A 56,753-nucleotide genomic window follows, 5' to 3' on the forward strand; every position below is an offset into this window, starting at 1 on the left:
CGTGCACAGTGAACGTCAGGATGCCCGTGACCACCCCCTCCTGACGCACCTCGAAGCCGAGGCCGTCGGCCGTCTGCTGCGGCGCGACGACCGACTCCGGGTACTTCACCGCCAGCCCGAGCAGGAAGCGCGCCACGTTCTCCGCGCCGAGGACCGGCCGGCGGGCGGCGCTCACGCGGCCGCCTCCGTCGGTCGTCAGCACGGCCTCCGGATCGAGCACGGCGATCAAGGCGACCAGGTCGCCCCCGGCCGCCGCCGCCCCGAACGCCTGGACCACGCGGTCGTGCTCCGCGCGCGGCACCTCCCGCTCGCGCCGGGTCGCGACACGGCGGCGGGCGGACGCCGCCAGCTGGCGGCAGGCTGCGGGTGAGCGCCCGACGATCGCGGCGATCTCATCGAACGGCAGGGCGAAGACGTCGTGCAGGACGAACGCCACCCGTTCCGCCGGGGTCATCGCCTCGAGCACCACGAGCAGCGCCGAGCTCACCGAGTCGTCCAGCGTCACCCGGTCCAGCGGGTCGCCGGGCGCTCCCGCTCCCGGCACGCCGAACGCGGCCGACGGCACGGGCTCCGGCAGCCACGGGCCGACGTAGCTCTCGCGCCGCACCCGCGCCGACCCGAGCACGTCGAGGCACACCCGGCTCGCGACCCGGGTCAGCCAGGCGCGCGGGGACGCGATCGCCGCGCGCTCGTCGGGAGCCAGACGGTACCAGCGCGCATACGTCTCCTGCACCGCGTCCTCCGCCTCGGCCACGGTGCCGAGCATCCGGTAGCCGAGGGCGAGCAGGTGCCGCCGCTCCGCGATCACCTCCGCGTCCATGTCCACGCCCATCCGGTCCTCCCTCACACCATTAAGACGGATCAGCGGCTCCGGATGTGAGGAGCGCCTCACATCCGGAGTGCCCGTGTCGTCGTGATGGGTATGGACATCACATCTGCGGCCGACGGCCTGCTCCCGCCCACCCACACCCGCGGCGACCAGCGGAGCGAACGATGAGGGTCGCGGTCGCTGGCGGCACCGGCGTCGTCGGGCGGCACACGGTGGCGGCTCTCCGTACGGCCGGACACGAGGCCGTCGTGCTCAGCCGCTCGACCGGGGCCGACGTGCTCACCGGCTCCGGGCTCGTGGCGGCGCTCGCCGGATGCGCGGCCGTCGTCGACGTCACCAGCGTGCAGACCACCTCGGGTCGCGTCTCGCGGGAGTTCTTCGGCACGGCGACGCGCACCCTCCTCTCCGCCGAGCGCGAGGCCGACGTCCCGCACCACGTCGTGCTCTCCATCGTGGGCGCGACCGAGGCGCCGAGCGCGTACTACGCGGGCAAGGCGCTGCAGGAGCGGCTCGTGCGGGAGTCGGGCACGGGGTGGAGCATCCTCCGGGCCACCCAGTTCCACGAGTTCGCCGCGCAGCTCGTCGGCGATCGCGAGAAGCGACTCCACCTGGTCCCTGTGATGCGTTCCCAGCCCGTCGCCGCGGCGGAGGTGGGGGAGGCGCTCGCCGCGGTGGCGACGGGCGCGCCCCGTGGGCTCGACCGCGATCTCGGCGGGCCCAAGGTGGAGGAGATGCCCGACCTCGTGCGCCGCTACCTCGCGGCGACCGGCCGGCGCGGGCGCGTGCTCGCCGTCCCGCTGCCCGGACGCTGGGGCCGCGCACTTCGCGACGGGACGATCCTCGCGGGTCCCGACGCGCAGCTCGGCGAGCAGACCTTCGCGGAGTGGCTCACCGCCCAGGTCGTCCGGGGAGCGCCCACCGGCCCCTGACCGGTCTGCGTCTGACCGGCCTGCGTCAGACCTGCATCGGCAGGCTGTACTGCACTCCGCCGCCGTCGCCGCGCACCTGCCGGTGGATGTCCTCCATGGTCACGTCCAGCTGGGCCGCCGTGTCGGCGGCGGCGGTGAGGTCGCGCATCAGGTGGCCCGGGATCTCGCCGTCGTACTTGTAGTAGATCTTGTGCTCGAGGCTCGCCCAGAAGTCCATGGCGACCGTGCGCAGCTGCACCTCGACCGGGACGTGGACGGGGCCGGCGCTGAGGAACACCGGCACCTCCAGGATCACGTGCAGGCTCTTGTAGCCGTTGGGCTTGGGGTGCGCGATGTAGTCCTTGACGCGCAGCACGCGCACGTCCTCCTGCGCGATCAGCAGCTCGAACACGCGGTAGACGTCGGAGACGAACGAGCAGATGATGCGCACTCCGGCGATGTCGGTGATGGCGTCGCGGATCGCCTCGAACGACGGCTCGCAGTTCTTGCGGACGACCTTCTGCTCGATGCTCTCCGCCGACTTCAGCCGGCTCGAGATGTGCTCGATCGGGTTGTAGTCGTGCAGCTCGGCGAACTCTTCGCGCAGGATGGAGACCTTCGTCGAGATCTCGTCGATGCCGAACTTGTAGGGCATGATGAACCGCGCGAAATCGTCCCGGAACGCCTGCACTTCGTCGAGGGTGGCGGGGTCGATGCTCTGCAGTGCCTCGATGGCGCGCGAGGAGAGCAGGGGTCCTCCGTGATCACCGGCGAGAGCGGGGACGGCGGCGTCGGCAGGGTCGGGATCCATGTCCATCACGCTATCGACGGTGGTTGTGCGGGCGGTGTGAATCCGGTGGCCCGGATCAGCGGACGCCGACGTAGAAGCGCGACTCGTCGCTGCGATGCAGCGCGTGATAGTACTCGAACGGCACCTCGTGCTCGTCCCAGGCCACCGACTCGATGTCGAGCACGGGGGTGCCGGGCGGGATGTCGAGCAGTGCCGTCTCCTCGGCGGTGGGGATGACCGCCTGGAGCCAGCGGTCGGCCCCGGCGGGAGAGACGCCGTAGGTGCGGCGCAGGTGGTCGTAGAGCGACCGGTTCTCGAGGTTGGCCTTGAGCACGCCGGCGAAACGCTCGTGCGGCAGGGTCGTCCGGACGAGGAGCCAGGGGGTTCCGTCGACGGTGCGCAGGCGGCGCATCCGCACGACGGGCGCGCCTTCCGCGAGGCGCAGGGCGGTCGCCTCGCGTTCGTCGGCGGCGCCTTCGTCGAGCGACAGGATGCGCGTCACGACGGTGCGGCCGGTCCCGGCGAGGTCCTCGGACGATCCGGCGTTCGACCCGATGAACGACAGGTCGCGCCGCGGGGGTGCGACGAAGGATCCCTTGGCGCGGATCTTGTAGATCAGGCCGCGCCGGACGAGCTCCGCGAGCGCCTCCCGGACGACAGTGCGCGAGACGCCGTAGCGGTCGATGAGCTCGGCTTCGGAGGGCAGTGCCTGGTCGGCCGTGAGGGCGCCGGTCTCGATGGAGTCGCGCAGTACGGCCACCAGCTGCTGCCACAGCGGCTCATCGGAATCGCGGTCCAGGCGCCCCTCCGCCACCGGGTGTGCCCCCATGCTGTCCCCCTTCGTCGGATCGACCTCGCTTGACACTCCGCCAGGCTACTGTCTAAGGTCTTGTCACTACAAGCTTGTCATGATGAGTTGGACGTGACAAGGTGACGAACCCTTCGCAGAGAAGCGAACCCCTGGAGGCAGAACAATGTCGTTTGGATCCTGGCGCCGCATCGGCGTCGTCGCCGCCGTCACGGCGGCCCTCGCACTGACCGGCTGCTCGGCCGGCGCCGTCGGAGACGGCGGATCGGGCAAGACGAGCGGCATCTCCGTCGCTCTGAGCAACGGCTTCGTGAACGGCTGGCGGCTCACCCTGATCGACAAGTTCGAGAAGGCCGCCGAGAAGCTCAAGAAGGACGGCGTCGTCTCGAAGTACACGACCGTCAACGCTCCCGGCGAGAACAGCGCGACCGAGCAGGCGTCGCAGATCCGCAGCCTGGTGCTCCAGAAGCCGGACATGCTGGTCGTCATCCCGGCGTCGTCGACGGCGCTCGTGCCGGCCGTGGAGGAGGCCTGCGATGCGGGCATCACGGTGCTCGTCCTCGATGCGGACATGAAGGCGCCGTGCGCGCACGTCGTCCGCAACGACTACGCCAAGTGGGGCGAGGTCTCCCTCGTGCCGGCGCTGAAGGCGATCGGCGGGAAGGGCGACATCATCATCAACCGCGGTGTCATCGGGTCGCAGCCGGAGGAGGAGTTCAACAAGCGGCAGCACGAGATCCTCAAGGACTACCCGGATGTCACGGTCGCGGCGGAGGTCAACGGCTACTGCGACGGTTCGACCGCCCAGAAGGAGATCGTCTCGGTGCTCGGGTCGCTGCCTCAGATCGCAGCGGTGCCCGGCTGCATCGGCGGCATGGGCGTCGTGCAGGCCTTCGAGTCCGCCGGCCGGCCGGACCCCGTCGTCGTCTTCGACACCGACGGCAAGTCGCTCAGCTTCTGGAAGGAGCGCGGTATCGACAACGGCTCCTTCGCCGCGCTGACCGACCCGGGCCAGGGCGTCGCCGCGCTGTACGTCGGCCTCGATCTGCTGGCGGGCAAGAAGGTGCCCTCCACCGTCGTGCTCCCGCTGCTCGAGATCGGCCAGGACGACCTCGACTACTGGGTGGGCACGCTCTCGGCCGACGAGTACGCCGCCTACCCGTGGGACCAGAAGAGCGTCGACGCCGCCATCGCGGCCGTCGCGGACGGCAAGGACGCCGAGGCTCCCGCGCTGCGCTAGCGCGGAATGACCGGCGAGTTCGAGGAGGACCCATGCCAACGACGATCGAACCGGCCACCGGGGGCGCGGCGCCTGCCGCGGCTCCGGAGGCTGCGGCCGGCGCGACGGCGACCATCGTCGCGCGCGGCGTCACGAAGCGCTACGGGAGCACCCGCGCGCTCACCGGTGTCGACCTGCACGTCGAACGCGGCGAGATCCTCGGGCTCGTCGGTCACAACGGCGCGGGCAAGAGCACGCTCATGCGCATCCTCGCCGGACGCGAGCGACCCGACTCGGGCGCCGTGACGGCGCGGGACACCGCCGTCGGGCGGCCGTGGGACACCCGCACGGCCGCTGCGGCGGGGGTGCGGATGGTGTACCAGGAGCTCGCGCTCTGCGCCGACCTGACCGTCGCCGAGAACGCGTACCTCTCCGATCCGCGGCGCGCAGCCCCCTTCGGGTGGCGGGCACGCGCGGAGCGGCGGATCGGCGAGGTGCTCGACACCGTGTTCCCCGGGCACGGGATCGCGGTCGTCAGGCGCGTCGGCGAACTCACGCTGGCTCAGCGCCAGATGGTCGAGATCGCCCGCGCGCTCTGCACCGAGCGACTCGGCCTGCTCATCCTCGACGAGCCGACCGAGTCGCTCGGAGTGGACGCCGCCGACCAGCTCTACGCGCACCTGCACCGGCTGACCGCCGACGGGACCAGCGTTCTCCTCATCTCCCACCGCATGGCGGAGGTCACCGCTCACAGCGACCGCGTCGCGGTCATGCGCGACGGCGCCGTGGCCGGTGTCTTCGCGGGGGCGGACGAGTCGGTGCTCCTGCACGCGATGGGAGGGGAGGTGCACGCGGCCGCGGAGGCGGAGGCGGCGGCCGACGCGCGGCAGGCGGGGGAGGTCGTGGCCGAGATCCGCGGCGACGGCATCCCGTTCGCCGTGCGCTCGGGCGAGATCATCGGGCTGGCGGGCCTCGCCGGCCAGGGGCAGGAGGCGGTGCTGGCCCGGCTCTGGTCGGCCGGGACGCTCACCCGGGGAGTGCGGGCACCGCAGCGGCGCGCCTACGTGCCGGGCGACCGGCAGACCTCCGGAATCCTCCCGCTCTGGAACGTCGCACAGAACCTCACGATCGCCGCCCTCCGCGGCATCAGCACCGCGGGCGTCGTCGACGCGCGGGCCAAGCGCGACCTCGCGGCGCGCTGGATCGAGGCGCTGCGCATCCGCGGCGCCGCCGGTACCCCGATCACCGCGCTCAGCGGCGGCAATCAGCAGAAGGTGCTGGTCGCCCGCGCGTTCGCGACCGACGCCGCGCTCGTGCTGCTCGACGACCCGTTCCGCGGGGTCGACGTGGCGACGAAGAACGAGCTCTACACCCTCATGAAGACGGAGGCCGCCGCCGGGCGCGCCATCGTCTGGTACTCCACCGAGAACGCCGAGATGGCTCACTGCGACCGCGTCTACGTGCTGCGCGGCGGCCGGATCGTCTCCGAGCTGGCCGGCGACACGAACACCGAGGAGCACATCATCGCCCACTCGTTCGACGAAGGGACGGCCCGATGACCGCCTCCACCGCGTCCGCCCGGGCGGCTGCGCCGGCATCGCGCGGCACGGGTCGACCGGCGACCGCCGTGCGCCTGCGCGCGGCCGTCGCCCAGGGCTCCCCGGCGCTGCTCTCGCTCGTCGCCCTCGTCGTGATCGTGGCGATCGCGGCGGCGATCCAGCCCGGCATCCTCTCCGTCACCGGTCTGAGCCTCATGCTCATGTCGGCCGTCCCGCTGGTCTTCGCCGCGCAGGCGCAGATGATCGTGATGTCCGTCGGCGACATCGACCTCGGCATCGGCAACCTGGTCGGGCTCGTCACCGTGATCGCGGCGACCGTGCTCGCGACCAGTCCGTTGCTCGGCGTCGTCCTGCTCGCCGGGGTGCCGGCCGTCTACGCCGTGCTGGCGGTGATCGTGCAGAAGCGCGGGGTCCCCTCCATCATCGTGACCCTCGGCATGTCGTTCGTCTGGCTGGGCCTCGGCCTGCAACTCCTCCCGACGCCGGGAGGCGCCACACCGGCGTGGCTCACCGCCATCGGCTCCTGGCGCAGCACGGTGGTGCCGCCGCCGCTTGCCTTCATCGCGATAGCCGCCGTGCTCGGCTGGTGGATCGTCCGGCGCAGCCGCGCGGGCGCCCGGATGCGTGCGCTGGGCTCCAGCGCCGCCACCCTCGACAAGGCCGGTTGGTCGCCGACGAGGACCCGTGTGACGGCCTACGTGTTCGCAGCCCTCCTCATCGTCGTCTCCGGGCTCCTGCTCGCCGCGCAGACACGCTCCGGCGACATCAACTCCGCGAGCAACTTCACCCTCACCACCATCGCCGCGGTGATCCTCGGCGGCGGCACCTTCTCCGGTGGCCGCGCCCTCCCCATCGGCACCGCTCTCGGCGCCGTCACCCTCGGCCTCATCTCGGTGCTCCTCAGCCTCGTCGCGCTCCCCTCGAGCATGCAGGCGGGCGCGCAGGGTGTGATCGTGCTCGCGGTGCTGGCCGGCCGCATCGTCACCGAGAGGTTCAGCAGATGACCACCTCCACCTCGACTCCTCCGCCCGCGCCCACCCTGCCGACGCAGGTCGGCGCGCGGTCCCGGCTCCGCTGGCCGGCCTGGGGCTGGTCCCTGATCGGCGTGCTGGCCGTCTGGCTGTGCATCGTCGCCGTGCGGCCCGGCCAGCCCTTCGAACCGCTGGCGCAGGCGCTCTCGCTGGCGCCCTTCCTCGTCCTCGTGGCGCTCGGGCAGATGCTCGTCATCACGCTCGGCCCGGGCAACATCGATGTGTCGGTCGGCACTGTGGTGTCGATGGCGTCGTACGTCGCCGTGGGCGTCGGTGCGGCCGCCGGACCAGTCATCGGTGTCGCGGCAGCGGTGGGCGCAGGGGTCGCCGCGGGACTCGTGAGCGTGGTCGCCATCCTGGTGCTGCGGGTCCCTCCGATCATCGCGACCCTCGCGACGAGCCTGATCGTGCAGTCCTGCACGCTGCTCCTGGCCGACAGCAACCGTGCGACTGCGGGGGCCGGTCTCCGCACCTTCGTCAACGCGAAGCTCCTGGGCGTCCCGGTGATGGCGCTGCTCGTGGTCGTCGTCACCGCTCTCGTCGCGGTCGTGCTCGCCCGCACGCGTTTCGGGCTCGGCGTGCTCGCCGTCGGTCAGAGCCCGCGGGCCGCCGAACGGGCGGGCGTCCGTGTCTGGCGGGTCACCGCAATCACCTACGTGGTCAGCGGCGCGTTGGCCGGCCTCGCCGGAGGGCTGCTCGCCGCCTTCATCTCGCCGAGCACCGTGCTCGGCACCTCCTACATGCTCGACTCGGTCGCCGTCGTCGTGATCGGCGGCACCCTGATCTCGGGCGGCCGTGCCGTCCCCGTCGGCGCCTGGACCGGCGCGCTGTTCTTCGTGCTGCTGTCGGGCCTGCTCAACCTCGTCGGCTGGAGCGTCGGCGCCCAGAACATCCTCAAGGGCGTCCTCGTGGTCGCGGTCGTCGTCGTCTCGGCGGCGGCCACCGGCACCGGCCGCTCCGCCCTCGCGCGTCTGCGCGACTCCCTGACCATGACCGCAAAGAAGAAGGAGAACACCCATGGCTGACCTCGACGACCTCCGCGACGGGACCGATTTCACCGGCGCCGCCCCCCAGGCGGGCGACTTCCCGCTCAAGGGCCTCGCTGGGCAGGACTGGGGGATGCGCGCCCGCCTCTCCCGGGTGTTCGACCCGACGGACGGCAAGACCGTCATGCTGGCCTTCGACCACGGCTACTTCCAGGGGCCGACCTCGGGCCTCGAGCGGCTCGACCGCTCGATCGTGCCGCTGATCCCGCAGGCGGATGCCCTGATGTGCACGCGCGGCGCACTGCGGACCACCATCCCGGCGACGACAGGCAAAGGGGTCGTGCTGCGCGCGAGCGGCGGACCCAGCGTGCTCGGCGACCTGAGCGCGGAGGATCTGGCCGTCGGCATCGACGACGCCGTGCGCCTCGACGCCGCCGCACTGGCCGTGCAGGTCTTCGTCGGCTCGGAGAACGAGAGCCGTTCGGTCCGCAACCTCACGACACTGGTCGACCAGGGCCAGGCCGCGGGCATCCCGGTGCTCGCCGTGACCGCGGTGGGGCGTGACATGGTGCGCGATGCGCGGTACTTCCGTCTCGCCACGCGGATCGCGGCCGAGCTCGGGGCCGCGTTCGTCAAGACCTACTACGTCGAGGACGGGTTCGAGACCGTCACCAGCGCGTGCCCGGTCCCGATCGTGATCGCCGGCGGCAAGAAGGTGGAGGAGCGCGAGGCTCTGCGCGTCGCGTACCGCGCGATCCAGGAGGGTGCCGCCGGCGTCGACATGGGCCGCAACGTGTTCCAGTCGGAGCATCCGGCGGCGATGCTCTCGGCGGTCCGCGGCGTCGTCCACGACGGCCTCACCGCCGACGACGCGTTCGCTCTCTTCGAGCAGCTCTCGCACTGACATGCCGGCCCTCACCACCTACACCCCGGAGATCCCGTCGGTCGACGTCGCCGTGATCGGCGCGGGCATCAACGGTCTTGCCGTGGCCCGCGAGGCCGCCGCGCGCGGCCTGAGCGTCGCCGTGTTCGACCAGGACGACCTGGCCGCCCGGACCTCGGCGATCTCGACGCGCCTCATCCACGGCGGGCTCAAGTACCTCGAGCGGTTCGAGCTGAACCTCGTCCATGAGTCGATCCGTGAGCGCAACATCCTGCTCGCGAAGGCTCCGCACCTGGTGCACCATTACCCGATGCTCATCCCGTTCTCGAAGCAGCAGAGCCGGCCCGGCTGGCTGCTCGCGTGCGGTCTGATGCTGCACGATGTGCTGTCGCTCGGCAAGCCGCTGCCCTTCAACCGCATCGTCTTCCGCCGGCGGCTGGAGCGCGAGTGGCCCGCGCTGGCCGCGGCCGGGCTGCGCTGGGGCGGCCTGTTCCACGACGCGAACGTGCCCGTCACCGAGCGGCTCGCGGTCGAACTGGCCGTGGACGCGCAGCGCAGTGGCGCCATCGTCTCCACCCACGCCCCGGTCGAGTCCCTCGTGCGGGTCGGTGGACGTATCGCCGGCCTCCGCTACCGCGATCGGGAGACCGGGGAGACGAAGACGGTGCCCGCCCGTCTGGTCGTCAACGCCGCCGGCCCCTGGGTCGACAGCGTGCTCGACCTCGCCGGCGCGCACGATCGTCGGATGGGGCCGACCAAGGGCAGCCATCTCGTCGTGGCCGCCTTCCCCGGCGCGCCGGACACCTGCATCTTCTTCGAGTCGCCGGACGACGCCCGGCCGATGTTCGTGCTGCCCTGGGAGGGCAAGTACATGATCGGCACCACCGACCTGCCGTACGACGGCTCCATCGACGATGTCGTGATCGACGACGACGAGACCGCGTACCTGCTCGGCGCCGTCAACGCGCTCATCCCGGAGGCGCGGCTCGGGGCCGACGACGTGCTGTGGTCCTACTCGGGCGTGCGTCCCCTGCCCTACGTCGGCGACGTGGACGATCCGTCCACGGTCAGCCGTGACCACGAGATCGTCGTGCACTCGGGCGCCGACGCCGGCCTGGTGACCATCATCGGCGGCAAGCTGACCACGCATCGCGCGCTCGGCGAACTGGTGGCGCGCCGCCTGGAGCGGGAGCTCGGTCGCCGCCCCGGCCCGTCGCCGACCCGCGCGGCGCGACTGCCCGGTGCGCCCGAGGGCGACTGGCCGGCCTATCGCAGCCGGTTCGTGGCGAAATCCACCCTGCCCCCGAGTACCGCGGCGCGTCTGGTCGACACCTACGGCGTCGTCGCCGAGCGCATCGAGCGGCTCGTCGTCGACACGCCCACGCTCGGCGAGGTGGTCGACCCCGAGACCGGGGCGATCGCCGCAGAGGCGGTGCACGCGGTCCGGGAGGAGGGCGCCCTCAGCCTCGAGGACGTCGTCCTCCGCCGCATGGCGGTCGCGCTCAACAGCGATGTCGGCCTCGCCGCGGCCCCGGCGGTCGCCGCCGTCCTGGTCGCCAATCGCGACTGGACCGCCGAGCGCGCCGAGCGCGAACTTGACCGCTACCGCGCCGCGATGCGACGCTTCAAGCCCCGCGCTCTCGACGCCGAGCGCGAGGCCGGGACCATGCGAGGAAGCACGGAATGAAGCACTGCCTGATCGGGATCGACGTCGGCCTCACGGCCGCCAAGGCCGCGGCGTTCGACGAGGCCGGCGCCGAACTGCGCGCGGTGTCCGCGGCCAACCCGCGCGTGGCCGTCGCCGCGGACCGCCAGGAGATCGACATGGCGGCCTTGTGGGACGTCGTCGCCGGCGTGCTCGCCGAGCTCACCGGCTGGCTCACGGCCGAAGGCTGGACCATCTCGGGCATCGGCGCCACCGGTCACGGCAACGGCCTCTACCTCGTCGACGAGCAGCTGCGCCCCGTGCGGGCGGCCTTCGCCTCCACCGACAGCCGCGCCGAGCGGATCGTCGCCGCCCTCGATCCCGTCGAGGTGGAGGCGGTGCGTCGGGTCACCGGTTCCGTCCCGTGGGCGGGCCAGCCCGGTGTACTGCTCCGCTGGCTTCTCGATGAGGAGCCGCAGGCCCTCGGGCGCGCGAGGTGGGCCCTGAGCTGCAAGGACTGGATCACCTCCCGCCTCACCGGCCGACCGAGCGCCGACTACTCGGACGCCTCCGCCTGTGGCCTGGTCGACCTCGCGGCGCGCACCTACGAGCCCGCCGTGTTCGATCTGCTCGGCCTCCCACGCGACCTGATGCGGTTGTTGCCGCCGCTGTCGCGCTCCGATGAGGTCGTGGGCACCGTGACCGCAGAAGCCGCCGCCGCCACGGGCCTCCCGGCCGGCGCCCCCGTCGTCGCCGGATGCATGGACTGCGTCGCGAGCCCGATCGGGGCCGGCGCCGTCCGGCCGGGCGATGTGACGATCATCGTCGGCACCTGGGCGATCAACTCCGTCGTCGTCCCCGCCGATGCCGAGCCGCCACGGGTGACGCTCAACGCGCTGCTCCCCGACCCCCGTCACATGCTGGCCCAGGAGGTCGCACCCACCTCCGCCGCGGGAGTCGAGTGGTTCTCGACGCTGATGTCGAGCGTGGCCGCCGACGCGGTCACCCCGCGCGACCTGCTGCACGCCGCCTCGACGGTGGAGGCGGGCGCCGACGGCCTCCTCTTCCTCCCGTTCGTGCACGGCGCGCCGGAGCACCTCGGCGCTTCCGGGACCCTCCTCGGCGCCAAAGACAAGCACGGCTACCGTGAGATCGCGCGCGCTGTCGCCGAGGGGGTGACCCAGTACCACCGTGTTCAGCTCGAGAAGGTGTGCGCGAGCGGCGCGACCATCTCGGACGGCCCGTGGACCCTCGCCGGCGGAGGCGCCAAGAATCCGCTCTGGGCGCAGATGTTCGCCGACGTGGTCGGTCATCCGGTGCGCCGCCAGCTCGGGACGGAGCTCGGCGCGCGTGGCGTCGCATCCCTGGCCGCCGCCGGGGTGGGCGTCGAAACGGCCGGCTGGTGGGGCGGCCCCGACCCCGCCCTCGTCGTCGCACCGGGCGCCGATCGCGAGGCCTACCGGCGCCAGGCCGACCGGTTCGACCGCGCGCTCGCCGCGATGGGCTCCGTGTGGACGGAGCTGGCCCGATGAGCGGCTCGCCATACGGTCCCGAGGTGGATGCCGCACTGGCGGAGATCACCCGGGTCTCCCGGACGCTCGGAGCCGATCCCTCCCTCGTGCTGCACGGCGGCGGCAACACCTCCATCAAGGCGACCGGCCACGACGCCACCGGCGACGAGGTGGAACTCGTGCTGGTCAAGGGCAGCGGGTGGGATCTCGGCTCGATCGAGCCCGCCGGATTCGCTCCGCTGCGCCGCGAGCGCCTGCTGCGCCTGCTGGCGCTGACCGAGCTGACCGACAGCGGGATGGTGAACGAGCTCCGGCAGGCGTCGCTCGACGCCTCCGCGCCGACGGCGTCCATCGAGGCGCTGTTGCACGCGCACCTGCCGTCCCGGGTCGTCCTCCATTCGCACGCGGACGCCGTCGTCGCCCTCACCGATCAGCCGGACGGCGTCGAGCGGGCGGCGCGTGTGCTCGGCGACCGCGTCGCGGTCCTGCCGTATGTGATGCCGGGATTCCCGCTCGCGCGGGCCGTCGCCGACGCGGACCTGCGCGGGGTCGACGCCCTGGTGCTGGCCAACCACGGTCTGTTCACGTTCGCCGACGACGCCGACGAGGCCCTGCGCCGCCACCTCGAGCTGGTGGATCTGGCGTCGGTCTCCGCCGGCTCGCCGCGCTGGGGTGATGAGGGGGCGCCGGTCGAGCGGGCCGGATCGGTCGAGGCCATCGCCGAACTCCGGCGCGATCTCTCCCTGGCCGCAGGCACGCCGCTGATCGTGCGGCAGTCGGCATCGTCGCGTGCTCTGCGGTACGCGCAGCGACCGGATCTCCGGGAGGCGACCTCCCGCGGCACGGCGACTCCCGAGCACGTCATCCGCACCAAGCGCACTCCGCTCGTCGGCCGCGACGTGGCCGCCTATGCCGCCGACTACGCCCGCTATGTCGACGCGCACCGCGACCGGATACCCGGCCCGATCGAGCCCATCGATCCTGCCCCGCGGGTGATCCTCGATCCCGAGCTGGGCCTGCTCACGGCAGGCATGTCCCGCTCGGCCGCCGATGCCGTGCACGACATCGCGCTGCACACCATGGACATCGTGGAGGCGGCCGACCGGCAGGCCGGCTACCGCTCGCTCGACGAGGCCCTGAGCTTCGACATCGAGTACTGGGAGCTCGAGCAGGCGCGCCTGCGCTCCGGCGCCCGTGCCCGGCCGCTCGACGGCGAGGTCGCGCTCGTCACCGGCGCCGCGTCCGGGATCGGCCGGGCGACCGCTGCGGCGCTGCTCGCCCAGGGCGCGTCGGTCGTCGGCGTCGACCTCAGCCCGGACGTGACCGATGTGTTCGACGGTTCGTCGTGGCGGGGGATCGTCGGCGACGTGGCGGAGCCCGCCGTGCTGGATGCCGCGGTCGAGACGGCGGCGCGGGAGTTCGGCGGCCTCGACGCACTCGTGGTCGCCGCCGGGATCTTCCCCGCCGGCGAGTCCCTCGCCACCCTCGCGGACGACGTCTGGGAGCGGGCGATGCGGGTCAACGCCGGTGCCGTGGCCCGGGCGCTGCGGGCGGCGCATCCGCTGCTCGCCGTCGCGCCGCGCGGCGGCCGTGTGGTGCTGGTGTCGACGAAGAACGTCGCCGCGCCCGGCCCGGGAGTCGCCGCGTACTCCGCCAGCAAGACCGCCGCAGCACAGCTCGCCCGGGTGGCGGCGCTGGAGTGGGCCGCGGACGGCATCCGCGTGAACCAGGTCGAACCCGACGCCGTCTTCGACACCGCGATCTGGACGCCCGGGCTTCTTGCCGAGCGCGCCGCGCACTACGGGCTCACGGTCGAGGAGTACCGCACCCGAAACCTCCTGGGCGTCGAGGTCACCAGCGCTCTGGTCGCGGAGGCGGTGCTCACGTTCATCGCGGGCCTCCCGGCCACGACCGGCGCGCACCTCTCGGTGGACGGCGGCAACGACCGCGTGGTGTAGCCGGCGGCGCCGCGGCTGCCGCGACCGGAATACTGCGACTCTCCTCAAAGTTGAGTCTGATGTACTCAAGTTTGTGCTTCGACGCCTTGACAGCACCCGATCGAGGGTGACAGTCTTGAGTCGTCGAGGCTCAAGTCTTGACCCCAGACTTTCATGGCAACACAGCCAGCAACAAAGGAGAGAAAGCACATATGTCACGTGCAGTAGGTATCGACCTCGGAACCACCAACTCCGTCGTCGCGGTGCTCGAGGGCGGCGAGCCCACGGTCATCGCCAACGCGGAGGGCTTCCGCACCACCCCGTCCGTCGTCGCGTTCACCAAGGACGGCGAGGTGCTCGTCGGCGAGACCGCCAAGCGCCAGGCCGTCACCAACGTCGACCGCACCATCTCGTCCGTCAAGCGCCACATGGGCACGACCTGGACGCAGGAGATCGACGGCAAGAAGTACACCGCCCAGGAGATCTCGGCGCGCATCCTGCAGAAGCTGAAGCGCGACGCGGAGCAGTACCTCGGCGACACCGTGACCGACGCGGTCATCACGGTCCCGGCCTACTTCAACGACGCCGAGCGCCAGGCCACCAAGGAGGCCGGTGAGATCGCGGGCCTCAACGTGCTCCGCATCATCAACGAGCCCACCGCCGCGGCTCTCGCGTACGGCCTCGACAAGGGCAAGGAGGACGAGCTCATCCTCGTCTTCGACCTCGGTGGCGGAACCTTCGACGTCTCCCTCCTCGAGGTGGGCAAGGACGACGACTTCTCGACCATCCAGGTCCGCGCGACCGCCGGCGACAACCGCCTCGGCGGTGACGACTGGGACCAGCGTGTCGTAGAGTGGCTCATCAAGCGCTTCAAGGACTCGACCGGCGTCGACGTCTCGAAGGACAAGATCGCCCTCCAGCGTCTGAAGGAGGCCGCGGAGCAGGCGAAGAAGGAGCTGTCGTCGAGCATGTCGACCAGCATCCAGCTGCCGTACCTCTCGCTCACCGAGAACGGCCCGGCCAACCTCGACGAGACGCTCACCCGCGCCCAGTTCGAGCAGATGACCAGCGACCTCCTCGACCGCACCAAGAAGCCGTTCCAGGACGTCATCCGCGAGGCCGGCATCAAGGTGGGCGACATCGCCCACGTCGTGCTCGTCGGCGGATCGACCCGCATGCCGGCCGTCTCCGAGCTCGTGAAGCAGGAGACCGGCAAGGAGCCCAACAAGGGCGTCAACCCGGACGAGGTCGTCGCCGTCGGCGCCGCCCTGCAGGCCGGTGTCCTCAAGGGTGAGCGCAAGGACGTCCTCCTCATCGACGTCACCCCGCTGTCCCTCGGCATCGAGACCAAGGGCGGGATCATGACCAAGCTCATCGAGCGCAACACGGCCATCCCCACCAAGCGCAGCGAGACCTTCACCACGGCCGACGACAACCAGCCGTCCGTCGCGATCCAGGTCTTCCAGGGCGAGCGCGAGTTCACCCGCGACAACAAGCCGCTCGGCACCTTCGAGCTCACCGGCATCGCCCCGGCCCCCCGTGGCATCCCGCAGGTCGAGGTCACCTTCGACATCGACGCCAACGGCATCGTGCACGTGTCCGCCAAGGACAAGGGCACCGGCAAGGAGCAGTCGATGACGATCACCGGCGGCTCCAGCCTGCCGAAGGACGACATCGAGCGCATGGTGCGCGAGGCCGAGGAGCACGCCGCGGAGGACAAGAAGCGCCGCGAGTCCGCCGAGACCCGCAACCAGGCCGAGCAGCTCGTCTACCAGATCGAGAAGCTCATCAAGGACAACGAGGACAAGCTCCCCGAGGACGTCAAGAACGAGGTCCAGGGCGACGTCGACGCGCTGAAGACGGCTCTGGCCGGCGAGGACGACGAGGCCGTCAAGACCGCGTTCGAGAAGCTGAACGCCAGCCAGCAGAAGCTCGGCGAGGCGATCTACTCCTCGGCGCAGGCCGACGCCGCAGCTTCCGAGGCGGACGCCCCCCAGGGCGAGCAGGCGGGTGACTCCTCCGACGAGGACGTCATCGACGCCGAGGTCGTCGAGGACGAGGAGAAGAAGTAATCATGTCGGACCACACCCCGGGCGCTCCCGGGTCGGGCGAGCCCGACCCGGAGCGCGAGGAGCCGATCATCCGCGACAAGCGGCGCATCGACCCCGAGACCGGCCAGGTCCGGGAGCCGTCTCAGCAGGATCTGTCGCACGAGGAGCTCGTCGACGTCGGCCCCGCCGGTGACGGGGGGCCCGTCCTGTCGGACGACGACCTCGACATCCTCTCGGGCCAGACCACGTCCGACGCGCTCGCGGCGGAGCGGCTCGCCGACCTCCAGCGAGTCACGGCGGAGTACGCGAACTACCGCAAGCGCACCGAGGCGAACCGCGAGGTCGAGCGCGAGCGCGCCGTGAGCGAGGCCGTGAAGGGCCTCATCCCTGTGCTCGACGACCTCGAGCGCGCCGAGAAGCACGGCGACCTGCCCGAGGGCAGCGCGTTCGCGGCCATCGCGGCCAAGCTGCGGGCGAGCGTCGAGCGCCTCGGCCTCGTCCCGTACGGAGAGAAGGGCGAGCCCTTCGATCCGCAGATCCACGAGGCGATCTTCCAGCAGCCCACCCCCGACGTGGCGGTGGACACCGTCGCGGACGTGGTCGAGACCGGGTATCGCCTGGGCTCGACGACGGTCCGGGTGGCGAAGGTCGTCGTCTCGGTCCCGGCCTGACCGGCCGGATGCACGGCACGGCGGAGCGGAAGGTCCACGGTCCTGCCGCTCCGCCCGCCCGCCGTGCGCACATCATGAAGATTCCAACCACGACCATCACGATCGAAAGGAGGCGCCGTGGCTAGCCAGGACTGGTTCGACAAGGACTTCTACAAGGTCCTCGGCGTCTCCAAGGACGTCAGCGAAGCGGACCTCAAGAAGACCTATCGCAAGCTCGCGCGCAAGTACCACCCGGACTCCAACCCGGGCGACGCGGCTGCCGAGGCCAAGTTCAAGGAGATCAGCGAGGCCTACTCCGTCCTCAGCGACGCCGACGAGCGCAAGGAGTACGACCAGATCCGCGCCATGGGAGGCGGGGCCCGGTTCACGGCCCCCGGCTCGGCCGGTCAGGGCGGCTTCGACGACGTCTTCGGGGGCATGTTCGGCGGCCAGCGCGGCGGCCAGTACACATTCCAGCAGGGCGGCCAGAACGCCGGCTTCGACGACGTGTTCGGAGGACTGTTCGGCAACGGACGCTTCGGCCAGACCAGCGGAGGCTACCGCGGCTACGGCGGGCCGACCCGCGGCCGCGACGTCACCGCGCACACCACCATCGACTTCCTCACCGCGACCCGTGGCGAGACCATCAGCCTGCAGGCCTCCGACGGCAAGCCGTTCAAGGTGAAGATCCCCGCGGGTGTCTCCGACGGGCAGAAGATCAAGCTGCGCGGCAAGGGCCAGCCGAGTCCGGACGGCGGCGAGCCCGGCGACATCGTGCTCACCGTGACCGTGCGCAAGCACCCCGTGTTCGAGCGCGACGGCCTCAACCTGCGGGTCACCGTCCCGGTCACGTTCGTGGAGGCCACGCTCGGCGCCACCATCGAGGTCCCGACCCTGGGCGGCGACCCCGTCAAGCTGCGGGTCGCTCCCGGCACCCCCGGCGGCCGTGTGCTGCGCGTGAAGGGGCGCGGGGTCGAGACGGCGAAGGGAACCGGAGACCTGCTCGCCGTCGTCCAGATCGCCGTCCCGTCGCACCTCTCCAGCGAGGCCAAGGAGGCCCTGGAGGCGTTCGCGGAGAAGCTGCCCGACGAGAACCCGCGAGAGGATCTTCTCGCGAAGGCCCGGAGCTGATCGTGGACGAGAACTCGCAGGTCTTCGTCATCTCGATCGCGGCCGAGCTGGCCGGGATGCACCCGCAGACTCTGCGTCAGTACGACCGGCTGGGGCTCGTCAGCCCCAGCCGGACAGCGGGCAAGTCGCGCCGCTACTCCATGCGCGACATCGAGAAGCTGCAAGAGATCGCCCGTCTCGGCGCCGAGGGCGTGAGCCTCGAAGGCATCCGCCGCATCCTCGAGCTGGAGGATCAGGTCGGCTCTCTGAGCTCTCGTGTGCGTGAGCTCGAGTCCGCGCTCGCCGACGAGCTGCTCAACCGCCCCGGCCGCCGCGTCTTCGCCGCCGGTTCCGAGGGCGAAGTCGTCTCCCTGCGCGCCGGCACCCGTGTGCGCCGCAGCACCCAGATGGTCGTCTGGCGCCCTCTGGAGCACTGACCCCCGTCGTCCTCTTCATGCGCCGACATTCGTGCCGAATGTCCACTTTGCAGCGCCCTTTCGCGACATTCGTGAAGAATGTGGGCGCGGGAGGCGCTGATCGCGGCCTGGCGCGAAACCACCGTGTTCACCCCGGCCGAACGGGCCGCGCTCGAACTGACCGAGCAGGGCACCCGCCTGGCCGACGGCGCAGGGGTCGACGACGACGTGTGGGCTGCCGCGGCCGAGCATTTCGACGACGAACAGCTCGCCGCGCTCGTCGCCCAGATCGCGCTCATCAACGCGTTCACCCGCATGAACGTGATGATCACGATGCCTGGAGGGTCGTATGACGTGGGGCAGCTGGCTAGAGTCGAGGCCTGACCACGCAGTATCGCGATCGGGGGATCCAGATCATGTCCGAACAGTCTCCGTTCCAGCCGACGTTCCCGGCGCCTCCCGCGCAGCCGGGCGTGACCTACGCCCCGCCGCCGCCCGGGCCGGCCGCGCGTCGTTCGTCCGTGCTCGGGTACGTCGCCCTGGGGGTCGCAGCCGTGGGGGTGCTGGTGGGCCTCGTCATGGAGGTGGTGCAGCGCCACTACCTGCTGACGACGCACTACTCCGGCGCGTCGTTCGCCCTGCTCTCCGGCGTCTCGGTGACCATCGGCATCGTGCTGGACCTGGTGGTCATCGCGATCGCGGTCGTCGCGCTCGTCGGGCGGCGGGGGACGGTCCCGGCCGCGATCGCACTCGGCGCGAGCGGTGCCGGTCTGATCGGGGTGCTCGGGAGCCTCCTCGTCAACGCCGCCATGTCGTTCGCAGGCTGACCCCCGCCGACATTCGGCCTGAGCATCGACTCTCGCGCGCGCTTTCGCGACATTCGGCACGAATGTCGGGGCGGTCAGAGCGACGTCGACGCCCCCTGGCCCACGTAGAGGGTGTGGGAGAACTCGCGCGACTCTTCGGTGGCGATGTCGGCGTCGATCCCGGCGCGCACCTCGCGCATGAGCTTGTGCAGCTCCTGGTGCTTGCCGGGCACCCGCACGTGGCCGGTGCTGTCCCAGAGGTTCGAGACGGGCAGCGCCTCGCCGGCTTCGACGGCGAGCGTCCACTCCTCCGTGGTCGCGACGGCGGCGAACTCCGAGTCCATCGTCACGAGGACGCTGATGTGGAGGGCGTCCGCCGAGACCGAGCCGGCCGCGTTGACGAGGTCGAGGGTGCCCGTCGCATCGGAGAGGAACTCGACGGTGAAGCCCAGCGCGTGCGCATCCCTGGCCGTCCCGGCGCAGCAGTGCTGCGTCATGTACCCGGCGATCGTCACCGTGTCGTAGCCGCCCGCGCGCAGCCAGTCCTCCAGGTCGGTGCCGCGGAACGAGGACACGTCCGTCTTCGTGATGAGGTGGTCCGGCGTCCGGTCGGCGACCGACTCGTGCAGCGCCGCGCCGTGGGAGCCGCGCGCGAACACGGGGGCGTCCTCGTCCTCGACGTGCTGCACGATCACCAGCGCGACCCCGTGGTCGGCCGCCGCGTCCATCGCCACCTCGATGTTCGGGATGGAAGTCATCAGGTCCGGGTGGCAGATCTTCAGGTTGCCGTCGACGTACTCGTTCTGCACGTCGATCACGATCAGTGCGCGCTTCATGAGGGGACTCTAGCGCTCCGTGCCGCCGCTCACGAGAGTGCGCCGGGTTCGGTCTGCACGTCTCGGCCGGGGGACGCGGTCGGACCGCCTGCGATGATTCCCGCGGACTCATCGGAGGAGGGCGGATGCCGGACTACCCGCGGATCGCGGAGGCGCTGACCTCGCCGGGCGCGTTCCTCGCGCTCGCGGACGACCGGCGCGTGTTCGGCGCGAAGAAGCAGGCCGCCGCGGCCTTCGCGCTGTGGAGCCGGGCCGAGGAACGCTACGTCGGAGCCTCCCGCAGCTTCGCGACCGCGGCCGGCACCAGCACGGGGCTCGCGATCCGGGTGTTCTGGAACCCCGAGACGACCACGCCGCGGCTCGCCGCGATCGCCTCCGGGATCGCCACCGCGCTTCCGGACGCCCTCGCGCGCGCCGACGAGAAGGCGACGCGCGACGCGCGCGACAGGAAGCAGAGCGTCTTCTTCGCGTGGCGGGGTATGAGCGCCCGCCCGCTGTCGCAGTGGTTCCAGGAGCGGTTCGGCGTCGGCGCGTGCACGACGCGGCTGACGAGCCTCTCCGATCTGACGCAGGATGTCGCCGTCGTCGCGTCGTCGGGCGGCGTCGACCATCTCTGGACGCTGACCGCGCCCCGCTGAGCCGAGGCGGCGCGCGCCGAGTCCGCCGATCGTCAGTCGAACGCGTTGCCGATCAGGATCGCCCCGAAGAACAGCAGCACGATCGCGGAGATCGTGGCGGTGTTGCGGATGAGCCATCCGCGCACCTCGCCGAGTGCGGGCGTCGAGCGCTCCCCGCCGATCAGCACGGCGGCGGGAGGCAGTGCGACGGTGACGCAGGCGAGCGCGGCGAAAACCGCAACGGCGATCACGGACGGGCCCCACCCGGTGAGGCTGCTGCCGATCACGAGGCCGGCGCCGCCGCCGAACGCGAGCTCTTTCGGGTTGGCGACCGACAGCACGAAGCCGAGCCCGAGCGCCCGCGCGCCCGACAGCGACTCGAGGGAGGCCATCCAGCGCGGCGGCGTCTCCGCGTCGTCGCCGCGGGGGCGCTTCGTCCACTTGACGACGCCGAGCACCATCAGCACGACGCCGAGCAGCAGGCGCGCCCAGCCGATGCCGGTGGAGGCTGCTCCGCCACCGATCTCGGCCAGGTACTCCGCGAGCGCGGTCACCGCCCCGACCACCGCGAGCACTCCGGCCAGGCGGCCGGCGAGCAACGCGAACCCGCGCCCGGCACCGTGCGGTGACAGCGGGATCACGACGCCGGCGACGAGCGGGAGCGGGCTGAGGGCGATGCCGAGAGCGAGGGGGAGGACCTCGGCGATCACCGGCAGCAGGGGGGTCGTCATAGCGGGAATCTATCGGTCGCGCAGACCGGATGAGCGATTTCTTGACGCTTTCGGACCTCAGCGCTTAATGTCAGAGCATCGATTGTTAATCGGTTAACAACTCGCGATACCCGGGGCGAGAACCGCTGTTCAAAGGAGAAGACGGATGCCTCGACACCACCACCGCCGCACACGCCTGGCCGCGCTGCTCACCGCCGCCCTCGCCGTCACCGGCCTGGCCGCCTGCTCGTCGGAAGGGGACGACCGCGGGCCGGTCACCCTCCAGTACGGCATCTGGGACCCTGTGCAGCAGCCGGCGATGCAGAAGATCGCCGACGCCTACGAGAAGGAGAACCCCGGGGTCACCGTGAAGATCCAGGTCACGCCGTTCTCGCAGTACTGGACGAAGCTGCAGACGGCTGTCACCGGGGGAAGCGCCCCCGATGTGTTCTGGATGAACGGCCCGAACAGCAAGCTCTACGCCTCCAACGGAGTGCTGGCGCCGCTGGACGGCGTCGACACATCGAAGTACTCCGAGGGGCTCACCGACATCTACACCGTCGACGGGAAGCTCTACGGCGTCCCGAAGGACTTCGACACCATCGGCGTCTGGTACGACAAGGCGCTGTTCGACGCGGCGGGCGTCGCCTATCCGGAGGCGGGCTGGACCTGGGACGACTACCTCGCGACAGCGAAGGCGCTCACGAACCCGGAGGCCGGCGTGTGGGGATCGGCCGCCGCGCTCAACGACCAGCAGAACTACTACGACACCATCGCCCAGGCCGGCGGCTCGGTCATCAGCGCTGACGGGACCACGACCGGCTACGACGACCCGAAGACGCGCGAGGGCATCCAGTTCTGGATCGACCAGATCACGAGCGGCGTCTCGCCCACGCTGGAGCAGATGACCGACACCTCCCCGGAGGACGCCTTCCTCTCGGGCAAGATCGCGATGTACTGGTCCGGCTCCTGGAGCGCGAACAAGTACGGGCAGGACCCGGCCATCGCGGACCACGTCGACGTCGCGCCCCTGCCACGCGGCCCGGAAGGCAACCAGTCCGTGGTGCACGGACTCGCGAACGTCGCCAACGCGAAGTCGCCGCACCTCGACGCTGCGAAGAAGTTCGCCGTTTTCGCGTCGGGTGAGCAGGCGGCCGGGATCCAGGCTGCGAGCGGGGCGGTGATCCCGGCCTACGAGGGGACCCAGCAGGCGTGGATCGACGCGTACCCGTCGTTCCGGCTGTCGGTGTTCACCGATGCGCTCGACACCGCCGTTCCCTACCCGGCCTCCATCAACACGGCCGCGTGGACCGCGATCCAGGACCAGACGCTCTCCCAGGTGTGGGCGCTCAGCATCAGCCCGGAGGAGGGGCTCGCGACCCTGGCGAAGAAGATGCAGGCCGCCCTCGACAAGGAGAAGAAGTAGCGGATGACCGCGACGACCGCTCCGCGCCGCCGGAGGCGCGGGCCCTTCGCCTCACCGTGGTGGGCTGCGCTCTTCATCGGGCCCACCGCCCTCGGCCTGCTCGTCTTCTACCTCTGGCCGACGGTCCGCACCTTCGTCCTCTCCTTCACCCGGTCGGGGCCGTTCGGCGGATCGGACTTCGTCGGGCTCGAGAACTACGCCCGGCTCGCGGCCGACCCCGACCTCGGCAGGGCGCTCGTCAACACGGCGCTGTACACGGTGATCGCGCTGGTGGGCATCCCGCTCGCCGTCGCGGTCGCGGCCCTGCTGAACACGGCCGGGCTGCGCGGCCGCAGCGTCTACCGGATGCTGTACTTCCTGCCGGTCGTCACCATGCCCGCCGCGGTGGCGCTGGTCTGGAAGATGCTCTACAACGGCGACTACGGCATCCTGAACCAGGCGCTGCACGCCGTGGGCATCACCGGCACGAGCTGGCTGACGAACCCGGCGACGGCGCTGTACGCGGTCGCCCTGGTCGGGATCTGGGCGGGGCTCGGGGCGAACATCGTCATCTTCCTCGCGGGGTTGCAGGGCATCCCGGACACCCTGACGGAGGCGGCGTCGCTCGACGGCGCGGGACCGATCCGGACGTTCTTCTCGATCACCGTTCCGCTGCTGAGCCCGAGCATCTTCTTCGTGAGCGTGATCAACGTCATCGGCTCGCTGCAGGTGTTCGACCTGGTCTACCTCATGATCGGACGCACCAATCCTGCGCTGCCCGACACTCGGACCATCGTCTACCTCTTCTACCAGGCAGGGTTCCTGGACAACGACCGCGGGTACGCGGCGGCGGTCGCGTTCCTGCTGCTGGTCATCATCCTCGGCCTGACGATCGTGCAGTTCCGGCTGCAGAAGAAGTGGGTGCACTATGAATGAGTCCAAACGCCGGCCGTGGCTCGTGCACGTGCTGCTCGCCCTCGGTGCCGTGCTGATGGTGTTCCCGTTCGTCTGGCAGCTGCTGACGGCGTTCAAGACGTTCCCCGGGTCGGTGCAGGTGCCGCCGCAGATCCTCCCCGCGCCGTGGGAGTTCGGCAACTTCGCGAAGGTCTTCGCCTCGATGCCGTTCGCGGCGATGTTCGTCAACTCCGCCGTGCTCACCATCGGTCGCACGCTCGGGCAGGTCGTGCTCTGCACGATGGCGGGGTACGGCTTCGCGCGCATCCCGTTCCGCGGCAGGAACGCGCTGTTCGTGGCGTTCCTCTCGGTGCTGATGGTCCCCTCGCAGCTGTACCTGCTGCCGCAGTACGAGATCATCCAGTCGCTGGGCTGGCTGAACTCGCTGCAGGGGCTGATCCTGCCGGGCATCTTCAGCGCGTTCGGCACGTTCCTGATGCGGCAGTTCTTCCTTTCCATGCCCGCCGAGCTGGAGGAGGCGGCGCGCATCGACGGCGCGAACGTGTGGCAGGTCTTCTGGCGCATCATGCTCCCGTTGGCGAAGCCGGGGATCATCGCGTTGACCGTGTTCACCGTGCTCTGGTCGTGGAACGACCTGCTGTGGCCGCTCGTCGTGACCACGGATCCGAACCGGATGCCGTTGTCGGTCGGGCTCGCCCAGCTGGTCGGGCTGCACGGCACGGACTACCCCGTGCTCATGGCGGGTGCTCTGCTCGCGGCGCTGCCGATGCTGCTCACGTTCCTCTTCCTGCAGAAGCAGTTCATCCAGGGGATAGCCTTCTCAGGATCGAAGGGGTGAGTTCTCGGCATGACGGAGCAGGCGAAGCGCGAGCCGGGACGGCCCACGATGAAGGCGGTCGCGCAGGAGGCCGGGGTCTCCACGGCGACGGTGTCGTACGTGCTCTCCGGCCGCGCTGGAGGAGGCCCGGGTGTCAGCGAGGCGACGGTCCAGCGGGTGCGCGACGCGGTCGAGCGGCTCGGCTACCGGCCGAACGCCTCGGCGCGCGCCGTGCGCACGGGCCGCACCGGGCTGATCCACTTGTCGCTGCACATGCTGAGCGACCCGTGGTCGCTGGCCGTCGCCGCGGCGGTGAACGAGGCGGCGAACGAGCACGGCCTCACGACGATGATCCTCGCGGACGGCGACTGGTACACGGCGCTGAACGCGCAGCGGGCGGATGTGGCCTACATCGACGGACTCGGCGGCGATCGGGCCGACGCGGAACGCAAGCTGTCCGAGCTCGTCGAGAGCGGCCAACGCCTGGTGGTGTTCGACGAGCGGCTCGAGCCGAACGGCTTCGACGTCATCCGGTCGGACGCGATCCCGGGATCCCGGCTGGCCGTCGAGCACCTGCTGGAGCGGCACACCGACATCGCCTGCCTCACGACCCGCACGGCCTACGCGTCGACGGGGGAATCGCGGTACACGGTCTACCGCGACGCCCTCCGGCAGCGTGGCCTGCCGGTGCGGGAGGACCGCGTCGCGTTCTTCGAAGACACCCAGGCGAGCGCGTTCACGGCCGCGATCGAACTGCTCTCGGGCTACGACCGGCCCACGGCGATCTACGCGACCACCGACTTCGCGGCCATCGCCGTCGTGAACGCGGCGCACCGGCTCGGCCTGCGGGTCCCGGACGCGGTGTCCGTCATCGGGGTGGGCAACACCCCGGACGCACGCCTGGTGGAGCCCGCGCTCTCCACGGTCGGGCCGCCCGACTTCTATCGCAGGCAGGCGCGGATCATCGTGGACCGCGCTCTCGGGAGGCCGGCCCGGGACGACCACGGGGAGCTGCACGTCTTCGACTGGTCGCTCGTCGTGCGCGAGTCGACGGCCGGCTGACGCCGAGCCGGTCTGTTCTTTCCCCCTTTCTCTTTCCATTCACCTGTCACGTGAGGAGTGTTCGTGGACGTCAGAATCGGTGTCGTCGGCTTCGGCCTGAGGGGCCATCTCGCCCGGGAGGCCCACCGGCCGGGAGACGGATCGCGCGTGGTCGCGGTGTGCGACCTCAGCGAGCGATCCCGCGCGGAGGCGGCGGAGGCGTTCCCCGACGCGCTCGTCACGCCGAGCCTCGACGAGCTGCTCGCCTCGGGGGTGGACGCCGTCATGGTGCTCACCCCGGACGACCGCCACGCGGAGGTCGCCGTGCCCGCCCTCGAGGCCGGCGTCGCCGTGTTCTGCGAGAAGCCGCTCGCGATCTCCATCGACGACTGCGACCGCATCCTGGAGGCGGCGCATCGCACGGGCTCCCGGCTCTACGTCGGTCACAACATGCGGCACATGCCCGTGATCACCCTGATGCGACGGCTCATCGACGAGGGCAGGATCGGCGAGGTGAAGGCCGTGTGGTGCCGCCACTTCGTCGGCAACGGCGGCGACTTCTACTTCAAGGACTGGCACGCGGACCGCTCCAAGTCGGTCGGGCTCCTGCTCCAGAAGGGCGCGCACGACATCGACGTCATCCACTGGCTGGGCGGCGGGTACTCGCGGCGGGTGCAGGCGATCGGATCGCTCAGCGTCTACGGCGGCATCCAGGACCGCCGTGACCGCTCGGGCGAGCGGATGCACGACTGGTTCAGCCTCGACAACTGGCCGCCGACCACGGCGGAGGGGCTCAACCCGGTGGTCGACGTCGAGGACATCTCGCAGGTGAACCTGGTGCTCGACAGCGGGGTGCTCGCCTCCTACGAGCAGTGCCACTTCACGCCCGACTACTGGCGCAACTACACCGTCATCGGGACCGAGGGCCGGCTGGAGAACCTCGGCGACGAGACGGGCTCGGAGGTGCGGCTGTGGAACCGGCGGCACGCGGGTGCGGCACCGGCCGACGAGACGTTCATCGTCCCGGAGGGAGCGGGCGGCCACGGAGGAGCAGACCGGCTCCTCATCGACGAGTTCGTCGCGTTCGTGCGCGACGGCGGCACGACCCTCACCTCGCCGGTCGCGGCCCGCCATGCGGTCGCCGCGGGCGTCGTCGCCACGGCCTCCCTCCGCGGCGATGGCGGGCTGCTCCCCGTGCCCGAGCTCGACGCCGAGCTGCGCGCCTACTTCGACGGCGGGCAGCGCGGTCGGGAAGGGGCCGGCCGTGATGCGGTGGTCTAGGCTGTCAGCGGCGAAACGCTCCTCCCTCCCCGCCCACAAGGCGGGGGAGGCGCGTTCGACTCCACTTGATGCGCCCCACGAAGGCCGTCGACGAGGAAGGTGGCTATGAGAGCCCTGTTCAAGAGCGAGGCCGGGCCGGGTCTCGAGTTCCGCGACCTCCCCGAGCCCGAGGCCGGGCCGGAGGACGTCAAGATCCGCGTGCTGCGCACCGGGATCTGCGGAACCGATCTGCACATCCAGCGCTGGGACGACTGGGCCGCCTCCGCCGTGGCCGCGCCGCTCGTGCCGGGCCACGAGTTCTTCGGCGAGGTCGTCGAGGTCGGGCCGCTGGTGCGCGATGTCGCCCTCGGCGATCTGGTGTCGGGCGAGGGCCACATCGTCTGCGGGACCTGCCGCAACTGCCGCGCCGGACGGCGCCAGATGTGCATCCGCACCCAGGGCGTCGGCGTGCAGCGGGACGGCGCGTTCGCCGAGTTCCTCGTGCTCCCGGCGACGAACGTCTGGGTGCACCACAGCGCCATCGAGCCGGAGGTCGGGGCGCTCTTCGATCCGCTCGGCAACGCCGTGCACACCGCCCTCGCGTTCCCGGTGGTCGGGGAGGACGTGCTCGTCACCGGCTGCGGACCCATCGGACTGATGGCCATCGCGGTCGCCCGGCACGTGGGCGCGCGCTTCATCGTCGGCACCGACGTCAGCGCGCAGCGCCTCGCCCTCGCGCAGGGCATGGGTGCCGACTTCACCGTCGACGTCTCGCAGCACGACATCCGGCAGGCGCAGCAGGCGCTCGGGATGCGCGAAGGCTTCGATGTCGGCTTCGAGATGAGCGGGGCGCCCACCGCGCTCCCGCAGATGATCGAGAACATGAACCACGGCGGGCGCATCGCGATGCTCGGCCTCCCGTCCCAGTCGATCGCCGTCGACTGGGGCATCGTGGTCACCCACATGCTCACGCTCAAGGGCATCTACGGCCGCGAGATGTTCGAGACGTGGAACGCGATGGGCGCGATGCTGCAGACGTCGAAGCCGCTGCACGATGCGATCGCGTCGATCGTGTCCGACCGTTTCGCGGCGCGCGAGTGGGAACGGGGCTTCGCGGCTGCGGCGTCGGCCGGCGGCGGCAAGGTCATCCTCGACTGGACGGAGGTCTGAGATGTACGGGAGTTTCGAGCAGCACCTCGCGGGGCAGCTGGCGGAGATCGAGGCCGCGGGCCTGACCAAGCGGGAACGCAGCATCCACGGCCCGCAGTCGGCGCAGATCATCGCCGACGGCGCCGAGGTGCTCAACTTCTGCGCCAACAACTACCTCGGTCTGGCCGATCATCCCGCCCTGCGCGACGCGGCGAAGTCCGCCCTCGACGAGTGGGGTTACGGGATGGCCAGCGTGCGCTTCATCTGCGGCACGCAGGAGCAGCACCTGGAGCTGGAGCGGCGGGTGTCGCAGTTCCTCGGCACCGAGGCGACCATCCTGTACTCCTCGTGCTTCGACGCGAACGGCGGCGTCTTCGAGACGCTGTTCGGCCCAGAGGACGCGATCGTCTCCGACGCCCTCAACCACGCGTCGATCATCGACGGCATCCGCCTCTCCAAGGCGCAGCGCTTCCGTTACCGCAACCGCGACCTGGACGACCTGCGCGCGCAGCTCGAAGCGGCGCGGGAGGCCGGCGCCCGCTTCACGGTCATCGTCACGGACGGGGTCTTCTCGATGGACGGGTACATCGCTCCGCTGCGCGAGATCTGCGACCTGGCCGACGAGTTCGGCGCGCTCGTCTTCGTGGACGATTCGCACGCCGTCGGCTTCGTCGGCGAGCACGGCCGGGGCACGCCGGAGTTCTGCGGCGTCGCCGACCGTGTCGACATCTACACCGGCACGTTCGGCAAGGCCCTCGGCGGCGCCTCCGGAGGCTACGTCGCGTCGCGGCAGGAGGTCGTCGACCTGCTCCGCCAGCGGTCGCGGCCCTATCTGTTCTCCAACACGCTCGCGCCGTCGATCGTCGCAGGCACCCTCGCCGCGCTCGACCTGCTGGAGGCGTCGGACGACCTCCGCGCCCGCCTCGTCGCGAATGCGCGCCTGTTCCGCGAGCTGATGACGGAGGCCGGCTTCGAGCTCCTGCCCGGCGAGCATCCCATCGTCCCCGTGATGTTCCACGATGCCGCCCTGACGGCCCGGATCGCCGACGAGATGCAGAAGCACGGCGTGTACGTCACGGCGTTCTCGTTCCCGGTCGTTCCGCGCGGCGAGGCCCGCATCCGGGTGCAGTTGTCGGCGGCCCACACCGACGACGAGATCCGCCGCTGCGTCGCCGCCTTCACCGCGGCGAGGGAGATTGTGGTGGGCTGAGTCCCGAGGGCGCCACTTCTTCGAGAGACGCTATTCCGATGTGGACTCGCGCTCGGTGCTCGCTCGCCACAACGAGGCCGAGCGGCGGGCGGTCGCCGGGGATGACCCCAGGCGGCGAGCGGTGCGAAGGGGCGCGGATCGAGTGCGGTCGCGACTTGCGACCCGACCCGGCAGCATCCTCGCATACCTTCCTGCACCCCGTTCGATGGAGAGCCTCGAGACGGCGCTCGGATGCTCCGCGCGAGCTTGGCGCGGGCGCCGGTGCGCAGCGAGAGGTCTAAGTCACTAGCAGAAAAAACCTGAAATTACATCTGTTGAGATTAAGACCATGGATCTCTATCTTGAGAAAGGTATCGATGTACTAGCCGCATTGAATGATCGGGCGAGGTTCTGCGGTGATGTACGTCTACTCGTAGAAGCCATGTCCACAAAGCGAAGAGGATCCCATGTCGATAGCTGTCGCGCACCTGAAGAAGCTCTACGGGCGACTCGTCGCAGTGGATGGCATCTCGTTCGAGGTGCCGACCGGTTCGTTGTTCGCGTTCCTCGGATCCAACGGCGCAGGCAAATCGACGACCATCGGTTGCATCACGACGACCATAGCTCCGAGCTCGGGCACGATTACGATCAACGGACTGGACGTGCAGTCCGAGGCCAACGAGGTCCGGCGTCAGATCGGCGCGGTGTTCCAGTCGTCATTGCTCGACCCGATGCTGACTGTCAACGAGAACCTGATGCTTCGTGCCGGCTTCTACGGTTTCGGCCGCCGCGCCGCCGCAGCGCGCGTGGAGGAGTTGACCCCTCTCGTAGGACTCGGTGGGTTCCTCGGCCGCCGATATGGGCTCCTCTCCGGCGGTCAGAAGCGCCGCGCGGACATCGCCCGGGCGCTGATCCACCGTCCTTCGGTGCTCTTCCTCGATGAACCGACCGCCGGTCTCGACCCGCAGTCGCGCGAGCAGATCTGGTCGGCCGTCAATGGCCTACGAGCCGCAGGCGGCACGACCGTGTTCCTCACCACCCACTACATGGAAGAGACCGAGCGAGCCGACCAGGTGTGCGTGATCGACCGCGGGGAGATTGTGGCCGAAGGCACGCCAAGCGAACTGCGGTCCCGCTTCAGTCGCAGCGTGCTGACGATCCGCACGACTAGGCCTGACGAAGTGGAACGAATCTGCCGCGAGTACCGCATCACCGGAATGCGGCACGACGGAGCGGGGGAGGTCGTCATCCCGGTCGACTCGGCAGCCCAGGCGCGAGATCTGCTGACGGTGGTGCCGGCCGACGACTTCGAGTTCCGTCACGGCACCATGGACGATGTCTTCCTCGCGGTGACGAAGGAGATCGCTGCATGAGCGCCATCACCTTGCTGACAACTCGAAACCTGCATCTGTTCTTCCGCGATCGTGCCGGTGTCTTCTTTTCGCTGCTTTCGGCGCTCATCCTGATCGTGCTCTACGCCCTCTTCCTGGGTAACCTGCAGGTCGACAACCTGACCGACAAGCTTCCCGGCGCCTCCAGCAGCGACATCCACTGGTTCGTCGACAGCTGGGTGTTTGCGGGCATCACCATGATCACCACGATGACGACAGCGCTCGCTGCGCTGAGCACCTTCGTCGACGACAAGGCCACTGACCGGTTCAGGGACTTCCTGGTGTCCCCGGTTCGGCGGTCGCACCTGATCTTCGGTTATTTCCTCTCGAGCTTCATCGTTTCCGTCCTGATGACTGTGGTGATCGTCGTCGTGGGACAGCTGTTCCTGTTCACCCAAGGCCACCCGATCCTTTCTCCGGACCGTCTCGTTCAGGTCGTCGGCTTCGCGATGCTCTCGAGCGCTGCCTATGCGGCCGTGTCGAGCTTCATCGTGACGTTCCTGCGCACGTCGGGAGCATTCGCGGCACTGTCCACCGTGGTCGGCACGATCATCGGCTTCTTGGCCGGCGCGTATATCCCGGTAGGAACGTTGCCGAGCGGCGTGGTCACTACCCTGAACGCCCTGCCTTTCGCGCAATCGGCGATGCTGCTGCGCGGCCCCTACACAGATCAAGCGATCGCGAGTCTCGCCGAGGGCGCACACGCCGAGACGGTCTCCGACACCATTCGTGCTTTCTATGGGGTCACCGCGAGTATCGGCAATTTCACGGTCACCACCGGGTTCGCGGTCGGGATCCTGTGCGCGGTACTCGTCGTCTTCTCCGTACTAGGTGGAGCGCGTCTGGCCCGAGGGATCCGCTGATGGAGTTCTTCGCTTTTCCGGGCCAGGGAAGTCACGCTCCGGGTATGGGTCGCCGGCTCGCTTCGCGTTTTCCGGCCGCGGATGACCTCCTGTGCTCCGTGGAGATGGAGACGGGTGTAGCGGTGCGAGAGCTGATGTGGGAATCGCCCGTCGACGTGCTCACCCGTACTGAGAATGCCCAACCAGCGATCGTGGCCTTATCGCTCGCGGCGCTGGAAGCATGGCGGACGGTCGCGACCAGGACGTGCCCCGACTGGGTTTCCGGGCACAGCGTCGGCTCGCTCGCCGCCGCTGTCGCGAGCGGTTCGCTCACGCCAGCGGAGGGGGTTCGTCTCGCGCGACGCCGTGGCGAGATCATGGCGACGGCGCCCGGCGACGGGCGGATGCTTGCGGTCGCCGTCGCGTCCGACGAGGCCAGCCGATCCCTTACCGAGCTGGCAGAGCATTTCGAGTTGGATCTCGCTTGCTTCAATGGTCCTCGACAGATCGTGCTCGCTGGAGCAAGCAAGGACATCGCTGCTGCACGCCGGCAGTTAGGGGCACGCTCGGCAGAACTGAAGGTGAGTCACGCGTTCCATTCGAGGCTGATGGATCCGGTCGTGCCGAGTTGGAAGGACGCCCTCGCTGCGGTCCGCTTCCAGGACCCGCAGACTCCCTATCTCTCCAGCCGAACCGGACAGCTCGTAGTGAGTGGGGACAGAATCCGTAGCGACCTCGCTCGCGGAATTCGCGAGCCGGTCAGATGGGACCTGGTCTCCCACAAAGCAGCGCTCTGTCAGCGCGGAACGATCTTGGGCAGCGGCGCGTCCTTGCTCAGGATGTGGAGAGGCAGCCCGATCGCCTCGACCACGACGGTCGTCGATGACAACTTCACGGTGGTGGCTCATGCCTGATCGAACCGTTCTAATCACGGGAGGCTCGCGAGGCATCGGACGAGCGTGCGCCGCAGACCTTGCAGGCCACGGTTGGAACGTTGTCGTCGCGTATCGCTCGGCGACCTCCCAAGCGGAGGCGTTGGTAAAGGAGGTGCGAGCCAGTGGTGGCAGCGCCTCGGCGGTCAAGGTCGATGTGACGTCCGAGGATGAGGTTCGTCGACTCTTCCGTGCCGTCCGCGAGGCAAACCCTCCATTGCGCGCCGTCGTCTCCAACGCGGGAATCACCAAAGACGGGTTCGCTCCGATGATGTCCCTGGCCACCTGGGACGCGGTTATCACGGCCAACTTGACGAGTGCGTTCCTCGTCGCTCGCGAAAGCCTCAAGGCAATGCGTCGCACCGGTGGCTCCCTCGTGTACGTGAGTTCCGTCTCTGGTCTCAAGGGCCAGGCAGGACAGGCGAACTACAGCGCCAGCAAGGGAGGCCTCAACGCGATGACTAGGACTCTCGCGCATGAAGCCGCACCGTCGGGCATCCGCGTGAATGCCATCGCGCCGGGATTCACCGACACGGACATGGTGCGCAGGACCCCGCGCGAACAACTAGAGCGTGTGGTCGGACTGATCCCACAAGGGCGCCTGGCCGACCCTGCCGAGATCGCCTCAGTGGTGCGCTTTCTGGTCGGTCCGGATTCCTCCTACGTCACTGGTCAGGTGATCGCCGTCGATGGCGGTCTGACCTCATAGCCCGATCCAAGAGAAAGACATCATGTCCGATACGTATGAAACCGCGCTGCACCGCAGCGAACTGAACCTCCGACTCAAGACGCTGATCGCCGAAAGCTTGGACCTGCCCGTGCGGGCTGAGCTCATCGACGACGACCAGCCGCTCTTCGGGCGCGGGCTCGAACTCGACTCCCTCGACACTCTCGAGATCGTCAGCCTGGTCGAGGAGAACTTCTCGGTCTACATCACCGACGAAGACAAGTTCGTGTTCGGTTCGATCAACCGCATCGCCGACTTCATCGAAGAAGGACAGCAGAAGTGAGCTTTCCCTCCGCGCTCGAGGCGGCAGACTTGATGCGGTTGTTGCCGCATCGACACCCCTTCCTGCTCCTGGATCGGGTCTACGAGATCGAACCGGGCACGGTCGGTATCGGGGTAAAAAGCATCTCCATCGCCGACCCCGTCTTCGCCGGCCATTTCCCGAACGAACCGATCTATCCGGGTGTGCTGCTGATCGAAGTCGCAGCACAGCTGTGCGGAATCATCCTTGCGTCCGGCACGACCGAGCCGGCCTTCGGCTATTTGGCATCGATCAAGCGCTTCAAGTTCTCCGCACTCGTGCGTCCTGGCACGCAACTGACGGTGCACGGGCGGAAGAAGATCGAGTTCGAGTCGCTGCACGAGTTTTCCGTCGACCTCAAGTCGGGCGCGCAGTCCGTCGCCTCCGGTACGCTGGCGATCGCTCTGGCGAAACGCTGAGCGATGCCTACTGAGATCCGGATCTTCGACCCTGCGCTCGATGCCGACGCCGTCGCTGCATTCTTCAATGCGCAAAAGTATGGCCCGGTCGACCGAGGGTTTCCTCTGACGGCAGAAGCACTGCTTCGTATCGTTCGGGAGCGCGACGTGCGTCTCCTGATGATCGCCGAGCAAGCGGGCCGAATCGTCGGCACTGTCGGCTACGCGCGTGTGTCAGGGCGCCGCGCATCGCGGGAGGACGAGCTCTTCGCGGGAATGTTTCTGATCGCGCCGAGTCATCGCTCCGGTTTCTTGGCCGGCCAACTCTTCACGGAGTCGTTCTCGCACCTGATCGCGGCGGGGGTGCGCTCGCTACGAGTTGAAGTGGATCCCGCCAACAAGAAGGCGTTCCCGCTCTATGTCCGGGTCGGGTTCCGCGCGATCGATGGAATGCGACCGGACGAGGACGGCTATGTCGAGCTCGTCAGCGTGCTCCCTGGCGTCGTTGCCGACCTGCTCGACGCGTTTGCCGAGCATGACGGAGTCGAGAAGGTGCTCCCCAAGCTCGATTGGCGAACACTCGCGGCGTCGCGCCAAGGATTGCACAACGGGGTCCGCCGTGAAGATTCCTGCAGAATCTTTGTCGATTACGAGTTCCGGATCGGCAAGATGCGTGCAGAGGTGGTGGCTGATGCGCAGAACGCCCGGACTGTACTCGTGAAGATTGACGGTGTCACCGACCCGCGCTTCCAAGGCCAGGGCACTGTCGAGACGCACTCGGCGGCGGAGGAGCCGTCGGAGGTGCTCGCGTTCAGGGGGTTCACCCTTGAGATCAACCGCTGGGGGACCATCACACTGCGTCACCCCCGCCATCTCGGGCCGCTGTTCGTTGTTCCGTTCCCCGTCGATGCGTCCGCGCCGCTGGGCATGCGCCGTCCCGTCGAAATGGCAGTAACCACGACATCGCTCGATGGCGGATGGATCAGTGAGAACGACGGTGCGCGCCGGGAGGTGCGGTTGGTCGATGGCGCGATCCGGTTCCGGTCGGTGCTGCTCGGCGCGGCGCCGCTACGGGAGTCTCCACGCCCGGGATTGAGGGTCGCCGAGATACACCAAAACAGACCCGGGTCCAGCGAGCGTGGGGGCCATCTGATCCGCGGGATCTGGCCAGTGGACTTGACCGACTTCGAGGGCGTAGGCGACGCTGTCACGGTCTCCGAACTCGCTGAAGCCGATCTCGAGTGGATCGACCAGGGGATTGGCCTCCGAATGCGCTTGGCTGGTCACGACGACGGGATGGTCCGGGTCGAGGGGCCAGGGTTGCTCGTGACCGCGGCGCGTACTGAACTCTCTTATACCCTCATGCCCGATGTACTCCCGCCGAACGCATCGCCGCTGACACCGGCGTCGACGGATATTCCGCTCGCGTGGCGCGAATCCAGACGCGGCGGGGCAGCCGTTGTTGTCGGAAGCGACGCGGCGGGGCAGGTATCGATCGTGATCGCGCCTGACCACGGCCTGGTTCAGTGGATGTACTGCGGTGTTCAGATCATTGACAGTGCTTTTCCTTCTGCTCGCGTCTTCGGCCCGCTCGCCGGGGTCAGCGCTGCGGTCTGGGTCTCACTGCTCGGAGACCGGAGTCATATTGACCGCGGCGCCGAGTGGGCGCTGGCCGACGAGCGTGTGCCATTCACCACGAGCCGCAAGGATGGGTGGACGGCCGTGCCGCTCGATGACGGCTCGCTCGCACTTGTTGTGCGTGCACCCGAGATCGCGTCGGAGCCAGAGACGGCCGTCTTCCTGGTCGCGCCCGGCCGCCCGGCCACTGTCCGCATCGAAGAGGCGTCCGGGAAGTGGGTCGACCTTCCGTGCGATGGCCGATCCTGGCGCACGTGGACGCGGCGACTGCGTATCCCTCTCCCTGGTGGGGCAACGCTGGGCGTGTCGCCGCTTGAGGGGGAGAACGCCGAGATACTGGTCCGTTCGACGCCCGGCGGGGTGATCTGCACCATGCTCACGACGACCCCGAGTGGTGGGGGCCGCTCGGTCTGGCGTCTCGATCACGACGCGGGGATCAGCACATGAAGCTTGAAGGGCGAACTGTCGTCTTCGTTTGCCCGTCTCGCTTCTCGATGGGAGAGCTCCACAACGCGGTGCAGATGGGGCGCCAGTTGCATCGCGACCTTGGGTGCTGTGCGGTCTACATCGTGCCTCCCGTGTTCGAGGGCTTGGCCGCCGCTGCGGGGTTCCCCGAGTACGTCTTCCCACGGCGGAGTGCAGATAACCGACGCTGGCTGGGCGATCTCCTCCGCCTCATTGCCCCCGGGCTTCTCGTGCTAGCGGATCATGCGAATCCCGCTCTCGAGCGGTCGTCGATCGACTATGAATCCGTCTACGACGCCGGTTTCCCTGTCGTGGCAATCGACTCGCTGCAGTTCGCGTCCGGCCGCGAGGTTGAGTACGCCGTAGCCGGCGTCCACGGTGCGCATCGTCTCCGTCATTGGTTGCCGCCGAGCGTTGCCGTTCCAGCGGTCCCGGACGGAGTTCCAGTCCTGACTCCAGTGCCGGTCGCCTCAGCACGGCATGCGCAGAACCCTTTTGCACTCTACGCAGAGAGGCCGCGTGCCGAGGTCGCCGCCACGCAGCTGCGCGAGCGGCTGGGCGTGCCGGGTGATCACCGACTCGTCGTGATCGCGCAGTCGGGGTGGGCCTCCGCTGCGTTCGCGCAGCTGGCGCGAGGCGCAGAGCGGCACGGCATCTACGAGCGGCTCCGGACGCGGCGGCTCGTACGTGCTCTCGACGAGAGCGGACACAGAGTTACCCTTCTCGAGATCGCGTCCGGAGATCGTGCGGACGAGAGCTCTGCCCGCGTCGACGTGCGCAGCCTCGGCCGCTTGAATAGCCAGCAATTCACGGATGTGATCGCTGCCGCCGATCTTTACGCGACCGACAACCTAATCTCGGGTGCGATGGCGCAGGCTGCTGCTCTCGGCACTCCGGTGCTGGCATTGACGAACTCCGTCGAGCGCGAAGCGGATCCCACAGACGAGATCGATCAGGAGTTGGAGCACCGATATCCGGGCTGGGCTTTCCCGTACCTGGTGAATCCGTTCGGCTGGCATCGCGAACTTGCTCCGGTCCTCCGCGACAACCCTTATCTCGAGAGCGTCGCGCGGGTCGAAGTCTTCGAGCGGAATCGGCTCGCGTCAGCCTTCGAGGCGCAGCTCGGCGCTAATCCCGACCGTCGCGCGACAGCAGCACTCGGGGAATCGGCATCAGCGCTCCCTCTCGTGAGCTCAATGCTCTCGACGCTCACCGAGAATCTGGACGGCGCTCCCGCGACCGCTCCGATGGACCGACGAAACCACGAGATGGAGAATCAATGAAAGCAACAGAGGGATACACTGCGATTCGGGAGACGGCCGCGACTTACCCCAGAGGCACCCAACTGGTCGAGCTGACCGGCCCGGGCCGTCAACAGCTGCTGAACCTAGTGCTTGCCCGTCCTACCGAATATGCCCAGCCGGGTACCGTCGCCGAGTGCCTCGCGCTGGACGAGGCGGGTAACGCCATCGATCTGATCCTGTGCATCATTGATGAGTCCCGCATCATTCTGCTTTCCGACACGGAGGGCGGTGTCATCACCGACCTGTCCGCGCGAGCCGATGCTGCCGGAATCGGGGAGGTTACGATTAGGCCGCTGCCGGGCTGGTCCGCTGCAGCGATCGAGGGCCCTCGGTCGTGGCGCGCTGTCGCCGACGTCCCCGACGAGGATATAGCGGCTGTTCTTCTCAACGAATGGCGTCGGGTCGACGTTCCTCCGGCGTCGTCGCCGGGCTTCCTCGCCCGGACGGGCGGCACGGCCGAATACGGCTACCTGATCGTGGCGGAAGCGGATTCTGACGCTCTGCTGTCGTGGCTCACCTCGCTCGCAACCGACGTCGGCGGCGAACCCTGCAGCATGGATGCCATCATTCGCGCCCGCGTCGAAGCGAATCACCCGGTGCTCGGCCCTCAGTTCGACGGTGTCGATGTGTACGAAGCTGGCGCAGCGTGGATGGCCGGAATGGAGCGAGACGATCCGTTCTGCGGAAGAATCGAGCGTGCGGACGCGCCTAGTCGACGCTTGGTCGCGGTGCTTACCTCCGAGGACGTCATTGAAGGTGCCGAGGTGCGTTACGGCAACCGTGTCGTCGGGAGGGTGCAGTTCGTCGCCCCACGCGTGGGCCAGCCGACCATGATCGCGCTCGCGCTATTGGAGAAGCCGTTCGATGTCCCGGGGCTCAGCCTTGTCGCGAATTCGGCGGAGCTCCGCACCGTCGCCCGGCCGACCATCGACCCGGTCTCGTGGGTCGAGAGCATCGAGTAGCCGTGGAAGATATCGTCATCACCGGGCTCGGCCTCCTCACCGCGATCGGCGTCACACCGGCCGAGAACTGGGAATCCATCGCCGCCGGTCGTTCCGGAATCCGCCGGGCCTCCATCGTGCCTGTCGAAGGGCTGATCTCAGATCGTGCGGGCGAGCTCGTCGACGGGCTGAGCTGGACGCCACGAGTCCGCCCGCCGCGAGCGAAGGCCGTCGACCGTTGTCACGACATCGTCGCCGATGCCGTCGCGCAGGCAACCGAGGCTGCCGGTCTGGCGGCGTCGGGCTACGCGGCCGAACGGATCGGCGTGTCCTTGGGTACGTCCCTGGGCGGTGCACGTTCGGGCGAGGAGTTCCAGCGGCAGTGGTTGAGGCGGGGGCTGCGCTCAGCTAACGCATCGTTGCTCCGGCACTACACGTTGCATTCGGTCAGCGACTACATTGCTGAGACGTTCGGCTTCGCTGGTCCTCGAGGCGTGCAGTCGAACGCCTGCGCGGCCGGTGCTGTCGCGATCGCCTACGGTGTCGAGTTGATCCGCGGCGGCACAGCCGAGGTCGTCATCGCGGGTGGAGTCGACCCCCTGGCGTACTTCTCTTTCGGAGGCTTCTCTTGCCTGGGAGCACTCGACGCGGAGGCGTGCGCTCCCTACACCCGAAGCTCGGGTCTCAACCTGGGTGAAGGCGCCGGCATTGTCGTGCTCGAGCGTCGTTCGGTCGCGGAAGAGCGCGCAGCGACCATACTCGGTGTCGTTGGAGGTTACGGTCTCAGCGCCGACGCATATCATCCGACTGCCCCAGATCCGACGGGACGCGGAGCCACCCGCGCAATGGTGGCAGCCCTCGAGATGGATGGGCGTTCCCCGGCTGAAGTCGACTACATCAACGGCCACGGCACCGGTACGCCGGCTAACGACAGCGTCGAGCCCAAGGCCATCTCTCATCTGCGCGAGGGAGTTGCTCCGCCGATCAGTTCGACGAAGTCGATGATCGGCCACACCCTCGGTGCGGCCGGCGCCGTGGAGGCGGTGGTCACCGTGATGGCGCTGCAGAAGCAGATGCTTCCCCCGACCGCAGTGCCCGAGGGAACGCCGATCGACGAGCGTTTCGGCCTCGACATCGTCCCCGGCAGGGCGCGCCCCGTCGACCTGAAAGTCGCCCTGTCGAACTCCTTCGCCTTCGGCGGGAACAACGCGGCTCTGCTGCTGCGCACACCAGACGAACGTGGCCGCGCCGTCGCACCCGCCGAACGTCCCGTCGTCATCACCGCGGTGGCCGCGATCGCCGGTTCCGCGGCGGACTCCGCAGCGGTGGAAGAGTGCCTGCGTACCTCGACGGCAGCCTATGGCGAGCAGCGTGTCGAGGTCGAGGGGTATGGTGAGTTCCCGGTCGCGGACGTGCCCAATGCCGTTCTGAAACGGGGGATCAACCCACAACACCTGCGTCGAATCGATGCATTCGGCCGGCGGGCCGCGGTGGCGGCTGCGGATGCGCTCCGCAATCGCGGGCTCACACGAGAGGAAGCTGCGGGTACTGGCCTGATCTTTGCGACGGGGACGGGACCAATTGCGACCGTCGAGGCGTTCCAGCGTGAGCTGCTGACCGCTGGCTCGGGAAACACGCGGCTGTTCCCGAACACCGTGATGAACGCGGCCGCCGGTCACGTCGCGATCCTCAACCGGTTGCAAGGCCCCACGGCCACGCTTTGCGCGGGTGGAACGAGTGGCATCACTGCGCTTCATTTCGCCACTCGTCTGATCGAGAACGGTTCGTGCGACCGCGTGCTCGTGGTCAGCGCCGATGAGGCACCTTCGGCGATGCTGGCCGGATACGCGCGCATCCCTGGTTACCTCAGTCGCGATCGCAGCCTGCCGTTCGAGGCCTCGGGCAAGGTCTTCGGGGGAGCGGGCGTCGCGATCCTTCTCGAAGCCGCTGACGTCGTACCGCGCGCGCCCGTTCTGGGCCGGATCGAGGGGTTCGGGCTGACGGGAGACGCGAGCGGTGTCGGCCGCCTCGACACGTCGGGCGACGGCTGGGCACGGTCGTTCGAGCTCGCCGCTGAGTGATTCGGGAGTGCCCGCAGACAAGATCGATGTCGTGGTTGCCGCTGCGTGCGGCCGCGCAGTGACCGACGATGTGGAGCGTCGTGCGCTCGAAGCTGCCGGCCTGTCCGGTGCCCGGCTGTCAGCACCAAAGAGCCTGTTCGGCGATGCCGGAGCTTCGTCGGCACTGCTCGGCGTTCTGCAGGCAATCTGGATGCGGGGGGTCGACAGTACCGACGTTAACGGTTTCGCGCTCGTCGACGCGGCGCGAAGCGGAGCGGGAGGGCCAGTGCACCGCGTTCTCGTGTCGTCGTTCGAAGTGGGAGGCAGCTATCAGTCGCTGGTCGTCGCGACTGACCACGCCTGACGGGGTGTGCGTCGAAATCTGGAACATCGTGGAGAAGGGTCGCACCGACAGTCTTGGTCGACAGCTCGGCGGATCTGGCCGTCAGGCCCTGTCGGAAGCTGCCGCTTGGCGCGTGTGCCCGAGCGGGTCCTCTTGCGCCCCTGTCCGGACACGAGAGCTTCGTTGGCAGTGTTCGAAATGCCAGGCGACATGGTCCGTGTCGACAACAGTCGGCCTCACCATGGTCGTCCGGTCGGTAGTGGCATGCGGGATCGATATCGAGACCCGGCGAGACCGCCTGCGAGCTTTCGCGCGCGCCTCTGTCTGGAGTGGGGTTCCGGTCCGCGAAATCGAGCAGTGGACTCAGGCCGAAGCATTGTGGAAGGCGGGGACGAGCCTGGGTCGACCCGCGGCCGACTCGATTCCGATCCCTGAGCGTTGGGTGACAGGTTGGCAGCTTTCTCGCGACCACAGCGCATGGATCTTCACCGTCTCCGCGCCCCAGACGGTTTGGAGCGTTGCGCTTATGCGGGGACTCGAGCGTGCGAGAGGCAGATTCACGGTCGAACGCTCCGTGGCACGGGGCAAGCCCTCGCTGTCCGATGCGGCGGAGGAACTCCGTGGCGGTGGCGCCGCGCATCCAAGTGTTGATGCTTTGTGGTCGGGCCGTGGTGGCTAGCTCGCGGATGAGGCGGTGCAGTCGCAGATTTGGCGGATCGTTCGGGTGCAGGACCGCGGTCAGGTCATCGGTGAGGACGCAGCTGGTGCAGAGCCCGGAGCGGATGCGTTCGCCTCCTTGCCAGCATCGGTCGCAGCCCAGGTCGGTGATGATGCCGGCGCAATCTCGACAGATCATCGCGCCGCTCGTTGAGCGGCCAGGGAGGAGACGTTCGGTGCCGCAACATCGCGCCCTATTCCGGTAGCGGAGCTAGGATCGCCTTTCCGGTACGCGGACGCGAGCGTAGGACGGAGCCTCATGCAAGCTCGTTCAGCGGCCTATGCGCTTCCTCCGTTCAGGTGGCGGAGTCGACCTCGGTGGCGGGGATGCGTCGGCGCGTGAAGAACAGCAGCAGCTGGGCGCCGAGGAAGACGGCGAGCGTCGACAGGTCGGCGATGGCGACTGTGCCGGCGACGGCGGCGACCTGCGTCACGCCGCACGACCGGTTCGGCTGGTCGGGCTGACAGAGGAAGCGGTCGCCGCTGGTGATCGCGCCCGTCTTCAGCCACAGCGGGATCAGTTGGTTGTACGCGGTGGCGAGGCCCTTGGTCAGCGTGGGGCCTGAGTGGCCTTCTCCGGGCACCGCCCAGTAGGTCACCTTCCAGCCCGCGTTCTCGGCTGCCGTGGCGGTGTCCTCCACCTGCTGGCGGAAGTGCGGGTCGGCTGCCCCGGCGACGAAGATCCCGCGCATGGGGTGGTCGGTGTAGTCGCTCGCGGCCATCACCTTCGCCGGCCAGTACTTCTCGTACTCGGCCTCGCTGCCGCCGTAGTACTTCGCCCGCGTGCGGTCGGAACGATACTCGCCCGGCTTGTCGGGGCCGGAGATGTCGATGACGTTCGCCCACAGGTCGGGGTGCTTGGCCCCGAGGTACGCGGCGCACTCGCCCCCGTGGGAGAACCCGGCCACGGCCCAGTCGTCGCGGTCGCCGGAGACCGGGAGCTCGGCCCTCACCCAGTCGGGCACATCCTCGGTGAGGAAGGTCTCGAGTTGTCCGGCCGAGGTGTTGCTGCAGGGCGGGTTCTTGTCGACGGCGCCGAGCTGGTCGACGACGAGCACGAACGGCGCGTCGTCCAGCCTCTCCTCTCCGAGCGAGTGAAGGGCGTCGAGGGTCGCGCCGAGCGTCGGGTTGCCCGGCTGGCCCATCATCATGATGACGACCGGGCGCGTGCTCGACGGATTGCGGATCCACCCGGGCGGCACGAACAGGTGCGCATCGCGGGAGGAGAAGCCGGACGCGGTGGGCGGGATGTGCACGGCCAGCTGGTAGCCGTCGACCAGCGTGGACGCGGTGACGGGCACGCGCTTGCCGGCGACGGTCACGGTCGAGAAGGCCGGAGCGACCGCGATGACCGCGATGCCCGCCGTCAGCAGCCCGGCGATGGCCGCGAGCGCGACGGCGACCGCGCGCAGCCGCGTGCTCTGGACGGCGTGGCCCAGCGCGAGCGGGAACAGCGACGCTGCGAGGCCCACGGCGAACCAGCCGAGACCGCCGAGGTCGGGGCGCGGCGTCAGCGCGGCGAGGAGCAGGAGGGCGACGAGCGCCGCGACCTGCGTCGCGATCACGGCGATGACGGTCGGACGCGCACGGAATCGCCAGGCGCGCCGAGCGAACCGCCACGCCGGGTACGCGCAGACGATCGCGAGCGCCAGGCTGAGCCAGGCGAGGGTCCCCATGCCTCCACCCTAGGTGCACCACCGCATCCGGCCCCGCCAGGACGACGAGCGCGAGGTGAGAACTCTGCCGGAGCGGGTGAGAGTCGCCTCAGGGGTGGGGGGCGGCATGGTGTCGCTCCCCCTCGGCTCTCCCGCTCCGGGAGCGTCTATCTGGGTGTCGGTCGAGCCGACTCAGCACTCACGGGCACTGGTAATGCATGTTCGTGTAGCCCGTCTGCCAGCCGATCGTGGACGACGTTGTCATGAGTTCTCCTTCACTATGACGCCGCTCAGTGCGACGCGAATCGGCGTTGATTCGATCGCCGCCTCCAAGCCGCGCGCCGCTGGGCCAATAGTGTTGTGGGACACATGTGCCGAATCGCTGGCACTTTGCCGTATCCAGCGAGCTATTCCTCCGTGGTCGCGGCGTCCGCCCAAGTGCGAACCGCCCCTGGGCACAGGGGTCGCATTCTGCCGCTTCGCCGCGCGCAGAGCGGCAGTTCGCGACCCCTGTGTCGGCGACGCAGCGTTGCGGCAGTGCGGCGCCGGGTCAGCGCGCGAAGGTCGCGTAGCGCGCCCGCAGGCCGTCGAGCAGCGCGTGCAGGCCGATCGCGAAGGCGCCGTCGGCCGGAGGCGCGTCCCCGACGGCGGCTGCGCGGGCGCTGTACGCGGATGCGAACGCCGGCACCTCCGCCTCCGCTCCGGTCGGGTCGAACATGTCCCCCGGGGCGACCGCGTCGAGCGCCGAGCCGAGGATGAACGACTCGACCGCGACGATCGTGGGCAGCACCTCCGGCTCGGGCCATCCCGCGGCGGCCATGGCGGTGACGACCGTGTCGTACATCCGCATCGTGCGCAGCGCGCCGTGCAGCGGCATCGTGGCGAGCATCGCGATGGTCGGGGGATGCCCGGCGAACGCGACGCGGTACGAGTACGCCCAGTGCAGCATCGCCCGGTCCCAGGGCTCGGTCGCGAACGCGCTGACATCGATCCGGTCGCTGATGAGTTCCCGGATGCCCGCGATGACGTCCTCCTTGCCGTCGACGTGGTTGTAGAGGGCGCTGGGCCGCACGCGGAGGGTCTGGGCGAGCCGGGCCATGGTGAACCCCTCGGTGCCGCCCTCGTCGAGGAGGCGCAGTGCGGCCTCCGCGATGAGGTCGCGCGTGAGCACCGTGGTGGTCGGCCGGCCGACGCGACGGGCCGGTCGATCGGCGCGGGTGTCGCTCGGAGGCTGGGGCACGATCACACCCTAACCCCCGCGGTGCGCACGAATTCCGGTCCTGCTCTTCCCCTCGCGCGGATCGTGCCCTAGTCTCTGACGAAATAAAAGAACGTCGTTCATTTTGCGGCGTCGGACTGCGGAGGTGCGATGGGCACGACGGTCTTCGTCAACGGGAGGATCCTCTCCGGCTACCGTGCGGATGCGCGCGAAGCCGAGGCTGTCGCCGTGGTCGACGGTGTCGTCGCCGCGATCGGTGCCGAGGCCCTGGCGCTGCGCGCGGGCGCGGGCGAGGTGATCGACCTGGCCGGAGGCGTCCTCGCCCCCGCGTTCGGAGACGGCCACGCGCACCCGCTGCAGGGCGGCCTGGAGAAGCTCGGGCCGCAGGTGCGGTCGTGCGGCAGCGTCGACGAGATCGTCGCGTGCGTGAAGGAGTGGGCCGAGGCGCATCCCGAGCAGGAGTGGATCTACGGCGGCAGCTACGACGCGACCCTCGCCCCCGAGGGGATGTTCGACGCCCGCTGGCTCGACGAGGCCGTTCCCGACCGCCCGGTCGTGCTGCGCGCCTGGGATTACCACACGGTCTGGGTCAACTCGGAGGCGCTGCGCCGCGCGGGCATCGACGCCGACACCCCGGAGCCGGCGCTCGGCCGCATCCCGCGCCGCCCGGACGGGACGCCGCTCGGAATCCTGCAGGAGCCCGGCGCCGTCGACCTCCTCGTACCGGTCGAGCCCGGCCGCACGCACGAGGACCGCGTGGAGGCGCTGCGCCTCGCCACCGCCGAGTACGCGGCCCTCGGCGTCAGCTGGATCCAGGATGCCTGGGTCGAGCCGGCCGAGGTGGAGGCGTACCTCGCCGCCGCCGAACGCGGCCTGCTCTCCACGCGCGTCAACCTGGCCCTGCGCGCCGACCCGTTCCGCTGGCGCGACCAGGTGCCCGGCTTCGTGGAGGCCCGCCGACGCGTCGAGGAGATGGGCGACCCCCTGCTCACCGCGGCGACGGTCAAGGTCTTCGTCGACGGCGTCGTCGAGAACCACACCGCCGCGATGCTGGCCGACTACGCGGACATCCCGGGCGACCGCGGACTCCCGAACTGGGAGGCCGCCCAGCTCGCCGAGGCCGCCGCGACCTTCGACCGCCTCGGCTTCCAGCTGCACCTGCACGCGATCGGCGACGCCGCCTGCCGCACCGCGCTCGACGTGTTCGAGCACGTCGAGCGCGCGAACGGCCCGCGCGACCGCCGCCCCGTGATCGCCCACGTGCAGCTCGCGGACCCGGCCGACCTGCCGCGGTTCGCCGCGCTCGGCGTCACCGCCAACTTCGAGCCGCTCTGGGCGCAGCTCGACCCCATGATGCTCGACCTCACGCTCCCTCGCCTCGGGCCGGAGCGCGAGCAGCTGCAGTACCCCATCCGTACGCTGCTGGAGACGGCTCACATCTCCTTCGGCAGCGACTGGCCGGTCAGCGACAACGACTGGCGGCCCGGGATCGCGACCGCGGTCACCCGGCAGACCGCGGCGCGGGTGCCCGAGGCGGGATGGACCCCCGCCGAGCGCATCGCGCTGCCCGACGCACTGGAGGCGTACTCCGCCGGCGTCACCCGCCAGGCTTTCGCCGAGGCGACCCGCGGCGAGCTCATCGTCGGCGCCGCGCCCGACCTCGTCTGGCTCGACCGCGATCCCCGCGCCGTCGACCCGCACGACCTGCGCTCGATCGCCGTACTCGGCGCCTGGGTCGCAGGCGTGCGCCGGGCCTGAGAGCCGACCCGCTCCTCCTTCCCCGCACGAACCCGAATGCACCACTCGAATCAGAGAGGCAGCACCATGACCACGACCGACCTGCCCGCCCAGCCGCGCCTCAAGCGCGCTCTCGGGCCGACCGCCCTCATCCTGTTCGGCCTCACCTACCTGGCGCCCGTGACGGTCTTCACGACGTACGGCATCGTGACGAAGTCGACCGACAACCACCTCCCCTCCGCGTATGTGGTCGCCCTCGTCGCCATGCTCTTCACCGCATTGAGCTACGGGGCGATGGCGCGCGCGTTCCCCGTCTCCGGCTCCGCATATACCTACACGCAGCAGTCGTTCGGCGGCCACATCGGCTTCCTCACCGGGTGGACGCTGATGCTCGACTACCTGTTCCTCCCGATGATCAACTTCCTGCTCATCGGCCTGTACCTGAACACGCAGTTCCCAGAGGTCCCGCAGTGGGTCTTCGCGCTCGCGTCGCTGCTGCTCGTTCTGCTGTTCAACGTGCTCGGCATCACGCTGGTCAACAAACTGAACGTCGCGATCGTGGCCCTCTCCGTGCTGCTCGTCGTCGTGTTCGCCGTGCTCGCGATCAAGGAGCTCGCCACGAACCCGTCATCGAGCACCCCGAGCCTCATCGAGCCGTTCCTCCCCGGCTCCGGCGGCCTCGGTCCGATCTTCGCCGGCGCCGCCGTGCTCGCCCTGTCGTTCCTCGGCTTCGACGCGGTCTCCACGCTGTCGGAGGAGGCCAAGAACCCGAAGCGCGACATCCCCCGCGCCATCCTCCTCACCACCCTCATCGGCGGCGCGATCTTCATCGTCGTGTCGTGGCTCGGCGCCCTGGTCTTCCCCGACTGGCGCGACTTCGCGAACGTCGACTCCGCCGGCGTGGACCTCATGGCCAAGGTCGGCGGCACCTTCCTCACCTCGTTCTTCGTCGCCGTCTACGTCGTCGGCGCGTTCGGCTCGGGCATGACCACGCAGGTCAGCGTCTCGCGCATCATCTACTCGATGGGCCGCGACAAGGTCCTGCCCGGGATCTTCGGCACCCTCCACTCGCGTTTCCGCACCCCGTGGGTCGCCGCCGTCGCCGTGTCGATCGTGTCGCTGCTGTCGCTCGTGCTGACCCTCGACGTGGCGGCGACCATGATCTCCTTCGGCGCGCTCGCCGCCTTCTCGATGGTCAACCTCTCCGTCATCCGCCACCACCTCTTCCCGAAGGGCGGCCGCGAGAAGCCGACGGCGGGCGAGTGGCTGCGCTACGGTCTGCTCCCGGCGATCGGCTTCCTGCTCACGGTCTGGCTGTGGACCTCCCTCACCGCCACCACCTTCATCGTCGGTCTCTCGTGGATGGCACTCGGCGTCATCTACCTCGCGGTCCTCACCCGAGGCTTCCGCCGCAAGCCCCCCGTCATGGACTTCTCCGAGAAGGAGGACGCCGTCCCCGCGCAGGCGTGAGCCTGCCCCCACCCAGTCCCCCACCCAGCAATTCCGGAGATGTGAGCCGGAGTGGGCAGAACCTCCGTACGAACGGCGATTCCGGCGGCGTGTCGGCCGAGCACACCGGAGCTACGGAGGCCGTGCCCGCCACACCGTCGAAATCACCGGAACTCCGGCGATGCTGCGCCCGGCCGCACAGATCTCCGGAATCACCGGGTGGGAGAAGGGGGCGGGGTGAGGTGACGGGCGGGTCTGCTTGACTGGGTGCATGTTCCCGTACGAGCAGCTGCGGCGCCGGCCCGACGTGGAGGCGCCCAATCTGTTCGCCTCGGACGCGGCCGACCGGCTGCTGGCCGACACGGCGGGAGACGCGGTGCTCCGCCCGGGCCTGGCGGTGATCGGCGACGCCTACGGCGCCCTCACCCTGGCGGCGGCGGCGCGCGGTGCGCGGGACGTCCGTGTCCACCAGGACCCGCTCACCGGCGAGCGTGCCCTCGACCAGAACGCCGTCGCGCTGGCAACCGCCCTCGACCTCCCCGCCACCGGCATCTACACGCACCACCCTCTCGACGAATCCTTGGTGCGCGGCGCGACGACGGTGCTCCTGCGGCTGCCGCGCAGCCTGGAGGCGCTCGCAGAGATCGCCGCGCTGATCGCCGAGCATGCCCGGCCGGATGTGCAGGTGTTCGCCGGCGGGATGCTGAAGCACATGAGCGTGGCCATGAACGGCGTGCTCGCCGAGGTCTTCGGCGCGGTCCAGGTGTCGCTCGCGCGGCAGAAGGCCCGGGTCCTGACCGCCACGGAGCCGCATCCCGCCGCCGCGACCGTGCTCGACCGGTGGCCCGAGCGCGCGTTCGACGACGCGTCCGGCCTGTGGGTGTGTGCGCACGGGGCGGCGTTCGCCGGCGCGTCCGTCGACATCGGCACCCGCTTTCTCCTGAGCGTGCTGCCGCAGGCGGTACCGGAGGCGCGCACGGCGATCGATCTCGGCTGCGGCACCGGTCTGCTCGCCTCCGCCCTCGCCACCGCGCGCCCGGGGCTGAGCGTCATCGGGACGGACCAGTCCGCCGCCGCGGTCGCGTCCGCGCGGGCGACCGCCGCCGCCAACCACGTCGCCGACCGGGTCTCGGTGGTGCGGGACGACGGCCTCGGCTCCCAGCCGAGCGCGTCCGCCGATCTCATCGTGCTCAACCCGCCGTTCCACATCGGCGGCGCCGTGCACACGGGGATCGCGCACCGGATGTTCGCCGACGCCGCGCGGGTGCTCCGACCCGGCGGCGAGCTGTGGTCGGTGTGGAACTCCCACCTGGGGTACCGCCCCGCCCTTGAGCGCACCGTCGGTCCGACCCGGCAGATCGCCCGCAACCCGAAGTTCACGGTCACGGCCTCGCGCGCGCCCTGAGCATCCGCGCCCACCGGCGCACGCAGGGGTCGCATTCTGCCGCTCTCGACCACGCAGGGCGGCAGTATGCGCCCCCTGGATCGCCCGCCCGGCGAGCCGCCCGAGGCTCGCCTCCACGCAGGCTATGCGCGGCTGCGAGCCTTCACACTGCACCCGCTCCCCCTGGCAGCCCATTGTTATCCGCGCCGTCGTAGCCTCGCCTCGAGGGCGGGGAGGACGGCGAGAGATGACTCTGACACTGCACCGCCCTCGTCTGCTGCGCGGTCCAGCGCTCGAGGACCCCGTGGTCGCCCCGGTGCTCGGTACCGACAGGCTGCTCCTGCGCCCATACGGCGTATCGGATGCCGTCGACTGGCTCGCGATCGAGGCTGACGACCACGTGCGCGCCGGTCTCGGCTGGCCGCAGCGGACCGAGCGGCAGGCTCTCGACCATCTCCGCGCGCGCCGCCACCACACGGTCCTCAGCCAGGTGGGTGACTTCCTGGCGCTCGCCGTGGAGCTGGACGGTCATGTGATCGGCGATGTCTCCCTGCATCTGCGGACGCTCGCGGAAGAGACGCGCAGCGTCGAGATCGGGTGGCTGCAGCGCTCCGACCGCTGCGGCCACGGCTATGCGACCGAGGCGGCCGACGCCGCGCTCGACCTGGCATTCGGGAGGCTCGGCGCCGTGCTCGTCACGGCCGTGATCGACCGTGCCAATGCGCCGTCCGCACGCCTCGCCCGACGCCTCGGATTCCGCCTTGCCGGCACGACCGCGGCCCGGGCGACCTGGGTGCTGGCGCGCGAGGAACGCGCAGCCTCGACGAACGCCGACATCGCGGGACGCGCGTCCGCTCCGTGAGCGCTTCGCCACGGGACGTCTGCGCCGCGGCGCCCGACCGCGCTCGTCCCGAGGCGCCGCGGTCGCAGTGCCGAGGGCACACGGCGACCGCCGGTCAGGGCACGAACACCACGCGCCCCGCCGCGCCCGGATCCTCCGCCCACACGGCGGTGATGTCGCTCAGCGGCACCGGGCGCGCCTCCACGTCGAAGGTGCCGCGCGAGACGGCCTCGGCGATGGCGGGCAGCTCGGCGCCGAACTCGGGGGCCGACACCGATCCGATGCCGCTGCCGACGAGGTCGAGGCGGGCGGCGCGGAAGGCGGCCGACGGGATGCTCGCGGTCGGGCCCGCGACGGAGCCGATCTCGACCCAGTGGAGCGGTCGGCTGCGGTCGGAGCGGGCGGTGACGACATCCACGAGAGCCCGTTCGGTCGGGGCGCCCCAGACGTAGTCGAGGACGACGTCCACGTCCGCCGCCCGCGACAGCTCGTCGAACCCGATGGTCGTGTCCGCTCCGTGGCCGAGCAGGGAGGCCGTGCGGTGTGCGTCGCGACCGGCGGCGATGACCTCGCTCGCACCGAGCGTGCGGGCGACCTGCAGGGCGAGGCGGCCCGCGTTGCCGGTCGCGCCGAGGACGAGTACACGGGAGCCGGGCTGGAACGCGATCCGGCGACGGAGCGCCACCCATGACGACATGACCGGGTTCATCGCGGCGGCGACCCGGGCGACGTCGATGTCGTCCGGGAGGGGCACCGTCGCCTCGCGCGGTACGACGGTGCGCTCGGCGAAGGTGCCGAGTTCGCTCTCGTGCAGCAGGGCGTAGCGCAGGCGTCCGCTCGCGTCGCGTACGACGGCGTCGATGCCGGGGACGAACGGCAGGTCGCCCGTGCTCGTGTAGTGGCTGCCGTCCGCCTGCGAGCGCACGCGAGGGTGCAGGGCGGCGGCGAGCACGTCGACGACGAGGGAGTCGTCGGACGATGCGGCCGGTTCCGGCCACTCGGCGTACTCGGGCGGGGAATCGAACGAGGTGACGACTGCGGCGCGCATGGCTCCTCCAATTGGTTTGCATTGCGAACCATTCCATAATCGTTGGTACTACCAACTTTTGTCAAGTAGGCTCGGAGGATGAGCGAGAGAAGCGACGACGACACCCCACCCGGTGACGACCCCCTGGTGGATGCGCTGGTCCAGACCTCGTTCGTCGTGATGGGTGTGCTCACCCGTGTCGCCGCCGAGCACGACTTGTCGCTCACCCAGCTGCGGATGCTCGGAGTGCTGCGCGACCGCCGCCCGCGGATGGCGCAGCTCGCGCAGCTGCTCGGCCTCGACAAGTCGACGGTCTCCGGTCTTATCGAGCGGGCCGAGCGCCGCGGTCTGGTGCGTCGCGTGCCGAGCGCCGCCGACGCCCGGGCGGTGGAGGTGGAGGCGACGGACGCCGGCCACGTGTTGGCCCGCTCCGGAGCCGACGAGGTGCGCGACGCACTGCAGCCGCTGTTCGGGGCGCTCGACGTGCGGGGGAGGACCGCCCTGCAGCGGGAGCTCGACCGGCTGCTGGCGGATCTGCGCGGCTGAGCACGCACCGGCGCCTGCTCCCGCCCCGCTCGCACGCGCCTCGCACGCGCCTCGAACGCGCCTCGAACGCGCCACCGTCCGTACATCTTCCCCGCGTACACTCCGGTTCACCGACGACCAGGAGGAACGATGGCCGACGACACGCCCGCGACCGATCTGCGCGAGTACATCGAGCATCTGCGCGCCACCGGATACACCGTGCAGGGCGGGCACACCCCCGACCCCGAGCTGATCGACCCGGAGGGCAACCCGGTCTACACCTGGCAGGAGGGGTATCCCTATTCCGAGCGGATGAGCCGCGAGCAGTACGACATCGAGAAGTATCAGCTGCAGGTCGAGCTGCTGAAGTTCCAGTACTGGCTGGAGGACAACGACCGCCGGGCGGTCATCGTGTTCGAGGGCCGTGACGCCGCCGGCAAGGGCGGCACGATCAAGCGGTTCACGGAGCATCTCAACCCGCGTACGTCCCGGGTGGTCGCGCTGTCGAAGCCGAGTGACCGCGAGCGCGGGCAGTGGTATTTCCAGCGCTATGTGCAGCACCTCCCGACCGCCGGAGAGATCGTCATGTTCGACCGCTCCTGGTACAACCGCGCCAACGTCGAGCGCGTCATGGGGTTCTGCACCGACGACGAGTACGAGACGTTCATGGCGCAGGCCCCGGCCTTCGAGAAGATGCTCATCGACTCGGGCATCCATCTCACGAAGTTCTGGTTCTCCGTCTCGCGCACCGAGCAGCGCACGCGCTTCGCCATGCGCCAGCTCGACCCGGTGCGCCGGTGGAAGCTCTCGCCGATGGACATCGCCTCCCTCGACCGGTGGGACGAGTACACGGCGGCGAAGGAGGAGATGTTCCGCCGGACCGACAAGCGTCACGCCCCCTGGACGATCGTCCGCTCCAACGACAAGAAGCGCGCCCGCGTGAACGCGATGCGCTACTTCCTGAGCCAGTTCGACTACGACGGCAAGGATCCGTCGGTGGTGCGCCGTCCCGACCCGCTGATCGTCATGCGCGGCAAGCGGCTCGACGCGGACGAGTAGGGAGGGCAGGCGGGCTGGCGGGCGGCGGGGGAGCGGTCGGCCGCGTCGTCGCGCTAGTCGACGTCCTCGTCGTCCGCGTGGGCGGACCGGCGGCGCGGCGTGTCCAGCATCGACAGCCAGAACAGCAGAGCGAGCAGCCCGAAGATCACGAGGGCGGCGGCGAGGTCGCTCCACTGGAAGGGGATGAAGGTCCCGTCGATCGACAGCACGAGCACCGTCTCGATCACGCCGAACACCAGGAAGAAGATCCCGAGGAGCAGGCGCGTGACCCGCACGCGGCCGCGATGGTGCACCTCCACGCGCCGGAATTCGACCATGAGCGTGAGCAGGAGCAGCGGCAGGATCTGGGCGAGCGCCGCCGCCGACGCGCTGTCCATCAGCACGATGTGGAGGTCCATCGGATCGATCATCACCGTCAGGGTACACAGCGCGCGCCGGCCGGGGTCGACGGAGTCGTGCACCCCGCCTGTTCCTGTGGATTTGCTATGGTGACCCACGGCCTCTTCAACCGCAGGGGGAAACGTGCGGCAGCCCGTGCCGCGTCAACTAGGGGAATCATGAAGCGAACTCTCACCACCCGTCTCACGCTCGCGGCCGTCACCGTCGTCGCCGTCGCAGGCGCCGTCACCGGCTGTTCGGCCGGAGCGTCGAACGACACCGCTTCGACGTCCGCATCCTCGACGTCGAAGCCCTCGGCCGAGGCGAAGGTGTCGGCCGACCAGTCGAAGGCCGATGCCTGCACCGCCGTCCGGGCCGGCCTGCAGAAGCTCCAGTCCATGCAGAGCGAGGCCAGTGCGGCCATGTCCGACCCGCAGAAGGCCCTCGCCCTCTTCGACCAGATGAACGAGACCATGACGTCCATCAAGGACCAGGTCGGCAACCCGGAGGTCAAGGCGTCGGTCGACAAGGCCGCGGCGGCCATCGACGACTACGCCACCTTCCTGCACGACGCCGTCCAGAACCCGGCCTCCGTCGATGCCAGCAAGGTTGGCGAGAAGGCCACCGCCATCACCGAGTCCTTCACCGAGGTCGGCAAGGTCTGCGCCTCCTGACCCACTGATCCGCACCGGCCCCGGCCGGAACGTCGAGCGCCCCGGCGCTGCGGGAGACCGCGGCGACCGGGGCGCCGTCGTCAGCGGCTCGGCCAGTGCCACGACGGTCGGTCGAGCAGCCCTTCCTGGCCGACGACGACGGTCTCGCCGAGCCGCTTCTCGAGTTCGACGTAGCGCAGAGTCTCCGCGGGGCCCCGTTCGGCGGCCCGTTCGATCGCGGCGCGCAGCTCCTGCGAATGCGTCACCACGACGGTCTGTGCGTCCGCCGCGGCGGCGACGAGGAGTGCGCCGAGTGCGGGGAGCAGGTCCGGATGCAGGCTGGTCTCCGGCTCGTTGACGACCAGGAGCCGGGGAGGCCGCGGGCTCAGCAGCGCGGTCGCCCAGAGCAGATAGCGGAGGGTGCCGTCGGAGAGCTCGGGGCCGGCGAGCGGTCTCAGGAGTCCGGGCTGGCGGACCCTGAGGGAGAACTGCGAACCGTCGACCGCCACCTCCACGCGGCTGCCCGGGAACGCATCGTCGATCGCCGCATCGAACGCGTCGCCGCGGCCCAGCTCGCGCAGGGTCTGCACCGCTGCGGCGACATCGACGCCGTCGGCGGAGAGCACGGGAGTCCGGGTGCCGAGCTGCGGGAGACGGGACGGAGCGCTCGCGTCGGTGCGGAAGTGGTCGTAGAACCGCCAGGAGCGCAGCTGCTCCCGCATCCTGAGCACCTCGGGTGCGCGGACCGGATCGATCACCTCCGTCAGCAGGCTCTCGAACGGCCGTAGCGTGCGGCCGAGCTCGGTCCACCCGCCGTCGTCATCGCGCACGCGCACGTGGCCGCCGCGGCGTTCGGCCGCGAGGGTGGATGGTCGGGGTGCACCCCCGGTCCAGAGCGTCTCCGCCTTGAGCTCGGGATCCCGTGCGAAGGCCGACTTCGTGATCTGCGGCAATCCGAGATCCAGTGCGTAGCCCAGGCCGTCCCCGTCGTCGTCGAGCTGCACCCCGAGCCTCAGGGCCACGGGTCCGCGCCGCACCGTGCCCTGCACAGGCGCGCGCCCGTCTCGCACCGCGCGTCCGATCTGTTCGGGTCCCGCCCACAAGGTGGAATCGAGACCGCCTTCGCGGGCGATCGCGACGACGACCTCATCCTTCCCGCACCCGGCGAGGAGCCGCAGCGAACGCTAAAGCGACGACTTGCCGGCCCCGTTGGCCCCTGTGACCACGGTCAGCCTCCCGAGCGGCAGGACGAGATCGCGCAGCGAGCGGTAGCCGGAGACGGCGACGGTGGTGATCACGCCCCCATGCTACGGAGGGCCACCGATAGCGCCGATTCCGTTCCGACCCGGAATACCCCCTCGCCTTTCAAAGTTGAGCCTAGTAGACTCAACTTTGCCACCTCTCGAAAGGACACGGAATGGCGAACATGCAGGGTGCGCCCTCCTCGCAGGAGGAGGCCAAGAGCGCGCTGGAACAGTACGGCGTCAACCTCACGGAGATCGCCAAGAGCGGCAAGCTCGACCCGGTCATCGGGCGGGATGCCGAGATCCGTCGCGTCAGCCAGGTGCTGACCCGGCGCACCAAGAACAACCCCGTGCTCATCGGCGAGCCCGGCGTCGGCAAGACGGCCGTGGTCGAGGGGCTCGCGCAGCGCATCGTCGCGGGCGACGTGGCCGACTCGCTCAAGGGCAAGCAACTGGTCTCGCTCGACCTCTCCGCCCTCGTGGCCGGTGCGATGTACCGGGGCCAGTTCGAGGAGAGGCTGAAGGCCGTGCTCAAGGAGATCAACGACGCCGAGGGCGAGATCATCACCTTCGTGGACGAGCTCCACATCCTCATGGGTGCGGGCGGCGGAGAGGGTTCCGTCGCCGCCTCCAACATGCTGAAGCCGATGCTGGCCCGTGGCGAGCTGCGGCTCATCGGCGCCACGACGCTCGACGAGTATCGCGAGTTCATCGAGAAGGACGCCGCGCTCGAGCGCCGGTTCCAGCAGGTCTACGTGGGCGAGCCGAGCGTGGAGGACACGGTCGCCATCCTGCGCGGCCTCAAGGGCCGGTACGAGGCCCACCACGGCGTCACCATCGAGGACTCCGCCCTCGTCGCCGCGGCCTCGCTCTCCAACCGCTACATCACCGCCCGGCAACTGCCCGACAAGGCGATCGACCTGATCGACGAAGCGGCCTCCCGGCTCAAGATGGAGATCGACTCCGCTCCGGTGGAGATCGACACCCTCCAGCGCGTCGTCGAGCGGATGAAGCTCGAGGAGTTCGCCCTCAAGAAGGAGAAGGACGACGCCAGCAAGGAGCGCCTCGCCGCCCTCCAGGAGCGCCTGCGGGCGCAGGAGGACGAGCTCGAGGAGTTGCAGAGCCGGTGGCGCGCCGAGAAGGCCGCGCTCAACCGGGTGGGCGCACTGCGCTCACAGCTGGACGAGGCCAAGACGAGCCGTGACGTCGCCCTGCGCGACGGCCGGTATCAGGAGGCATCGCGCATCGAGTACGAGACCATCCCGAACATCGAGCGCGAGCTGGCGGAGGCCGAGCAGGCCGAGCACGATCACCCGCGCATGGTGAACGAGCAGGTCACGGCCGACGACATCGCCGCCGTGGTGGCGGCGTGGACGGGCATCCCCGTCGACCGGCTGACCCAGGGGGAGACCGAGAAGCTGCTCCACCTGGAGGCGGAGCTCGGCCGCCGCCTGATCGGACAGAAGAAGGCGGTGCGCGCGGTCGCCGATGCGGTGCGCCGCACGCGCGCGGGCATCTCCGACCCCGATCGTCCGACCGGATCGTTCCTCTTCCTCGGCCCGACCGGTGTCGGCAAGACGGAGCTCGCGAAGGCGCTCGCCGCCTTCCTGTTCGACGACGAGAAGGCGATGATCCGCATCGACATGAGCGAGTACGGCGAGAAGTTCGCCGTCTCGCGGCTGGTCGGCGCTCCTCCCGGCTACGTCGGTTACGAGCAGGGCGGCCAGCTGACGGAGGCGGTGCGTCGCCGTCCGTACTCGGTCATCCTCCTCGACGAGGTCGAGAAGGCGCACCCGGAGGTGTTCGACATCCTCCTGCAGGTGCTCGACGACGGGCGCCTGACGGACGGTCAGGGCCGCACGGTCGACTTCCGCAACACGATCCTCATCCTGACCTCCAACCTCGGCAGCCAGTTCCTCGTGGACCCGACGCTGAACGAGATGGAGCGCGAGGAGGCCGTGCTGCAGCAGGTGCGGCAGGCATTCAAGCCGGAGTTCGTGAACCGTCTCGACGACATCGTGGTGTTCTCCGCGCTCGGCAAGGACGAGCTGGGCGAGATCGTCGAGCTCAACATCGATCGCCTGGCCACGCGGCTGTCGGAGCGCCGGCTCGAGCTGGCGGTCACGCCGGACGCCCGGTCCTGGCTGGCCGAGCGGGGCTACGACCCGATCTACGGGGCGCGCCCATTGCGCCGGCTGATGCAGCGGGAGATCGACGACCGGCTCGCGACCGCACTGCTCGCGGGCGAGATCCGCGACGGCGACCTGGTGCGCGTCGACCTCGCGCCCGAGGGCGACCGGCTGACGGTCGAGGCCGTGCGGGAGTAGGCCGCAGCGACCGCGCGCAGCGACGCAGGGGGGTGCACGGCGGCATGCCGTGCGCCCCCCTTCTCGTGGTCGTGGGAGGATCCCGGCAGCGGCGAGGCGATCCACCTCGTGGCGCACC

At 69.7% G+C, this 56,753-nt stretch carries 52 protein-coding genes and 1 pseudogene (2 of these 53 running past the window's edge); 43 read left to right on the plus strand and 10 right to left on the minus strand.

Features of this window, described 5'->3' with window-relative positions:
- Window positions 1-832, minus strand: partial view of an RNA polymerase sigma factor SigJ gene (gene sigJ, locus LLS1_RS02165; protein ID WP_223358390.1) — the 5' portion only. 62 nt of this gene lie to the left of the window's left edge; the window shows 832 of its 894 coding nt (coding positions 1-832); it begins with the start codon at window positions 830-832; the stop codon falls past the left edge of the window.
- Window positions 833-993: 161 nt separating this feature from the next.
- On the opposite strand from sigJ, the gene LLS1_RS02170 reads away from it, so the two are divergent.
- Window positions 994-1,758 carry an SDR family oxidoreductase gene (locus LLS1_RS02170; protein WP_226653388.1) on the plus strand — a complete coding sequence of 255 codons (765 nt, stop codon included), beginning with the start codon at window positions 994-996 and terminating at the stop codon, window positions 1,756-1,758.
- 25 nt (window positions 1,759-1,783) lie between these two features.
- On the opposite strand, the gene LLS1_RS02175 is transcribed toward LLS1_RS02170, so the two are convergent.
- Together LLS1_RS02175 and LLS1_RS02180 are read right to left on the minus strand one after the other, a co-directional pair.
- Window positions 1,784-2,548, minus strand: coding sequence for a GTP pyrophosphokinase family protein (locus LLS1_RS02175; RefSeq protein WP_223358388.1), 765 nt, complete (start codon window positions 2,546-2,548; stop codon window positions 1,784-1,786).
- A 55-nt stretch (window positions 2,549-2,603) separates the two neighbouring features.
- Window positions 2,604-3,356, minus strand: a complete 753-nt coding sequence (locus tag LLS1_RS02180; RefSeq protein WP_226653389.1) for a GntR family transcriptional regulator — start codon at window positions 3,354-3,356, stop codon at window positions 2,604-2,606.
- A gap of 145 nt (window positions 3,357-3,501) precedes the next feature.
- Between LLS1_RS02180 and LLS1_RS02185 the strand changes: the two genes are divergently transcribed.
- From LLS1_RS02185 to LLS1_RS02250, 14 genes are all read left to right on the plus strand, one after another.
- Entirely contained in the window at window positions 3,502-4,575 is a 1,074-nt protein-coding gene (locus LLS1_RS02185; RefSeq protein WP_226653390.1) for a substrate-binding domain-containing protein, read from the plus strand.
- A gap of 32 nt (window positions 4,576-4,607) precedes the next feature.
- A complete protein-coding gene (locus LLS1_RS02190; RefSeq protein ID WP_226653391.1) occupies window positions 4,608-6,113 on the plus strand; it encodes a sugar ABC transporter ATP-binding protein in 1,506 nt (501 codons plus the stop codon).
- Entirely contained in the window at window positions 6,110-7,117 is a 1,008-nt protein-coding gene (locus LLS1_RS02195; RefSeq protein WP_226653392.1) for an ABC transporter permease, read from the plus strand. The genes LLS1_RS02190 and LLS1_RS02195 overlap by 4 nt, the downstream gene beginning before the upstream one ends.
- Window positions 7,114-8,169: an ABC transporter permease gene (locus LLS1_RS02200; RefSeq protein WP_226653393.1), complete on the plus strand. Its 1,056-nt coding sequence runs from the start codon at window positions 7,114-7,116 to the stop codon at window positions 8,167-8,169. The genes LLS1_RS02195 and LLS1_RS02200 overlap by 4 nt, the downstream gene beginning before the upstream one ends.
- Window positions 8,162-9,034: a 3-hydroxy-5-phosphonooxypentane-2,4-dione thiolase gene (lsrF, locus tag LLS1_RS02205; RefSeq protein ID WP_226653394.1), complete on the plus strand. Its 873-nt coding sequence runs from the start codon at window positions 8,162-8,164 to the stop codon at window positions 9,032-9,034. Before LLS1_RS02200 ends, lsrF begins: the two co-directional genes overlap by 8 nt.
- 1 nt (window position 9,035) lies before the next feature.
- On the plus strand, window positions 9,036-10,700 hold the full coding sequence (locus tag LLS1_RS02210; RefSeq protein ID WP_226653395.1) for a glycerol-3-phosphate dehydrogenase/oxidase: 1,665 nt from the start codon (window positions 9,036-9,038) through the stop codon (window positions 10,698-10,700).
- Window positions 10,697-12,190 (plus strand): FGGY-family carbohydrate kinase, encoded by a 1,494-nt coding sequence (locus LLS1_RS02215; RefSeq protein WP_226653396.1) that lies wholly within the window; start codon window positions 10,697-10,699, stop codon window positions 12,188-12,190. The genes LLS1_RS02210 and LLS1_RS02215 overlap by 4 nt, the downstream gene beginning before the upstream one ends.
- On the plus strand, window positions 12,187-14,127 hold the full coding sequence (locus LLS1_RS02220) for an SDR family NAD(P)-dependent oxidoreductase (protein WP_226653397.1): 1,941 nt from the start codon (window positions 12,187-12,189) through the stop codon (window positions 14,125-14,127). Before LLS1_RS02215 ends, LLS1_RS02220 begins: the two co-directional genes overlap by 4 nt.
- A gap of 191 nt (window positions 14,128-14,318) precedes the next feature.
- On the plus strand, window positions 14,319-16,178 hold the full coding sequence (gene dnaK / locus LLS1_RS02225; protein WP_223358370.1) for a molecular chaperone DnaK: 1,860 nt from the start codon (window positions 14,319-14,321) through the stop codon (window positions 16,176-16,178).
- A gap of 2 nt (window positions 16,179-16,180) precedes the next feature.
- Window positions 16,181-16,828 (plus strand): nucleotide exchange factor GrpE, encoded by a 648-nt coding sequence (locus tag LLS1_RS02230; protein ID WP_226653398.1) that lies wholly within the window; start codon window positions 16,181-16,183, stop codon window positions 16,826-16,828.
- A gap of 117 nt (window positions 16,829-16,945) precedes the next feature.
- Window positions 16,946-17,938, plus strand: a complete 993-nt coding sequence (locus LLS1_RS02235; RefSeq protein ID WP_226653399.1) for a DnaJ C-terminal domain-containing protein — start codon at window positions 16,946-16,948, stop codon at window positions 17,936-17,938.
- A 2-nt stretch (window positions 17,939-17,940) separates the two neighbouring features.
- The gene (locus LLS1_RS02240; RefSeq protein WP_226653400.1) at window positions 17,941-18,354 is read left to right on the plus strand and encodes a heat shock protein transcriptional repressor HspR; all 414 of its coding nucleotides are present in this window, start codon (window positions 17,941-17,943) and stop codon (window positions 18,352-18,354) included.
- A gap of 78 nt (window positions 18,355-18,432) precedes the next feature.
- Window positions 18,433-18,717, plus strand: coding sequence for a carboxymuconolactone decarboxylase family protein (locus LLS1_RS02245; RefSeq protein WP_226653401.1), 285 nt, complete (start codon window positions 18,433-18,435; stop codon window positions 18,715-18,717).
- 32 nt (window positions 18,718-18,749) lie between these two features.
- Complete coding sequence (locus LLS1_RS02250) at window positions 18,750-19,160, plus strand: hypothetical protein (protein WP_226653402.1); 411 nt, start codon at window positions 18,750-18,752, stop codon at window positions 19,158-19,160.
- A 74-nt stretch (window positions 19,161-19,234) separates the two neighbouring features.
- On the opposite strand, the gene LLS1_RS02255 is transcribed toward LLS1_RS02250, so the two are convergent.
- Window positions 19,235-19,975 carry a cysteine hydrolase family protein gene (locus LLS1_RS02255; protein WP_226653403.1) on the minus strand — a complete coding sequence of 247 codons (741 nt, stop codon included), beginning with the start codon at window positions 19,973-19,975 and terminating at the stop codon, window positions 19,235-19,237.
- A 125-nt stretch (window positions 19,976-20,100) separates the two neighbouring features.
- Between LLS1_RS02255 and LLS1_RS02260 the strand changes: the two genes are divergently transcribed.
- Complete coding sequence (locus LLS1_RS02260; RefSeq protein WP_223358363.1) at window positions 20,101-20,613, plus strand: hypothetical protein; 513 nt, start codon at window positions 20,101-20,103, stop codon at window positions 20,611-20,613.
- A 32-nt stretch (window positions 20,614-20,645) separates the two neighbouring features.
- Here the strand turns inward: LLS1_RS02260 and LLS1_RS02265 are convergent, their stop codons facing one another.
- Complete coding sequence (locus tag LLS1_RS02265) at window positions 20,646-21,323, minus strand: GAP family protein (RefSeq protein WP_226653404.1); 678 nt, start codon at window positions 21,321-21,323, stop codon at window positions 20,646-20,648.
- A 145-nt stretch (window positions 21,324-21,468) separates the two neighbouring features.
- On the opposite strand from LLS1_RS02265, the gene LLS1_RS02270 reads away from it, so the two are divergent.
- The 18 genes from LLS1_RS02270 to LLS1_RS02355 all read left to right on the plus strand — a co-directional run bounded on the left by LLS1_RS02270 (window position 21,469) and on the right by LLS1_RS02355 (window position 40,441).
- A complete protein-coding gene (locus LLS1_RS02270) occupies window positions 21,469-22,728 on the plus strand; it encodes a sugar ABC transporter substrate-binding protein (protein ID WP_226653405.1) in 1,260 nt (419 codons plus the stop codon).
- A gap of 3 nt (window positions 22,729-22,731) precedes the next feature.
- Complete coding sequence (locus tag LLS1_RS02275; protein ID WP_226653406.1) at window positions 22,732-23,643, plus strand: carbohydrate ABC transporter permease; 912 nt, start codon at window positions 22,732-22,734, stop codon at window positions 23,641-23,643.
- Entirely contained in the window at window positions 23,636-24,460 is an 825-nt protein-coding gene (locus tag LLS1_RS02280; protein ID WP_226653407.1) for a carbohydrate ABC transporter permease, read from the plus strand. Before LLS1_RS02275 ends, LLS1_RS02280 begins: the two co-directional genes overlap by 8 nt.
- Window positions 24,461-24,469: 9 nt before the next feature.
- Window positions 24,470-25,501, plus strand: coding sequence for a LacI family DNA-binding transcriptional regulator (locus tag LLS1_RS02285; protein WP_226653408.1), 1,032 nt, complete (start codon window positions 24,470-24,472; stop codon window positions 25,499-25,501).
- 63 nt (window positions 25,502-25,564) lie between these two features.
- Window positions 25,565-26,761: a Gfo/Idh/MocA family protein gene (locus LLS1_RS02290; protein ID WP_226653409.1), complete on the plus strand. Its 1,197-nt coding sequence runs from the start codon at window positions 25,565-25,567 to the stop codon at window positions 26,759-26,761.
- Between the two features lie 105 nt (window positions 26,762-26,866).
- Entirely contained in the window at window positions 26,867-27,910 is a 1,044-nt protein-coding gene (gene tdh, locus LLS1_RS02295) for an L-threonine 3-dehydrogenase (protein WP_226653410.1), read from the plus strand.
- Window position 27,911: 1 nt separating this feature from the next.
- Window positions 27,912-29,099, plus strand: coding sequence for a glycine C-acetyltransferase (locus LLS1_RS02300; RefSeq protein ID WP_226653411.1), 1,188 nt, complete (start codon window positions 27,912-27,914; stop codon window positions 29,097-29,099).
- 497 nt (window positions 29,100-29,596) lie between these two features.
- Window positions 29,597-30,451, plus strand: a complete 855-nt coding sequence (locus tag LLS1_RS02305; RefSeq protein ID WP_226653412.1) for an ABC transporter ATP-binding protein — start codon at window positions 29,597-29,599, stop codon at window positions 30,449-30,451.
- Window positions 30,448-31,332: an ABC transporter permease gene (locus tag LLS1_RS02310; RefSeq protein WP_226653413.1), complete on the plus strand. Its 885-nt coding sequence runs from the start codon at window positions 30,448-30,450 to the stop codon at window positions 31,330-31,332. The genes LLS1_RS02305 and LLS1_RS02310 overlap by 4 nt, the downstream gene beginning before the upstream one ends.
- Window positions 31,332-32,225 (plus strand): ACP S-malonyltransferase, encoded by an 894-nt coding sequence (locus LLS1_RS02315; RefSeq protein WP_226653414.1) that lies wholly within the window; start codon window positions 31,332-31,334, stop codon window positions 32,223-32,225. The genes LLS1_RS02310 and LLS1_RS02315 overlap by 1 nt, the downstream gene beginning before the upstream one ends.
- Window positions 32,218-32,952 carry a 3-oxoacyl-ACP reductase FabG gene (gene fabG, locus LLS1_RS02320; protein WP_226653415.1) on the plus strand — a complete coding sequence of 245 codons (735 nt, stop codon included), beginning with the start codon at window positions 32,218-32,220 and terminating at the stop codon, window positions 32,950-32,952. Before LLS1_RS02315 ends, fabG begins: the two co-directional genes overlap by 8 nt.
- A 22-nt stretch (window positions 32,953-32,974) precedes the next feature.
- Entirely contained in the window at window positions 32,975-33,253 is a 279-nt protein-coding gene (locus LLS1_RS02325) for an acyl carrier protein (RefSeq protein ID WP_226653416.1), read from the plus strand.
- Complete coding sequence (fabZ, locus tag LLS1_RS02330) at window positions 33,250-33,690, plus strand: 3-hydroxyacyl-ACP dehydratase FabZ (RefSeq protein ID WP_226653417.1); 441 nt, start codon at window positions 33,250-33,252, stop codon at window positions 33,688-33,690. Before LLS1_RS02325 ends, fabZ begins: the two co-directional genes overlap by 4 nt.
- A gap of 3 nt (window positions 33,691-33,693) precedes the next feature.
- Window positions 33,694-35,754, plus strand: a complete 2,061-nt coding sequence (locus tag LLS1_RS02335) for a GNAT family N-acetyltransferase (RefSeq protein WP_226653418.1) — start codon at window positions 33,694-33,696, stop codon at window positions 35,752-35,754.
- The gene (locus LLS1_RS02340; protein WP_226653419.1) at window positions 35,751-37,055 is read left to right on the plus strand and encodes a DUF6365 family protein; all 1,305 of its coding nucleotides are present in this window, start codon (window positions 35,751-35,753) and stop codon (window positions 37,053-37,055) included. Before LLS1_RS02335 ends, LLS1_RS02340 begins: the two co-directional genes overlap by 4 nt.
- Window positions 37,052-38,038 (plus strand): aminomethyl transferase family protein, encoded by a 987-nt coding sequence (locus tag LLS1_RS02345; protein ID WP_226653420.1) that lies wholly within the window; start codon window positions 37,052-37,054, stop codon window positions 38,036-38,038. Before LLS1_RS02340 ends, LLS1_RS02345 begins: the two co-directional genes overlap by 4 nt.
- Window positions 38,039-38,040: 2 nt before the next feature.
- Window positions 38,041-40,098: a beta-ketoacyl-[acyl-carrier-protein] synthase family protein gene (locus tag LLS1_RS02350; protein WP_226653421.1), complete on the plus strand. Its 2,058-nt coding sequence runs from the start codon at window positions 38,041-38,043 to the stop codon at window positions 40,096-40,098.
- Between the two features lie 7 nt (window positions 40,099-40,105).
- A complete protein-coding gene (locus tag LLS1_RS02355; protein WP_226653422.1) occupies window positions 40,106-40,441 on the plus strand; it encodes a hypothetical protein in 336 nt (111 codons plus the stop codon).
- 992 nt (window positions 40,442-41,433) lie between these two features.
- On the opposite strand, the gene LLS1_RS02360 is transcribed toward LLS1_RS02355, so the two are convergent.
- Both LLS1_RS02360 and LLS1_RS02365 read right to left on the minus strand, forming a co-directional pair.
- Entirely contained in the window at window positions 41,434-42,813 is a 1,380-nt protein-coding gene (locus LLS1_RS02360) for an esterase family protein (RefSeq protein ID WP_226653423.1), read from the minus strand.
- Window positions 42,814-43,342: 529 nt separating this feature from the next.
- Window positions 43,343-44,032 (minus strand): TetR/AcrR family transcriptional regulator C-terminal domain-containing protein, encoded by a 690-nt coding sequence (locus LLS1_RS02365; protein ID WP_226653424.1) that lies wholly within the window; start codon window positions 44,030-44,032, stop codon window positions 43,343-43,345.
- A 129-nt stretch (window positions 44,033-44,161) separates the two neighbouring features.
- Here LLS1_RS02365 and LLS1_RS02370 point away from each other — a divergent pair, with 129 nt between their 5' ends.
- From LLS1_RS02370 to LLS1_RS02385, 4 genes are all read left to right on the plus strand, one after another.
- Entirely contained in the window at window positions 44,162-45,769 is a 1,608-nt protein-coding gene (locus LLS1_RS02370) for an amidohydrolase (RefSeq protein ID WP_226653425.1), read from the plus strand.
- Between the two features lie 66 nt (window positions 45,770-45,835).
- Entirely contained in the window at window positions 45,836-47,218 is a 1,383-nt protein-coding gene (locus LLS1_RS02375) for an APC family permease (protein ID WP_226653426.1), read from the plus strand.
- A 250-nt stretch (window positions 47,219-47,468) separates the two neighbouring features.
- Window positions 47,469-48,602, plus strand: a complete 1,134-nt coding sequence (locus LLS1_RS02380; protein ID WP_226653427.1) for a class I SAM-dependent methyltransferase — start codon at window positions 47,469-47,471, stop codon at window positions 48,600-48,602.
- A gap of 226 nt (window positions 48,603-48,828) precedes the next feature.
- Window positions 48,829-49,443, plus strand: coding sequence for a GNAT family N-acetyltransferase (locus LLS1_RS02385; RefSeq protein ID WP_226653428.1), 615 nt, complete (start codon window positions 48,829-48,831; stop codon window positions 49,441-49,443).
- A gap of 94 nt (window positions 49,444-49,537) precedes the next feature.
- Here the strand turns inward: LLS1_RS02385 and LLS1_RS02390 are convergent, their stop codons facing one another.
- Window positions 49,538-50,470 carry a zinc-binding alcohol dehydrogenase family protein gene (locus LLS1_RS02390; protein ID WP_226653429.1) on the minus strand — a complete coding sequence of 311 codons (933 nt, stop codon included), beginning with the start codon at window positions 50,468-50,470 and terminating at the stop codon, window positions 49,538-49,540.
- Window positions 50,471-50,548: 78 nt separating this feature from the next.
- Between LLS1_RS02390 and LLS1_RS02395 the strand changes: the two genes are divergently transcribed.
- Both LLS1_RS02395 and ppk2 read left to right on the plus strand, forming a co-directional pair.
- On the plus strand, window positions 50,549-50,995 hold the full coding sequence (locus LLS1_RS02395; protein WP_223358344.1) for a MarR family winged helix-turn-helix transcriptional regulator: 447 nt from the start codon (window positions 50,549-50,551) through the stop codon (window positions 50,993-50,995).
- Window positions 50,996-51,124: 129 nt separating this feature from the next.
- Window positions 51,125-52,033, plus strand: a complete 909-nt coding sequence (gene ppk2, locus LLS1_RS02400; RefSeq protein ID WP_223358343.1) for a polyphosphate kinase 2 — start codon at window positions 51,125-51,127, stop codon at window positions 52,031-52,033.
- Between the two features lie 53 nt (window positions 52,034-52,086).
- On the opposite strand, the gene LLS1_RS02405 is transcribed toward ppk2, so the two are convergent.
- Window positions 52,087-52,443, minus strand: a complete 357-nt coding sequence (locus tag LLS1_RS02405) for a hypothetical protein (protein WP_226653430.1) — start codon at window positions 52,441-52,443, stop codon at window positions 52,087-52,089.
- A 147-nt stretch (window positions 52,444-52,590) separates the two neighbouring features.
- Here LLS1_RS02405 and LLS1_RS02410 point away from each other — a divergent pair, with 147 nt between their 5' ends.
- Entirely contained in the window at window positions 52,591-53,085 is a 495-nt protein-coding gene (locus tag LLS1_RS02410; RefSeq protein ID WP_223358341.1) for a hypothetical protein, read from the plus strand.
- A gap of 80 nt (window positions 53,086-53,165) precedes the next feature.
- On the opposite strand, the pseudogene LLS1_RS02415 reads toward LLS1_RS02410, so the two are convergent.
- A pseudogene (locus tag LLS1_RS02415) lies at window positions 53,166-54,362 on the minus strand (AAA family ATPase).
- A 119-nt stretch (window positions 54,363-54,481) separates the two neighbouring features.
- On the opposite strand from LLS1_RS02415, the gene LLS1_RS02420 reads away from it, so the two are divergent.
- Both LLS1_RS02420 and LLS1_RS02425 read left to right on the plus strand, forming a co-directional pair.
- On the plus strand, window positions 54,482-56,635 hold the full coding sequence (locus LLS1_RS02420) for an ATP-dependent Clp protease ATP-binding subunit (RefSeq protein ID WP_226653431.1): 2,154 nt from the start codon (window positions 54,482-54,484) through the stop codon (window positions 56,633-56,635).
- Window positions 56,636-56,743: 108 nt separating this feature from the next.
- On the plus strand, window positions 56,744-56,753 hold the 5' portion of the coding sequence (locus tag LLS1_RS02425; protein WP_226653432.1) for a hypothetical protein. 209 nt of this gene lie beyond the right edge of the window; 10 of the gene's 219 nt are visible here — the first part of the coding sequence; it begins with the start codon at window positions 56,744-56,746; the stop codon falls past the right edge of the window.

Origin of the sequence: Leifsonia sp. LS1 (assembly GCF_020521355.1) — a bacterium.
In the GTDB taxonomy this organism is placed as follows: domain Bacteria; phylum Actinomycetota; class Actinomycetes; order Actinomycetales; family Microbacteriaceae; genus Leifsonia.

Bases quoted from the DNA above. Each gene is read 5' to 3' on its own strand.
- LLS1_RS02280 (WP_226653407.1), top strand. From the start codon at position 23,636: ATGAATGAGTCCAAACGCCGGCCGTGGCTCGTGCACGTGCTGCTCGCC.
- fabG (WP_226653415.1), top strand. From the start codon at position 32,218: ATGCCTGATCGAACCGTTCTAATCACGGGAGGCTCGCGAGGCATCGGA.
- LLS1_RS02285 (WP_226653408.1), top strand. From the start codon at position 24,470: ATGACGGAGCAGGCGAAGCGCGAGCCGGGACGGCCCACGATGAAGGCG.
- lsrF (WP_226653394.1), top strand. From the start codon at position 8,162: ATGGCTGACCTCGACGACCTCCGCGACGGGACCGATTTCACCGGCGCC.
- LLS1_RS02175 (WP_223358388.1), bottom strand. From the start codon at position 2,548: ATGGATCCCGACCCTGCCGACGCCGCCGTCCCCGCTCTCGCCGGTGAT.
- LLS1_RS02420 (WP_226653431.1), top strand. From the start codon at position 54,482: ATGGCGAACATGCAGGGTGCGCCCTCCTCGCAGGAGGAGGCCAAGAGC.
- LLS1_RS02395 (WP_223358344.1), top strand. From the start codon at position 50,549: ATGAGCGAGAGAAGCGACGACGACACCCCACCCGGTGACGACCCCCTG.
- LLS1_RS02405 (WP_226653430.1), bottom strand. From the start codon at position 52,443: ATGATCGATCCGATGGACCTCCACATCGTGCTGATGGACAGCGCGTCG.
- LLS1_RS02325 (WP_226653416.1), top strand. From the start codon at position 32,975: ATGTCCGATACGTATGAAACCGCGCTGCACCGCAGCGAACTGAACCTC.
- LLS1_RS02250 (WP_226653402.1), top strand. From the start codon at position 18,750: ATGTCCGAACAGTCTCCGTTCCAGCCGACGTTCCCGGCGCCTCCCGCG.
- LLS1_RS02210 (WP_226653395.1), top strand. From the start codon at position 9,036: ATGCCGGCCCTCACCACCTACACCCCGGAGATCCCGTCGGTCGACGTC.
- LLS1_RS02200 (WP_226653393.1), top strand. From the start codon at position 7,114: ATGACCACCTCCACCTCGACTCCTCCGCCCGCGCCCACCCTGCCGACG.
- LLS1_RS02220 (WP_226653397.1), top strand. From the start codon at position 12,187: ATGAGCGGCTCGCCATACGGTCCCGAGGTGGATGCCGCACTGGCGGAG.
- LLS1_RS02345 (WP_226653420.1), top strand. From the start codon at position 37,052: ATGAAAGCAACAGAGGGATACACTGCGATTCGGGAGACGGCCGCGACT.
- LLS1_RS02215 (WP_226653396.1), top strand. From the start codon at position 10,697: ATGAAGCACTGCCTGATCGGGATCGACGTCGGCCTCACGGCCGCCAAG.
- LLS1_RS02260 (WP_223358363.1), top strand. From the start codon at position 20,101: ATGCCGGACTACCCGCGGATCGCGGAGGCGCTGACCTCGCCGGGCGCG.
- LLS1_RS02385 (WP_226653428.1), top strand. From the start codon at position 48,829: ATGACTCTGACACTGCACCGCCCTCGTCTGCTGCGCGGTCCAGCGCTC.
- LLS1_RS02410 (WP_223358341.1), top strand. From the start codon at position 52,591: ATGAAGCGAACTCTCACCACCCGTCTCACGCTCGCGGCCGTCACCGTC.
- tdh (WP_226653410.1), top strand. From the start codon at position 26,867: ATGAGAGCCCTGTTCAAGAGCGAGGCCGGGCCGGGTCTCGAGTTCCGC.
- LLS1_RS02270 (WP_226653405.1), top strand. From the start codon at position 21,469: ATGCCTCGACACCACCACCGCCGCACACGCCTGGCCGCGCTGCTCACC.
- LLS1_RS02190 (WP_226653391.1), top strand. From the start codon at position 4,608: ATGCCAACGACGATCGAACCGGCCACCGGGGGCGCGGCGCCTGCCGCG.
- LLS1_RS02170 (WP_226653388.1), top strand. From the start codon at position 994: ATGAGGGTCGCGGTCGCTGGCGGCACCGGCGTCGTCGGGCGGCACACG.
- dnaK (WP_223358370.1), top strand. From the start codon at position 14,319: ATGTCACGTGCAGTAGGTATCGACCTCGGAACCACCAACTCCGTCGTC.
- LLS1_RS02340 (WP_226653419.1), top strand. From the start codon at position 35,751: ATGAAGCTTGAAGGGCGAACTGTCGTCTTCGTTTGCCCGTCTCGCTTC.
- LLS1_RS02335 (WP_226653418.1), top strand. From the start codon at position 33,694: ATGCCTACTGAGATCCGGATCTTCGACCCTGCGCTCGATGCCGACGCC.
- LLS1_RS02360 (WP_226653423.1), bottom strand. From the start codon at position 42,813: ATGGGGACCCTCGCCTGGCTCAGCCTGGCGCTCGCGATCGTCTGCGCG.
- LLS1_RS02380 (WP_226653427.1), top strand. From the start codon at position 47,469: ATGTTCCCGTACGAGCAGCTGCGGCGCCGGCCCGACGTGGAGGCGCCC.
- LLS1_RS02265 (WP_226653404.1), bottom strand. From the start codon at position 21,323: ATGACGACCCCCCTGCTGCCGGTGATCGCCGAGGTCCTCCCCCTCGCT.
- LLS1_RS02300 (WP_226653411.1), top strand. From the start codon at position 27,912: ATGTACGGGAGTTTCGAGCAGCACCTCGCGGGGCAGCTGGCGGAGATC.
- LLS1_RS02230 (WP_226653398.1), top strand. From the start codon at position 16,181: ATGTCGGACCACACCCCGGGCGCTCCCGGGTCGGGCGAGCCCGACCCG.
- LLS1_RS02315 (WP_226653414.1), top strand. From the start codon at position 31,332: ATGGAGTTCTTCGCTTTTCCGGGCCAGGGAAGTCACGCTCCGGGTATG.
- LLS1_RS02370 (WP_226653425.1), top strand. From the start codon at position 44,162: ATGGGCACGACGGTCTTCGTCAACGGGAGGATCCTCTCCGGCTACCGT.
- LLS1_RS02180 (WP_226653389.1), bottom strand. From the start codon at position 3,356: ATGGGGGCACACCCGGTGGCGGAGGGGCGCCTGGACCGCGATTCCGAT.
- LLS1_RS02375 (WP_226653426.1), top strand. From the start codon at position 45,836: ATGACCACGACCGACCTGCCCGCCCAGCCGCGCCTCAAGCGCGCTCTC.
- LLS1_RS02245 (WP_226653401.1), top strand. From the start codon at position 18,433: ATGTGGGCGCGGGAGGCGCTGATCGCGGCCTGGCGCGAAACCACCGTG.
- LLS1_RS02390 (WP_226653429.1), bottom strand. From the start codon at position 50,470: ATGCGCGCCGCAGTCGTCACCTCGTTCGATTCCCCGCCCGAGTACGCC.
- LLS1_RS02275 (WP_226653406.1), top strand. From the start codon at position 22,732: ATGACCGCGACGACCGCTCCGCGCCGCCGGAGGCGCGGGCCCTTCGCC.
- LLS1_RS02195 (WP_226653392.1), top strand. From the start codon at position 6,110: ATGACCGCCTCCACCGCGTCCGCCCGGGCGGCTGCGCCGGCATCGCGC.
- LLS1_RS02310 (WP_226653413.1), top strand. From the start codon at position 30,448: ATGAGCGCCATCACCTTGCTGACAACTCGAAACCTGCATCTGTTCTTC.
- LLS1_RS02185 (WP_226653390.1), top strand. From the start codon at position 3,502: ATGTCGTTTGGATCCTGGCGCCGCATCGGCGTCGTCGCCGCCGTCACG.
- ppk2 (WP_223358343.1), top strand. From the start codon at position 51,125: ATGGCCGACGACACGCCCGCGACCGATCTGCGCGAGTACATCGAGCAT.
- LLS1_RS02255 (WP_226653403.1), bottom strand. From the start codon at position 19,975: ATGAAGCGCGCACTGATCGTGATCGACGTGCAGAACGAGTACGTCGAC.